The 56610-nt window shown below is 71.6% G+C and carries 48 protein-coding genes (2 of these 48 only partly in view); 25 read left to right on the forward strand and 23 right to left on the reverse strand.

Going from position 1 to position 56610, the window contains the following annotated elements; all coding sequences use genetic code 11:
* The 3 genes from WMF36_RS45220 to WMF36_RS45230 all read left to right on the forward strand — a co-directional run.
* A protein-coding gene (locus WMF36_RS45220) for a peroxiredoxin-like family protein (protein WP_437577063.1) crosses the window boundary here: on the forward strand, positions 1 to 342 show its 3' portion. 267 nt of this gene lie to the left of the window's left edge; the window shows 342 of its 609 coding nt (coding positions 268-609); its start codon lies off the left edge, out of view; its stop codon occupies positions 340 to 342.
* A 361-nt stretch (positions 343 to 703) separates the two neighbouring features.
* A complete protein-coding gene (locus WMF36_RS45225) occupies positions 704 to 1729 on the forward strand; it encodes a hypothetical protein (RefSeq protein WP_437577064.1) in 1026 nt (341 codons plus the stop codon).
* A 318-nt stretch (positions 1730 to 2047) separates the two neighbouring features.
* Entirely contained in the window at positions 2048 to 3490 is a 1443-nt protein-coding gene (locus WMF36_RS45230) for a PAS domain-containing protein (RefSeq protein ID WP_437577065.1), read from the forward strand.
* Between the two features lie 22 nt (positions 3491 to 3512).
* Here the strand turns inward: WMF36_RS45230 and WMF36_RS45235 are convergent, their stop codons facing one another.
* The gene (locus WMF36_RS45235; RefSeq protein WP_437577066.1) at positions 3513 to 6290 is read right to left on the reverse strand and encodes a hypothetical protein; all 2778 of its coding nucleotides are present in this window, start codon (positions 6288 to 6290) and stop codon (positions 3513 to 3515) included.
* Positions 6291 to 6567: 277 nt separating this feature from the next.
* Between WMF36_RS45235 and WMF36_RS45240 the strand changes: the two genes are divergently transcribed.
* From WMF36_RS45240 to WMF36_RS45250, 3 genes are all read left to right on the forward strand, one after another.
* Entirely contained in the window at positions 6568 to 6945 is a 378-nt protein-coding gene (locus tag WMF36_RS45240) for an ArsR/SmtB family transcription factor (protein ID WP_437577067.1), read from the forward strand.
* On the forward strand, positions 6942 to 7445 hold the full coding sequence (locus WMF36_RS45245) for an SRPBCC family protein (protein WP_437577068.1): 504 nt from the start codon (positions 6942 to 6944) through the stop codon (positions 7443 to 7445). The genes WMF36_RS45240 and WMF36_RS45245 overlap by 4 nt, the downstream gene beginning before the upstream one ends.
* A gap of 132 nt (positions 7446 to 7577) precedes the next feature.
* Positions 7578 to 9239 carry a hypothetical protein gene (locus WMF36_RS45250; protein ID WP_437577069.1) on the forward strand — a complete coding sequence of 554 codons (1662 nt, stop codon included), beginning with the start codon at positions 7578 to 7580 and terminating at the stop codon, positions 9237 to 9239.
* On the opposite strand, the gene WMF36_RS45255 is transcribed toward WMF36_RS45250, so the two are convergent.
* Together WMF36_RS45255 and WMF36_RS45260 are read right to left on the reverse strand one after the other, a co-directional pair.
* Positions 9226 to 11181 carry a hypothetical protein gene (locus tag WMF36_RS45255; protein WP_437577070.1) on the reverse strand — a complete coding sequence of 652 codons (1956 nt, stop codon included), beginning with the start codon at positions 11179 to 11181 and terminating at the stop codon, positions 9226 to 9228. The two genes, WMF36_RS45250 and WMF36_RS45255, sit on opposite strands and share 14 nt — an antisense overlap.
* A gap of 60 nt (positions 11182 to 11241) precedes the next feature.
* Entirely contained in the window at positions 11242 to 12954 is a 1713-nt protein-coding gene (locus tag WMF36_RS45260; protein WP_437577071.1) for a hypothetical protein, read from the reverse strand.
* 168 nt (positions 12955 to 13122) lie between these two features.
* On the opposite strand from WMF36_RS45260, the gene WMF36_RS45265 reads away from it, so the two are divergent.
* From WMF36_RS45265 to WMF36_RS45280, 4 genes are all read left to right on the forward strand, one after another.
* The gene (locus WMF36_RS45265; RefSeq protein WP_437577072.1) at positions 13123 to 13653 is read left to right on the forward strand and encodes a GNAT family N-acetyltransferase; all 531 of its coding nucleotides are present in this window, start codon (positions 13123 to 13125) and stop codon (positions 13651 to 13653) included.
* Between the two features lie 53 nt (positions 13654 to 13706).
* On the forward strand, positions 13707 to 15350 hold the full coding sequence (locus WMF36_RS45270; RefSeq protein WP_437577073.1) for a 5'-nucleotidase C-terminal domain-containing protein: 1644 nt from the start codon (positions 13707 to 13709) through the stop codon (positions 15348 to 15350).
* Between the two features lie 300 nt (positions 15351 to 15650).
* A complete protein-coding gene (locus tag WMF36_RS45275) occupies positions 15651 to 16082 on the forward strand; it encodes a nuclear transport factor 2 family protein (protein ID WP_437577074.1) in 432 nt (143 codons plus the stop codon).
* A gap of 246 nt (positions 16083 to 16328) precedes the next feature.
* Positions 16329 to 17570 (forward strand): hypothetical protein, encoded by a 1242-nt coding sequence (locus WMF36_RS45280; protein ID WP_437577075.1) that lies wholly within the window; start codon positions 16329 to 16331, stop codon positions 17568 to 17570.
* A 378-nt stretch (positions 17571 to 17948) separates the two neighbouring features.
* On the opposite strand, the gene WMF36_RS45285 is transcribed toward WMF36_RS45280, so the two are convergent.
* The 4 genes from WMF36_RS45285 to WMF36_RS45300 all read right to left on the reverse strand — a co-directional run bounded on the left by WMF36_RS45285 (position 17949) and on the right by WMF36_RS45300 (position 20878).
* A complete protein-coding gene (locus tag WMF36_RS45285) occupies positions 17949 to 18446 on the reverse strand; it encodes a hypothetical protein (RefSeq protein WP_437577076.1) in 498 nt (165 codons plus the stop codon).
* 4 nt (positions 18447 to 18450) lie between these two features.
* The gene (locus WMF36_RS45290) at positions 18451 to 18966 is read right to left on the reverse strand and encodes a hypothetical protein (protein WP_437577077.1); all 516 of its coding nucleotides are present in this window, start codon (positions 18964 to 18966) and stop codon (positions 18451 to 18453) included.
* Positions 18967 to 19002: 36 nt separating this feature from the next.
* A complete protein-coding gene (locus WMF36_RS45295; protein ID WP_437577078.1) occupies positions 19003 to 19725 on the reverse strand; it encodes a hypothetical protein in 723 nt (240 codons plus the stop codon).
* 541 nt (positions 19726 to 20266) lie between these two features.
* On the reverse strand, positions 20267 to 20878 hold the full coding sequence (locus WMF36_RS45300) for an NADPH-dependent FMN reductase (protein ID WP_437577079.1): 612 nt from the start codon (positions 20876 to 20878) through the stop codon (positions 20267 to 20269).
* 526 nt (positions 20879 to 21404) lie between these two features.
* On the opposite strand from WMF36_RS45300, the gene WMF36_RS45305 reads away from it, so the two are divergent.
* On the forward strand, positions 21405 to 23339 hold the full coding sequence (locus WMF36_RS45305) for a PAS domain-containing hybrid sensor histidine kinase/response regulator (RefSeq protein WP_437577080.1): 1935 nt from the start codon (positions 21405 to 21407) through the stop codon (positions 23337 to 23339).
* A 91-nt stretch (positions 23340 to 23430) separates the two neighbouring features.
* Here WMF36_RS45305 and WMF36_RS45310 read toward each other — a convergent pair whose 3' ends face one another.
* Entirely contained in the window at positions 23431 to 24099 is a 669-nt protein-coding gene (locus WMF36_RS45310; RefSeq protein ID WP_437577081.1) for an HAD family hydrolase, read from the reverse strand.
* A 381-nt stretch (positions 24100 to 24480) separates the two neighbouring features.
* Here WMF36_RS45310 and tam point away from each other — a divergent pair, with 381 nt between their 5' ends.
* On the forward strand, positions 24481 to 25251 hold the full coding sequence (gene tam, locus WMF36_RS45315) for a trans-aconitate 2-methyltransferase (protein ID WP_437577082.1): 771 nt from the start codon (positions 24481 to 24483) through the stop codon (positions 25249 to 25251).
* Positions 25252 to 25291: 40 nt separating this feature from the next.
* Here the strand turns inward: tam and WMF36_RS45320 are convergent, their stop codons facing one another.
* Complete coding sequence (locus tag WMF36_RS45320) at positions 25292 to 25678, reverse strand: hypothetical protein (protein WP_437577083.1); 387 nt, start codon at positions 25676 to 25678, stop codon at positions 25292 to 25294.
* Positions 25679 to 25956: 278 nt separating this feature from the next.
* Here WMF36_RS45320 and WMF36_RS45325 point away from each other — a divergent pair, with 278 nt between their 5' ends.
* The gene (locus WMF36_RS45325; protein WP_437577084.1) at positions 25957 to 26886 is read left to right on the forward strand and encodes a hypothetical protein; all 930 of its coding nucleotides are present in this window, start codon (positions 25957 to 25959) and stop codon (positions 26884 to 26886) included.
* Positions 26887 to 26975: 89 nt separating this feature from the next.
* Here WMF36_RS45325 and WMF36_RS45330 read toward each other — a convergent pair whose 3' ends face one another.
* Positions 26976 to 27917, reverse strand: coding sequence for a hypothetical protein (locus tag WMF36_RS45330; protein ID WP_437577085.1), 942 nt, complete (start codon positions 27915 to 27917; stop codon positions 26976 to 26978).
* A 120-nt stretch (positions 27918 to 28037) separates the two neighbouring features.
* Here WMF36_RS45330 and WMF36_RS45335 point away from each other — a divergent pair, with 120 nt between their 5' ends.
* Positions 28038 to 28679 (forward strand): exonuclease domain-containing protein, encoded by a 642-nt coding sequence (locus WMF36_RS45335; protein ID WP_437577086.1) that lies wholly within the window; start codon positions 28038 to 28040, stop codon positions 28677 to 28679.
* Here WMF36_RS45335 and WMF36_RS45340 read toward each other — a convergent pair.
* On the reverse strand, positions 28627 to 29121 hold the full coding sequence (locus WMF36_RS45340) for a MarR family winged helix-turn-helix transcriptional regulator (protein ID WP_437577087.1): 495 nt from the start codon (positions 29119 to 29121) through the stop codon (positions 28627 to 28629). The genes WMF36_RS45335 and WMF36_RS45340 overlap by 53 nt on opposite strands.
* Positions 29122 to 29171: 50 nt before the next feature.
* On the opposite strand from WMF36_RS45340, the gene WMF36_RS45345 reads away from it, so the two are divergent.
* Entirely contained in the window at positions 29172 to 29855 is a 684-nt protein-coding gene (locus WMF36_RS45345) for a DUF4336 domain-containing protein (RefSeq protein ID WP_437577088.1), read from the forward strand.
* Between the two features lie 211 nt (positions 29856 to 30066).
* Positions 30067 to 32280, forward strand: a complete 2214-nt coding sequence (gene eutB / locus WMF36_RS45350) for an ethanolamine ammonia-lyase subunit EutB (RefSeq protein WP_437577089.1) — start codon at positions 30067 to 30069, stop codon at positions 32278 to 32280.
* A gap of 118 nt (positions 32281 to 32398) precedes the next feature.
* On the opposite strand, the gene WMF36_RS45355 is transcribed toward eutB, so the two are convergent.
* The 4 genes from WMF36_RS45355 to hisC all read right to left on the reverse strand — a co-directional run bounded on the left by WMF36_RS45355 (position 32399) and on the right by hisC (position 37449).
* The gene (locus WMF36_RS45355; protein ID WP_437577090.1) at positions 32399 to 32920 is read right to left on the reverse strand and encodes a WD40/YVTN/BNR-like repeat-containing protein; all 522 of its coding nucleotides are present in this window, start codon (positions 32918 to 32920) and stop codon (positions 32399 to 32401) included.
* Positions 32921 to 33607: 687 nt separating this feature from the next.
* The gene (locus WMF36_RS45360) at positions 33608 to 34141 is read right to left on the reverse strand and encodes a hypothetical protein (protein ID WP_437577091.1); all 534 of its coding nucleotides are present in this window, start codon (positions 34139 to 34141) and stop codon (positions 33608 to 33610) included.
* Between the two features lie 290 nt (positions 34142 to 34431).
* The gene (locus tag WMF36_RS45365; RefSeq protein ID WP_437577092.1) at positions 34432 to 36009 is read right to left on the reverse strand and encodes a DUF4832 domain-containing protein; all 1578 of its coding nucleotides are present in this window, start codon (positions 36007 to 36009) and stop codon (positions 34432 to 34434) included.
* A gap of 351 nt (positions 36010 to 36360) precedes the next feature.
* Positions 36361 to 37449: a histidinol-phosphate transaminase gene (hisC, locus tag WMF36_RS45370; protein WP_437577093.1), complete on the reverse strand. Its 1089-nt coding sequence runs from the start codon at positions 37447 to 37449 to the stop codon at positions 36361 to 36363.
* 212 nt (positions 37450 to 37661) lie between these two features.
* Here hisC and WMF36_RS45375 point away from each other — a divergent pair, with 212 nt between their 5' ends.
* Both WMF36_RS45375 and WMF36_RS45380 read left to right on the forward strand, forming a co-directional pair.
* Positions 37662 to 38219, forward strand: coding sequence for a glycine cleavage system protein R (locus WMF36_RS45375; protein WP_437577094.1), 558 nt, complete (start codon positions 37662 to 37664; stop codon positions 38217 to 38219).
* Between the two features lie 201 nt (positions 38220 to 38420).
* Entirely contained in the window at positions 38421 to 39359 is a 939-nt protein-coding gene (locus tag WMF36_RS45380; protein WP_437577095.1) for a hypothetical protein, read from the forward strand.
* A gap of 71 nt (positions 39360 to 39430) precedes the next feature.
* Here the strand turns inward: WMF36_RS45380 and WMF36_RS45385 are convergent, their stop codons facing one another.
* On the reverse strand, positions 39431 to 40213 hold the full coding sequence (locus WMF36_RS45385; RefSeq protein ID WP_437577096.1) for an HAD family hydrolase: 783 nt from the start codon (positions 40211 to 40213) through the stop codon (positions 39431 to 39433).
* A gap of 224 nt (positions 40214 to 40437) precedes the next feature.
* On the opposite strand from WMF36_RS45385, the gene WMF36_RS45390 reads away from it, so the two are divergent.
* The 3 genes from WMF36_RS45390 to WMF36_RS45400 all read left to right on the forward strand — a co-directional run bounded on the left by WMF36_RS45390 (position 40438) and on the right by WMF36_RS45400 (position 42254).
* Complete coding sequence (locus tag WMF36_RS45390) at positions 40438 to 41226, forward strand: Uma2 family endonuclease (RefSeq protein WP_437484372.1); 789 nt, start codon at positions 40438 to 40440, stop codon at positions 41224 to 41226.
* A gap of 91 nt (positions 41227 to 41317) precedes the next feature.
* Positions 41318 to 41587: a DUF2277 domain-containing protein gene (locus WMF36_RS45395; RefSeq protein ID WP_437577097.1), complete on the forward strand. Its 270-nt coding sequence runs from the start codon at positions 41318 to 41320 to the stop codon at positions 41585 to 41587.
* Positions 41588 to 41675: 88 nt separating this feature from the next.
* Positions 41676 to 42254, forward strand: coding sequence for a Uma2 family endonuclease (locus WMF36_RS45400; RefSeq protein ID WP_437577098.1), 579 nt, complete (start codon positions 41676 to 41678; stop codon positions 42252 to 42254).
* A 65-nt stretch (positions 42255 to 42319) separates the two neighbouring features.
* Here WMF36_RS45400 and WMF36_RS45405 read toward each other — a convergent pair whose 3' ends face one another.
* Entirely contained in the window at positions 42320 to 44779 is a 2460-nt protein-coding gene (locus WMF36_RS45405) for a substrate-binding domain-containing protein (RefSeq protein WP_437577099.1), read from the reverse strand.
* A 210-nt stretch (positions 44780 to 44989) separates the two neighbouring features.
* Here WMF36_RS45405 and WMF36_RS45410 point away from each other — a divergent pair, with 210 nt between their 5' ends.
* Positions 44990 to 45943 carry an esterase/lipase family protein gene (locus WMF36_RS45410; protein ID WP_437577100.1) on the forward strand — a complete coding sequence of 318 codons (954 nt, stop codon included), beginning with the start codon at positions 44990 to 44992 and terminating at the stop codon, positions 45941 to 45943.
* Positions 45943 to 46284: a hypothetical protein gene (locus WMF36_RS45415; RefSeq protein WP_437577101.1), complete on the forward strand. Its 342-nt coding sequence runs from the start codon at positions 45943 to 45945 to the stop codon at positions 46282 to 46284. The genes WMF36_RS45410 and WMF36_RS45415 overlap by 1 nt, the downstream gene beginning before the upstream one ends.
* A 13-nt stretch (positions 46285 to 46297) precedes the next feature.
* On the opposite strand, the gene WMF36_RS45420 is transcribed toward WMF36_RS45415, so the two are convergent.
* Complete coding sequence (locus tag WMF36_RS45420; RefSeq protein ID WP_437577102.1) at positions 46298 to 47023, reverse strand: helix-turn-helix transcriptional regulator; 726 nt, start codon at positions 47021 to 47023, stop codon at positions 46298 to 46300.
* 83 nt (positions 47024 to 47106) lie between these two features.
* Between WMF36_RS45420 and WMF36_RS45425 the strand changes: the two genes are divergently transcribed.
* Complete coding sequence (locus WMF36_RS45425; protein ID WP_437577103.1) at positions 47107 to 47844, forward strand: glutathione S-transferase family protein; 738 nt, start codon at positions 47107 to 47109, stop codon at positions 47842 to 47844.
* Between the two features lie 59 nt (positions 47845 to 47903).
* Here WMF36_RS45425 and WMF36_RS45430 read toward each other — a convergent pair whose 3' ends face one another.
* A complete protein-coding gene (locus tag WMF36_RS45430; RefSeq protein ID WP_437577104.1) occupies positions 47904 to 50234 on the reverse strand; it encodes a beta-propeller domain-containing protein in 2331 nt (776 codons plus the stop codon).
* A 345-nt stretch (positions 50235 to 50579) separates the two neighbouring features.
* Entirely contained in the window at positions 50580 to 52415 is a 1836-nt protein-coding gene (locus WMF36_RS45435; RefSeq protein ID WP_437577105.1) for a TolB family protein, read from the reverse strand.
* Between the two features lie 361 nt (positions 52416 to 52776).
* On the opposite strand from WMF36_RS45435, the gene WMF36_RS45440 reads away from it, so the two are divergent.
* Positions 52777 to 53619, forward strand: coding sequence for a Uma2 family endonuclease (locus WMF36_RS45440; protein ID WP_437577106.1), 843 nt, complete (start codon positions 52777 to 52779; stop codon positions 53617 to 53619).
* Between the two features lie 28 nt (positions 53620 to 53647).
* Here the strand turns inward: WMF36_RS45440 and WMF36_RS45445 are convergent, their stop codons facing one another.
* The 3 genes from WMF36_RS45445 to WMF36_RS45455 all read right to left on the reverse strand — a co-directional run.
* Positions 53648 to 54742, reverse strand: a complete 1095-nt coding sequence (locus WMF36_RS45445) for a hypothetical protein (protein WP_437577107.1) — start codon at positions 54740 to 54742, stop codon at positions 53648 to 53650.
* 197 nt (positions 54743 to 54939) lie between these two features.
* Positions 54940 to 55962, reverse strand: coding sequence for a tetratricopeptide repeat protein (locus tag WMF36_RS45450; protein WP_437577108.1), 1023 nt, complete (start codon positions 55960 to 55962; stop codon positions 54940 to 54942).
* On the reverse strand, positions 55959 to 56610 hold the 3' portion of the coding sequence (locus WMF36_RS45455) for a hypothetical protein (protein WP_437577109.1). Its footprint extends 590 nt past the window's final position; only the last 652 of its 1242 coding nucleotides appear in the window; its start codon lies off the right edge, out of view; its stop codon occupies positions 55959 to 55961. Before WMF36_RS45455 ends, WMF36_RS45450 begins: the two co-directional genes overlap by 4 nt.

The raw sequence follows: 56610 nt of genomic DNA on the forward strand, positions 1-56610 counted from the left end.
GTCGCCGACCCGGACAGGCGGCTGTACGGCGAGCTCGGCGTCGAGTCCTCACCCCGCGCGCTGCTGGATCCGCGGGCCTTCTGGCCGATCCTCAGGGCGATCGCGGCGAGCCTGCCGGCGGTCGTCGCGCGGCGGCAGCCGGCTCCCTCGCTCGATCCGCACGGCGGCCGGCTCGGGCTGCCGGCCGATCTGTTGATCGCGAGCGATGGGCGGGTGCTCGCCGCGAAGTACGGCGAGCACGTCGACGATCAGTGGTCAGTCGACGTGCTCGTGACCCTGGCACGCGCGGAGCGGGACCGGCCCGCTTCCGGCGATGTCGTCTGTGTCCCGGAACGCGGTTGATCCTCTGAGCAAGCGACGTGCGCTCAGCGCGGTGCGTCGTTCGGTACCCCACGAATCCGCCGTGGGGGCGCATCTCGATCTTCGACCCCATCGGTCGTGGAGACCTCTTCTTCAATGATCATGGTCACCTCTTCGCCCGGCAGTAGCATGCGCGGGTGCCCTGCTCGTGTGACGCGCACGCCGGGCAGCGCCCGGTGCGTATTCAACCCTCGCCGTCGCAGGCTGTAGTCTGCTGCCCGCGGCTCGCGAGGCCGTCACCCGCCATGGCGCCGCCACCTGCTCGACGGCACGCCTCACCCCGGAATCCCTTGTTTTTTTGCCTCCTGAACCGCTGGTGCGCGATCTGCCATGAGCGCCGGGCATGGGAGACGCTGACATCACCTTGCGCCACCTCGCCCGAAGGCGCCCCGAGGACCTGGTGCGCGCCCTCGTCCCCGAGGGCCGCGCCATCGAGGTCCTCGGCTGGGTCGACAGCCAGGTCACCCACATCGAGCGCCGCCTCGACAAGGCCTTGCGCCTGCGGGTTGATGGCGAGCCGCGGGTGTTGCACGTCGAGTTCTGCTTCGCGCTCCGCGACGACGTTCCGGATCGCATCTTCGAATACCTCGGCTTCCTCTTCGCCGCGCTTCGCCTCGACGGCCCCGGCGAGACGGTGCCGCCGATCGAGAGCGTCGCCGTGGTTCTGTCGGGCCGCAGGCGGCGCTTGCCGGCGACCGGCCAGCGCCGCACCGCCTGGCCGGGGCGGCCGTTCAGCGGCACGCACTTCCGCGTCGACGCCGTCTACCAGCGCACGGTCGGCGAGCTCCAGGCGCGCGGCAGCGTGCTCTGGCTGGTGTTCGCCCCGCTGGCACGTAACGCGACCGCGGCGGCGCTGCGGCAGGTCGTCGCGGAGATCCACGCGGGGGCGAAGACCGTCGAGGAGCGGGCCGAGCTGTACACGGCGCTCCTGGTGATGGCGACCATCGATCCCTGGGGGCATAATCTGATGAAGGAGCTCATCATCATGGTGGAGGACAAGGAAGAGGGGCTGCTCCGGCGCACGCCGATCATCGGGGAGATGATCATCGAGGCCGAGCGACGGGGAGAGCTGCGGGGAGAGCAGCGAGGAGAGCAGCGAGGAGAGCAGCGAGGAGAGCAGCGAGGAGAGCAGCGAGGAGAGCAGCGAGGAGAGCAGCGAGGAGAGGAGCGCGGCAAGCAGCAGGCGATCACCGAGCTGCTCGGCCGCCTCTTCGCGCGGCGGATCGGGCGGCGACCGACGGCCGAAGAAGAGCGCTCGATCCTCGAGCGAGCCCGCGCGATCGGCCCGTGCGAGGTCGAGGATGCGTTGCTTGATCTCGAGGGCGATGCGCTGGTTCGCTGGCTCGCGGAGCCGATACGCCCATCGTGAGCTCCTGCAGGAAGACAGGAGACCGGGCGCGCGACTCCCGCCTTCATGTCTCCCTCCCCGGTTCGGGCGGGCCACCACCCGGATGCCGGTGCCCCTCACAGCGATGGAGCTGGCGCCCACGCGCTGTCAAATGATATCACCGGGGCACGGCTCGCTTTGCAGCTAGGCTCGACCGTCCCAGCACCAAGGTCCTCCCGGCAGTCTCCTACCTGTTCGCACCTGGTGTCTCGACGGTGACCCGAGCTCGGTTCTACACCCATCGCGAGAGGCCTGGGAGCGCGCCGGGCTCGCCACATCTGGCCTTGTTGCAAGGAAGCAATGGATAACAGGCTCGCCTCGATCTCGTGTACGACGCTGCTGAATGGCACGCCCATGCCGATGGCGTTGCTCTCCGGCACGGGGGAGGTGGTCGCCTGTAACCCGGCCTGGGAGCAGCGCGTCGGTCCTCCCGGGCGGGTCCTCGAGCGCGTGCACGAGGACGATCGCGGCGAGCTGACGGCGCGGATGACGGCCGCGCGCGCCGCCGCGGGCAGCGTCTCCGCGACGGCGCGCCTCGTGGACGCCCGCGGCGAGACCACCCCGCTGCGATGGACCCTGTGGCGCGCCGACGACACGGCGCTCTGGGCCGCCGTGAAGCCCGATCGCGAGGCGTGGGAGACCCAGGCGCGCGTCCTTGTCGACGTGTTCCAGACCATGGATGCGGTCATCTGGGCCTGCGACCGGGCGGGCACGCTCCAGGTCTCGGACGGCAACGGGCTCGTGAACCTCGGGCTCAAGCCGGGCCAGCTCGTCGGAAAGACCATGCTCGAGCTCTACGGCGAGGGCGCGCAGGTCCACGAGCTGTGCAAGCGCGCGCTCGCCGGCGAGACGGTCCGCATGGACACCGTGGCCGACGGCGTGCACTGGATCGTGCACTACGCGCCCCGCCGCGGCGAGGACGGCGAGATCGATGGCGTGCAGACGTTCGGCATCAACCTGGCCGACCACGTCAACCTCGCCGCGCAGGCGGAGCTGCTCCGTGCGTGCATCAGCAGCATGCCGATCATCATCTGGGCGTTCGACAAGGACGGCGTCTGCGTGGTGGCGCAGGGCGGGGCGCTCGCGCAGGTCGGCGCGATGGAGCGAAACGGGCTGGGCAAGCACATGATCGAGCTCTGCGGCGACACGGACGACGTGCGCGAGGCCTTTCAGCGCGCCCTCTCCGGAGAGGTCGCGCACGCCGAGCAGAAACGGCAAGACGGCGTCTGGCGGACCAGGTTCGTCCCCCAGAAGGACGTGCTCGGCGAGATCATCGGCGTCGGCGCCATCAGCGAGGACATCACGCAGCAGCGCCGCGTCGAGCAGCAGCTGCGGGAGCAGCTGCGGCTCACCCGGGATCAGCAGGAGTCGATCGCGCGGCTGTCGAGCCCGATCATCGAGGTCTGGCAGGACGTGCTCATCGTGCCCTTGATCGGCGCGGTCGACGCGGATCGCGCGGCGATGGTGATGGAGTCGCTGCTCGCGGCCGTCGTGGAGCGGCAGGCGGCCTTCGCCATCCTCGACCTCACCGGCATCGATTCGGTCGACACGACCACGGCGCAGCACCTGATCAAGATCACGAATGGGCTCACGCTGCTCGGCTGCCGGGCCGTGGTCACCGGCATCCGCCCGCCGGTCGCGCAGACGATGGTCGGGCTGGGCTTCGATCTCTCGCAGGTATGCACGCTGCGCAGCCTGAAAGAGGCGCTCCGCTGGTGCATGCGCGAGGCGCGGCGCGGCTGAGGCGCCGCGCCGCGCCGCCCGCTCAGCCGGGGCTCGACGGATCCGCCGGATCCGTGCCGGCGTCGCGCTCGTCGCCGTCGCGAATGCCGTCGCCGTCGCGGTCGACGCCGCTCCGCGGGCCCGAGCCGGGCGGCGTGCAGGTGTACGTCACCCGGTGGCCGGTGAGCACGGAGAACCAGCGCAGGCCGACGTCGCTCACCGGCGGGGCCGCGCTCCGATCGGTGGTGAACTGGCCACCTCCTGCGTAGAGCAGGCCGATCTCCTCCAGGAAGAACGGGATCTTCGCCACGAGATCGCACTCCCCGACCTCGGCGCGATCGAGGAGCAGGTCGATCCGCGGCCAGGCCGCCGCCGCGTTGTGCGCGCCGAGCGTGACCTGCTGGCCGACGATCGGCGCGAGGTTCGTGTCGAACGCGAGCATGAAGTCCACGGCTTGCCGGCGCAGGATGACCCCGGAGGCGTCGAGCGGGAAGCCGTTCGGCGTGAAGCCGCTCTCCTCGAACCCGATCGCCTGGTGGAAGCGGAAGAGCGTGTCCATGACCCCGTCGTGCATGAACCCGAAGCCGCGGATCTGGTCGCCCATGAACTCGTTGTCTCCGGGGTGGAAGAGGCTCGGGACCGCGGCCATGCCGAACATGCCGACCTTCTGGTACATGTTGCGCAGGTGAGGGTTCTTGAAGCTCTGACCGTTCTCCTGTCCGACGCTCGAGCCGTCCGACCCGAAGAAGCCGGGGAAAGGCTCGCCGGCGCCGGCGTTCGCGTCGGGGTCCAGGCTGTGGCAGGAGGCGCATGAGAACGTGCCGTCGACGCCCTCGCGGACGAAGTGATCGCGCCCGGCCTGCTGGTCGGCGGTGAGGGAATTGTCGAGATTCCGGATCGGGTTCGGCGGATACGTCAGCTGGAGGATGAAGTCGGTGAACGCCTCCATGTCGTCGTCCGGGATGGGCGCGTCCCGGCCGAGCAGGCCGGTGAAGCCGGCCTGGAATCGCCTGAACGCCGCGCGCTCGTCGAAGGCCCCGCTGTCCGGCTGCGCGGTGGGCTCGTCGTTGCCGCCCGTGCGGTCGCCGCGCCAGTGCATCGGCCCGTGGTTGGCCATCCCGCGCAGGCTCTGGGTCATCATCGGCCCCTTCATGGGCTTCAGCGTCGTGTCGGCGGGGAACGGCGGGTTGATGCTCGTGAACGGCCCAGGGTTCGTCTGGGTGGTCGCGTCCGGATTGCCGAGGTCCCAGGCCAGGCTGTCGAGATCGCCGAACACGTGGCAGCTCGCGCACGACGAGTCGCCGTGGCTCGACGTGAAGCTCGCGTCGTGGAGGAACACCCGCCCGCGGACCACGCTTTCCGGCTCGGGGTTGTGGAGCGCGAGGTGCGCGGTCTCGGCGCGCGTCACGGTGTCGATGATCGAGATGGAGTTGTCGAAGCGCGTGAGCACGTACAGCCGGCCGCGCGGCTGATCGAGCGCGAGCCCGCTCGGCCCGCCGCCGCTGACCGGGATCTGGCTCGCCAGGCTCGGCGTGAAGGTGTCGCTCTCCAGCTCGGCCGTCGTGAAGACCCCGATCTTGCTCGACCCGAACGCGGCGACGTAGAGCTTCGAGCCGTCGCTGGTCACCGCCATATCGACCGGCGTGGCCAGGCTCTTTGCGTTCTCCGGGTTGGGCACGGGGGCGCAGCACGTCGTGTAATCGATGTGCTTGTTCAGGTGCCGCGGCAGGGCCGCGCCGCCGCCGAGCACGGTGATCCGGCTCTCGTGCAGGTGCCCTCGGACGCTCGATCCGGCGAAGGTGCCCGGGCCCTCGAAGCGATCGAGGTTGAACGCCTCGGTGTTGGAGACATAGACCTTCCCGTTCGCCGGGTTGACGACCATGTTGTAGAGGATGGTCCCCACGCCGGTGAAGAAGCCGGCGCTGCCGGGGCGCTGGTGCGGGGGGCTGGCCATGGCGTCGATGACGAAGACGTCCTTGTCCGGCAGCGAGAACCTGATCTCGTCGTCCCAGGGGCGGCCGAGGGTGTCGACCCAGTGGTCGCCGTCGTGGCGGACGATGAGCGATGTCGACGGCTGCGGCTCGCCGAGGAAGTTGGTGAGCGGCGGCGGCAGTCCGCCGCCCTCCTCCACGAGCACGCGGTGGACGGCGGTCGTGCGATTGCCGGTGTGAAAGCCCGCGGCGTAGACCGAGGCCCCGTCCGGGCTGACCGCGAGCGCCCTCGGCGTGTCGGTGAAGAAGGTGAGGATCGTGAGGGGCGCGCCGCCGAGCGACGCGTCATTCACGACCGCGTTCGCGTTGAACACCCAGACGTCCGCGCGGCCGACCCCGGGCGTCGTCAGCTGCGGATCGAACGGCGCGTTCTGGCCCCGGTGGGCCGCGGTGATGAACGCGCGCGAGCGACCCGGGCCTGCGAAGACGATGTCGCGCGGCTCGTCCCCGACGAGGAGCGTGCGCACGAGCCGCGGGCGTGAGGGAAACGACACGTCGACGACGCTGACGCTGTCCGAGAGGTGATTGACGACCCACACCTCGTCGTTGCTGCGCGCGGCGACGGCGACGGGCTCGAGGCCCACGCTCACGGAGGAGAGGTGCGAAAGGCCGCTCGATGTGACGCGGAAGATCTCCAGGCGGTTGTCGGGTGTATTGGCCGCGAGCAGCAGCGTGCGGTCGGGCGAGAGTGCGAGCGGCCTTACCTGGCCGCTCTCGAAGAGCGTATACGACGGAGCCGCCTCCGCCCGGTGCCCGACCAAGAGGCACACGAAAGCGGCGGCGGTGATGAGCAGGGAACTGAGAGAGCGTGGATGACGATGTAGGACCATCCTGACCTCCTTGCGGGGTAAAGGGGAGATATCCCCTCAGCATAGAACCGCATGGCGGCGCCCTGGAATCAAGTGTTGTTTGTATTTATCGATGCGCGCGGCCCTGCATTCTTGCCCCGCCGGAGCGGCGCCGCGGGATCGATGATTGCATTGGTGGAACGAGGGCCGTGTCCATTGGATGGACGCTCACGTCGGGCATGCCAGTGCGTCAATTCCGCATGCCGGGGTGCGCTGTGCGGCTTGACGACGCGTAACAAATCGGTTACGTATCACGTCGATGGACGCGGTTGCCCAGGCGCTGGCGGATCCGATCCGGAGGGAGATCCTGCGGATGCTGCGCGACCGCAGCGCCACGGCCGGCAGCATCGCCGGCGCGTTTCCGGTCAGCCGCCCGGCGGTCAGCCGGCACCTGCGCGTGCTGCGCGAGGCGGGCCTGGTGCGCGACGTCCAGTGCGGCCGCGAGCGCGAGTACCGCCTCGAGCTCGGTGCGCTCGCCGAGATCGAGGCGTTCCTGCGAGAGCTGCACGCCGAGAGCCCGTGGCACCGCCGTTTTGACGCGCTCGAGACCGAGGTGCACCGCGTCGGCCGACAGCGGCGCATGGCGACCGCGACCCCATCCAGCAACGAAGCGAAACGCAAGAAGGAGACAGCATGAGCCCCCGACCCACCGGCCGCGTCCGGAGCACGGCGACAGGCGCCGATCTCGTCATCACGCGCAGCTTTCGCGCTCCCATTGAAGACGTCTGGCAGAGCGTCACCGCCTCCGAGAGCACGGCGCGCTGGATCGGCCCGTGGGAGGGGGAGGCGGGGCCCGGCAAGACGGTGCGCCTCCAGATGGCGTTCGAGCAGGGGGCGCCGTGGTGCGACGTCTCGATCGAGGCGTGCGAGCCGCCGCATCGCGTCGCGCTCGCGACGAAGGACGATTACGGCGAGTGGCGGCTCGAGCTGTCGCTCGCGGCGAAGGGCGAGACGACCGAGCTCACCTTCGTCCAGCACCTCACCGATCCCGCGCTCGCCGGCGATACAGGGCCGGGCTGGGAGTATTACCTCGACATGCTCGTCGCCTCCCGGCTCGGTGAGCCGCTGCCCAGCTTCGCCGACTACTATCCGGCGCAGCGCGATTACTACCTGGGCGACGCCCGCACGGAGGCATAGCCGATCACGGCGCGCGGGCGTACGGCGCGACGGATCCTTGCTGCGGCGTCGCGCGCCTTGACGGCGTGGAGTTGCGCGTGAGAACCGGAGACCATGCGGATGCGGTGGTTCAGGTTCTCGATGATGGCAAGCTTGGCTTATGTGCTCGGTTGCTCCGGAGGCGACCCGCCTCCGGGCTCCGGAGGAATGGGCGGCGCGACGAGCGGCGGCAGCGGTGGAATGGGTGGCTCGGGCGGCGGTGTCGGGGAAGGCGGCGGATCGGCTGGCGCGGGCGGCGCGGGTGATGAGGGCTCAGGCTGCGAGGTGAGCGAGATCTTTCCAGGGCTCTGCACCTGCGTGATCAAGCAAGACGGCACGTTGTGGTGCTGGGGCGCCGAAAACTGCATCGCCAACGACGCGGAGGATGGAGACGAGCTCGCCCAGATCACGGTGCCGGGCGGTGTGCTCACGCTCGACGTCGCTGACTCCGGCGAGACGCTGGCCGTGAACCAGGCCGGTGAGCTCTTCTACTGGGGAGAATACGAGCCCGACCCCATCCGTGACGCGCGCGCCGCCGCCAACACCGAGCGAGAGCCCGTCCGGTTCCCCGACACGCCGGCCGGGATCAGGAAGGTCTCGATCCAGAACGACAACTGGTTCTGCGTGCTGCGCGACGACAGCGACGTGTCCTGCTGGGATGACGAGCTCGACGCGTGGCAATTCATGGCGCTCGGTGACGGCGCGCGGATCACGGACATCAGCGTGGCGCCGTGGTCGGTGTGCGGTCTCGACGAGGGGGGCGCCGTCCACTGCGCGGGCCCAAGCCACGAGTCCTGCGCCCCGGTGCAGCTGGACTTCGGAGGGGAGCGCGTCGTCTCGCTCCGAAAGGGCTGCGCGGTGACGGAATCAGACGCGGTCTATTGCGGGGTCGGCGACGAGAACGACGCGGGCCCTTGCCTCGCGGCTCCGGTGCCGGTGCCGGACGTCTCTGCCGCCGATTACGCGGAGGCGATCTTCAACCAGTGTTACGTCACGCTGGAGGGCGGCATTCGCTGCCAGGGACGCGGCGGCGACGGGGAGCTGGGCAACGACGCCTACGTCGATCGCACGACCTTCGTCGACGTGGATCTCTGGGCCGGCAAGGCGAAACGGGTGACGCTCGGGATCACGCCGTGCGCGGTGCTGGAGAACGACCGTCTCTGGTGCTGGGGTAATGGATTGCCAGAGCCGGGGCCGACCCAGGCTGCGATCCCCACCATGGTCCCGCTCTGCGCGGGGGATCCGGCGCCGACGCCGCCCGCGCCCACCCCGCTCGGTAGCTTCGTCGACGTGACGGGCACACCTTCTGGTGCGGTAGAGCTGACGGACCCCTTCGGCGGTTGCGAAGGGCTCGACGTGGGCACGATCGTGTACAGACGGAGCACGAACGAGCTCGATTACGGCGTGTGCGGCCCCACCGGGCTCCTCGAGCGGGATGGTAGCATCACGGGCTTCTACGGGGCCCAGCTGCACGTCGGGATGTTCGAGTACGTCGACGAGGCGTACCCCCCGCCCGAGGGTCAAGAGAAGGGCTTCGGTGTCTTCCTCTGGTCCCAGAAGAGCGGGATCAACCAGACCTCGTGCCTCAGCAACGATGGCGCCCTATCCGGCGGCCGCTCTCGGACGGTCCTCGGGACCGGCGATGAGGCGTGCGGCGCCAAGGCCACCGTGCTCTCCACCTCGCCCTTTCGCATCCAGCTCAACTTCACCCATCGCCGCTTCGCCGAGATCGAGCTCCGGCCGGTCCCGGGCGCCGACGCGATCACGATGCCGTAGCGACCTGCGCTCCCGAGCGTTCTCGCCTGAGCCGTCGTCGTCCCCGCGACGCCCGCGCCGCCGTGGCGAAACCGAGCGCCGCGAGGACGACGGCTTCCAGGGCCCCGCCCCGCCCGGGCTGGCGCGCCGCGACAGCGCACCCGCTGAACGCCGGCGGCTCGCCTGCCGAAAGCTCGGACGAGCCTGCCTCGGCCGCGCTCGTCACGCGCGCGCCCGCTCCGCTGACCTCCGTGCTCGGCAGGGCGGTGCGCGCGCCGCGCGCGCTCGCGAAAGTCTCGCCGGCGGAGCCGCCCTCGCCCTCACCGCTCGACCCGTCGTCGACCTCGAACAGCGTGTTCCCCATCACGACGTACCAGGCGCCTTCGAACCAGCGCGCGTGTCCCAGATGCGAGCCTATCTCGCGCGGAGCGGCGCCCGAGGCGCCCAGGTAGCGTTTCGGCGGGTTGAGGAACATCACCTCGCCGGTGTCGCTGATGCCGTCGTGGCCCAGGCGCGCAGGCGGATCGTCGAGCTGGCTGGGGGGGCCGAAGAAGCTGATCTGGTGCTGCGCGCCGGTCGGTGTCCTCAGCCAGACCTGCTCCGAGCCGCGCGGGCCCCGGAGAAAAGCGATGTAGCCGGCGTGGAGCTGGTAGGCGCCCGTCTGGGCGCCCTCTGGGCGCGGGACAGGGGCGACACCGAGCGGCGCCTGCCCGGATGGGGTTGCGAGGATGGTTTGATGCTGACCGGAATTGAGGATCTTCGTGAACACCACATTGCGCCCGTCCGTCACGGGGCGCGTGATTTCCTCCCCGCTCGTTGCCAGCAGCGTGCTCGTTCCATTTCTGCGCGTGTAGAGTGACGAGCGGCCCTCCACATAGGCGAGGAGCCCGTCCTCGGCGACATCCAGCTTGAAGCGGTCCAGCGCGGCGCCGAGCGCGAGCTCGTCGGTGCCCGACGCGAGATCGCGCAGGTACGTGCCACTTCCCGAGTACGCCATGTAATCGCCGCTCACGAACGCGAGGCGGCCGCGCTCCGCCAGCTTCAGCAGGGCGCCGTCGCGCCAATCGTACACGGTGCCCGCGCCACCCCCGCCGAGCCCAACCGGCACCTCGATCACGGCGCCGGCGCCGGTGAGAAACCCTCGCATGGTTTCGTTGAACTGGGACGGATAGGGCAACGGCACCTTGAGGATCCGCGTGATGGCCCGTGTCGCCCGATCGAGCAAGAAGAACTCCAGTCGTGCGTTGACGAACAGGATCCTCGATCCGTCGAAATCGAGGATCTGGCCGGGCACCTCCTCGATCGCCGTGAGCAGCGGGCTTGTCTCGACGTGGATCGTGGGGCCCGTGACGGTCATGCTGCTGTAGGTGTCGATGACATTGAATTCCAGCCCGAAGCGACGGCCGCTGAGGGCGCTGAGGTCGACGACGGTGTCGAGCGCCGCCGTGCCCCGCGCGAGCTCGACCGAGGTCGGCGGGCTCGTCGTGTCTTGGAAGGCGGCGAGGACCCGGATGGTGCAGTCCTCCGGGTGGTCGTCGACGCAGGTCGCGGCGAGCCGGAGCGCCGGATGGGCGACCGACTCGTGCATCGGCGCCAGGATCTGGACGGTAGGCGGTTGGTCCTTGAGCACGGTGCGCTGCGCGGACACGCTGGTGCCCGTGACGTCGGTCGCCGTGACGGTCAGGATGTGCTCGCCGTACGGCAGCCCGAACGTTGAGATGCCCGCCCTGTAGGTGGCGCCTCCGGTGTTCGTGAGGATCACGGAGCCCGCGCCGAGCTGCGCCGTGACACGCGCGATCTGGAGCGTGGAGCTCACCTGGACCTGGACGCTGACGTTCCTGTCGATCCATGCGCGCTGTCCGGGCTGCACGAATGTCACATCGATGGCGGCCCAGGCCGCGCGCGCAGGCAGCATGGCGAGCGCGCAGACCAGCGATATCAAGAGAACGCGGATGGTTCGCATGCTTCTCCTCACCTCTCGCACCTCACCGGTGCGTACCTTCGGATCAGGAAAATTCTCCGCTTATCGGCGGTACGGCGGGCCGGGCGCGATGAAGGCGCCCCGCGCCGCCGCCGGAACGCTCAAGGGCTCATCGTGGCGACGAAGACCTCGGTGCCGGCCGCCGCCGCCGCTCGTCGGCGGGTTGAAGGTAGCGACGTAGGCGTCGGTAGACCCACGATAGGGAATCGGACCGGTTCCGAAGTCCACGGGGCCGAACGCGCGGCCGGTGACGGCGACCGTGCCGGTGGAGGACAGGCAGATATCCTCCACGTCGGCATCGAAGTTGATCGACCAGAGCTCCACCCCGCTCGCATCGAGCTTCGCAAGGCCGCGACCGGCGACGATGATGTCGCCGGCGGGATCGAGCACGATCCTGTCGCCGAAGCGGACCGAGCGGCCGAAGATAGGCTCGCCTGCGGCATCCAGGTTGACGAGGACGGAGCCGGCGGGGAGGGTCCCGCTGCCGAAGTCGACGGATCCATCCGTCTCGCCCGTGACGAGGATCTCGTCGTCCGCATTGATCGCCACCGCGTGTGCCGTCACGCCCCCACTCAGGCCGGCCGAAGTGGACAGGAAATATTGCACCCAGAGCACATCGCCCGTCGGATCATACTTGGAGACGATGAATCTGCTCGAATAGGGGAAGACGCCGAGGCTATCGGTCGCCACCGCCACGGGGTTGCCAGCGCTGTCGAGCGCGAGGCGCGCATTGATGTGAGATCCTGGTAGCGACTTTATCCAGAGGAGGGCCTTGGTCGCGGCGTCGATCTTCGCCAGGTAAGAGGTCTCCCACTGGATGTAGACGACGTACATGTTGCCAAGAGCATCGATGGCGATCTTCTCTACGGAGTGCACCACCGGAAACGCATAGGGGCCGTTGCTCCAGATGTGGTTGCCGTCGGGGTCGAACTGGGCCACGAAGAAGGACTCGTCTTCGGCGGGGATGGGGCCCCCGCCCAGATCGGGGCCCGGGGTCCAAGGCGCGCCCGAGTACGTGCCGGTGAGGAAGACGTTGCCGTTCTCGTCGACGGTTACGGCACCTCCGCGCTCGTCGCGCTCGGTCCCGAAGCGCTGGCTCCAGAGCGTCGTGCCCGAGGGATCGAGCTTGAGAAAGAAGACGTCTGACTGTCCAGCGCTGGTCAGCGGGCCGGTACCGAAGTCGATGGTCCCTCTGAAGGAGCCCGAGACGTAGTAATTGCCGTAGGCGTCGCTCGCGATGGACCAGCCCTCGTCGCCGTCAGGGCCGCCGAAGCCTCGCGCCCACGGCGGCGGCTGAGCGCAGTGGGGCTCGCCGTCGCACCCGGCGCCGCCGTCGCCGCCGGTGCCAGGTGCGCCGCCGGTGCCGGGCGCGCCGCCGTCGCCGCCGGTGCCGGGTGCGCCGCCGTCGCCGCCGGTGCCGGGTGCGCCGCCGTCGCCGCCGGTGCCGGGCGCGCCGCCGTCGCCGCCGGTGCCGGGCGCGCCGCCGTCGCCGCCGGTGCCGGGCGCGCCGCCGTCGCCGCCGGTGCCGGGCGCGCCGCCGTCGCCGCTCGAGCCACCCGCTCCCTCCGTGACGCCGCCGCTGCTCGCCCGCGGCGAGCCGCCGCTGCCGCCCGTACCTTCTGCGCCGCCGTTACCCCCGCCGCGCCCGATGGGCTCGCACGCGGTGAGGCCGGCAAGAGCCGCGATGGTCAGGGCGGAAGCGCCCCATGGGCGACCCCTGGGGCTCACGCCACGGCGTTCAATGGTTTCGGACATGGCGGCTTCGTTGCTCGACAGGAGCGCCGCGTTCATCCGGCCTCCACGAAATGTGGCTCGCCCTCTCCCCCTGGCGCTTCAATCACGCGTCCTGTTACGCTGCGGTCTCGTCCTGGCGGCGTTCGACGCAGGCCGGCAATGGGGTTTGAGCAGGCCAGAGGAGTTGCCATGGCGGATTCCAATGCAGTTGTTCTCGATGAGGCGATGTCGTCCGATGCCCTGCTGCTGTCCAACCTCCTCGAGCTGTACATTCACGATCTCAGCGACGTGTTCCCCGGCATAGAGTTGAGGGCGGACGGGCGCTTCGGCTACGACAAGCTCCCTCTCTACTGGTCCGAGCGGGACCGCCGGTTCGCCTTCGTCCTTCGATGTGGCGGCCGCGTCGCGGGGTTCGTCCTGGCGACGCGGGGCTCACCGGCGGCGGATGATCCGGAGTTCCTCGATATCGCCGAGTTCTTCGTCCTGCGGCGATACCGCCGCTCCGGCGTGGGCCGCCGGGCGGCCGTCCTCCTCTGGCAGCGCATTCCGGGCAAGTGGACCGTGCGCGTCTCCGAGGGGAATGCAGCGGCCCTCGAGTTCTGGCGCGGCGTCGTCGCGGAGTTCACGAACGGCGCTGCGACGGAGTCGACGCGCCCTGGCCAGCCGCATGCCTGGCGGGTGTTCTCCTTCGAGAGCGTGCCCGAGCGCGTCGCCCTCTGACGCCGATGTGCGCGGAGAGCGCGGGCCCGCGCGCTGGGCTATCTTCAGGGGACATGACCGCCGGCGACCAAGGCACGCCCAGAGGCCCCTCTCTGCGGATCGTCTGCGTGAACGACGTCTACTCGCTCGACAACCTCCCGCGCCTCGCGAGCCTGGTCAGGCATCACGCCGCCGGGCCGGCGGATCGCTTCATCGCGGTGATGGCCGGCGACTTCCTCGCGCCGAGCCTGCTCTCGAGCCTCGATCACGGCAGGGGCATGGTCGACTGCATGAACGCGGTGCCGATCACGCACACCATCTTCGGCAACCACGAGGCCGACGTCGAGCTCCAGGAGCTCAGGGCGCGGGTGCAGGAGTTTCAGGGCACGTGGCTCAACACCAACATGCCCTCGTTCGCTCCGGCGCTGCCCACGCACGAGATCCTCGCCGTCTCGAGCCCCGGCGGGCGGACGGTCCGGGTCGGCCTCCTCGGCCTGCTCGTCCACGTGCAGGGCCTGTACCGGCGGGGCGCGTTCGGGGGGATCCCCATCGAGCCGGCCAACGAGACGGCCGTCCGCTGGGCCCGTCGGCTCGTCCACGAAGAGGGCTGCGCCTGCGTGATCCCGATAACGCACCAGAGCCGCGGCGAGGACCTCGCGCTCGCGCGGATGCAGCGCGACCCGCGCTTTCCCGTGATCCTCGGCGGCCACGAGCACGAGGTGCTCCTCGACGACGTCGACGGCTGCTGGGTCGTCAAGGCTGGCACCGACGCGGCGAGCGCGGCCGTCATCGATCTCGCGTGGCCTGTCGAGGCGCCGCCTGCCGGCGTGCCTGACCTGCCCGCGGTCACCGTCCGGATCGAGGACGTCGGCGGCTATCCCGAGGATCCGGCGATGCGCGCGCGCGTGGACCGCCACATGCAACTCGTGCGCGACCTCGACGCGGCCACCCTCCTCCGGCTCCCGCCGGGGAGCGCGCTGTCGTCCGTCGGGACGCGGACGCGGCAGACCTCGCTCGGGGCGCTCCTCTGCTCGCAAATCCGGGACGCGGTCGAGGCGGACGGGTGCCTGTTCAACGGCGGCGGCATCCGCGGTGGTCGAGAGTACCGCGAGCGCTTCACCTACGGGGATCTCAAGGCCGAGGTGCCCTTCAGCAACGAGGTGGTGGTGGTCCGCATGCCCGGCCGCACCGTCCGCGAGGCCGTCGCCGCGTCGCGGTCGCGCGCCCCCGCCCAGCACGCCGGCTATCTCCAGATCGACGACCGCATGGCGACCGACGACCGAGGCGTCCTGACCGCGATCGGCGGCCTCCCGCTGGTCGACGACCGCGTGTACCGGATCGCCCTCCCGCGCGCGCTCCTCGGCGGCATGGATGACATCGCTCCGCTGGCCCGCTTCGCCGAGGAGCACCCCGACGAGGTGCCGCCGGCGGACAGCGGGCGCGAGCCGAAGCTCGTCCTGGCCGAGTCGTTCGCCGTTGAGCTCTGGCGCCAGCTCGGCAGCTTCGAGGCGATCGACGCCGACCGCGACGGCCGCATCTCGGCCGACGAGCTGAGGGCCGCTGTCTCGAGGGCGACCTCCGAGACGCCGTCCGAGGTGGTCGTCGGCGAGATGCTGAAGGCGCTCGACAGCGACGGGGACAGGCTCGTGACGCGCAGCGAGTCCGGCGCGCTCGCCTCCGCGCCGGCCGCGGGGTCGCGCGGTCGATCCGATCCGTGACGGGTCTCTTCGCGCGTCTTGAGGCCCTGCCCGGTGGCCACCGCGGAGTCCGCCAACTCGACGACGTGGCGATTGGCGACTACCGCCCTGGCTATCCCGACGGCCCTGGCTCCGCGCCGCGCTCCACGCGGGAGGGTGCGAGTTCGGCGCCTGCACGCCGCCCGATCCATTCGTGGGCTTCGCGAGAGGACCCGCTGGCGCCGACCGCCGCCGAGCTCTCCGGAGGCCGGCCGCTGCGTCGTCCCGCGGGTCGTTTTCGAAGCTCTTGCATCAGAGCCGGCCGGGGAGCATTGTTTCTGCATGAGCGTCGAGGAGAGCGTCGAAGCGAAACGGCTCGTTCTGGCCGCAAACGAGGACTTTTACGAGGCGTTCCGCTCCGGGGATCACCAGGCGATGCGCAAGGTGTGGTCCGAGCGGGCGCCCGTGGCCTGCGCCCATCCCGGTATGCAGGCGCTCTCGGGGCGCGCCAGCGTGCTCGAGAGCTGGCGCCAGATCTTGCACCAAAGCTCGCCCTTACGCCTGCGCTGCCAAGGCGCCGTGGCGCACCTGTTCGGCGAATTCGCCTTCGTCACGTGCCTCGAGGCCGACGGCGACGAGCCTGCACACCTGTGCGCGACGAACATTTTCATCCTCGAAGACAGCCAGTGGAAGATGGTCCACCACCATGTTGGTCCGCTCTCCACGCCAAAGCCGGAGCGGCGGGCTCCGGCTGGCTCGCGGCTCATGAACTGAGAGCCAGGCTCCGACGGTCCGAGCTTGAACGGCGCCTCCCGCGCGTGACGCTGGTCGTTGCGGTCGCGCCAGGCGTGCCCCAGCGGCGTAGTTGTCCGCGGTGCTCCGCAGGCCCCCTCGCCGCGACCGCGCGCCTCCCGCACGGAACCTGGCGGTCACACGATCCATGATGGGAAGCTTGACTTTCGGATCCTGTTCGGACCTCCTGGATCCACGACGTACGGTATGCGAGCCACCCATCGTTTGTTGGCGCTCTCTGCGCTCTTCTTCCTCACAGGCGCGAAGGGAACTCGATGCCAGGGCGGCGACGAGCCCGGTCCGGCATCCGGAAGCGGCGGCGGCTCGGAGACGGCGAGCTCCGGCGGAGGCAGCGCAGGCGGCGGGGGTAGCGCGGGCTCCGGCGGAGGCAGCGCAGGCGGCGGGGGTAGCGCGGGCTCCGGCGGAGGCAGCGCAGGCGGCTCGGAGACGGCGAGCTCCGGCGGAGGCAGCGCAGGCGGCTCGGAGACGGCGAGCTCCGGCGGAGGCAGCGCAGGCGGCGGGGGTGGCGCGGGCTCCGGTGGCAGCAGCGGCGCGGCGACAGGAGGATGCGAGGATCCGCCCCCGGTCGTCGGGACGCCTGCGCCGCTCGGGTGTGCCCTGTTCACCGATCTCGGCGCGCTCCTCGAGGTCTGTGGGGGCCATGATTACTGGTCGCGCCAGGCAGAGACGTTCTGCAACGCCCAGTATCCGGTCGGTGGATACGTCGAAGGGATCATCCCCGGTCCGTTCTGCGACGATCCCAGCCAGGGTGTTCGCCTCTATGGACTCGAGTGCTGCCCGAACCGCGAATGTTGCTGGAACGGCGCCGGGTTCGCGCATACGTACCCCGCGTACTGTCCCGGAGAAGCGGTCAACTGGCAGCTCTGCGAAGGCCAACCCGGGGTGTGCTGTGATACGGCCGGCGGCCCCACGTTCCAGCCCGTGTGCGGCTGCGAGCCCGGCTCCGTGCTGCCGCAGGAGTCCTGCTCGGTGTGCTGCCGTCGCGGCATCCAGCTCGCCCTGTCCCGGCCCGCGGCGTGCGATCCCGCGCAGGTCGTGCCGTCGTCATGGTGCGCGCCCGACAGCCCCGACCTGGTTCACCTGCGCCGCTGCGGGCTCGCCAGCCCTTGCGAATCCAGCTTCGAGATCGGTGGCGGCGATGCGCCGTGGAACCTGTGCATCCTGGAGTTCCTGGCGTCGGGCGCGGCCGGCTATGTCGAAGCCGAGGACTCGGGCGACTACTCCCGGGGCGAGTACATCTATGTGCAGGCGCCGGGAGCGGCGCTCTGGCAGCGCTTTTACGAGAGCGACGGCGACCATCCGCCCACGATCCCGGCGCCGCCGGTGGAGTGCGTGCTCCGGCCGCCATCGTACTTCGAGAGCTGCTTGACCAGCGGCGATCCGGCCTGCTCCAGGCCCGAGAACTGGTTCGTTTCGTGCAGCGACGCGCCGATCACGACCTGCCCCTGACGCCGCGGCATGGACGGCCGCCCGGCCCATCGGTGCTCTGGAGCGACAAACGGGTTGAAACCGCCAGAAGAGAGCAGAATTTCGGACTGCCAGGGCGCCAAGGACGCCAAGAAGAGAACACGCAAGCGTTCCCCGCTCGGACTGTCTGATCCTGAACGCCATGCCGGAACATGCTCGCTTGCTTGCGTCATCTCGCAGAACGCCTGGCTAGGGCGTGATGTCGTACGCGTGCTTCGCCGCCCACAGGGTGGTGGCTCGCATGGAGTAGGGAGCGCGGATGCTGCCTTTGGACGAGCTCCCGCAGGCCGTGGAGGCCGTGGAGTGAAGGCTGCCACTTTGATGGGCCGATCCCCACGGCGGGGGCGCGCGCCCTCTCGCTCAGGCGAAGTCGCGGAGCAGCGCTTCGTAGAATGCGTCGCTCATGAGGTAGTCTGCCCACCACGGCTCGACCGCCGTCGCGCCCCGGCGCTGCTGGAAGAGCACGAGATCGTCCAGCTCGCCGTCGTACCAGCCCCACAGGAAGCGGGCCCGCAGCACGTCCACGTTTCGCCTGCGGAGCTCGGCCACGGCGTCCTCGAGCGACTCGTCGTCGAACTCGTCGACCAGCGCCTCCGCCTCGTCGATCATCTCGCCGAGGTAGGCGAGCCCCTTCTTGGTGAGCTCGAACCGCGCCTTGCGGCGGTTGACCTCGACGAGGTCCGCGTTCACGAGCTCCTGCAGGACGTCCTCCAGCGGGCTCAGCTCGGACGGCATCACGAGGGGCATCTCCATGCCTCCGTCGGCGGGCTTCAGGTCCATCTTCTTCAGCACGTAGATGCCGGCATAAACCAGCTTCTGCTCGCGCGACACGACCGGCTGTCTGCGTCCATCGAACATCGTCTCACTCCGCGCTATGCCAGGCCTCCGCCTCGAGGCGGATATGCCGGCGACCGTCTTCGTCGGTGTCGAGCCACGCGTCGACGTCGCCGTCGGCGTAATACACGGGGGTGAGCCCCGCCGCCTTCGGCCGGCGGATGCGCGCGGCGTGGGGGTTGCACATGGCGAGCACGATGGCGCGCTCGTCGGAGAGCGCGGCCGGCAGCCAGCGCTCGAGGAACGTCGACAGGAGCACGGTCACCGAGTAGTCCTTCGCGACCTCCTCGACGAAGAACTCGAGCTCCACGTCATCGGGCAGCACCTCCGGCTCGTCCGCGGCGTGCACCGCCACGACGAGCGCGCCCGTCACCCGGAGCGGCTCGCGAGCCGCACGGCCGTCGAGCCAGAGCTCGGCCACCCGGCACCAGCCGAACTGCGTGGACTCCACGTCCGGCTCGTCGCGGTGCTGTTCGAGGTTCAGCAGCTCCAGCGCGGGACGGCCGCGGAACGGGAGCTCCGAGATGCTTCGCAGGGGCTGCATCGCGGCGGGCGGCGCGCTCTTCGGCAGGCGGCGCGGCTACGCGACGAGGCGCTCGGGCCTGCGACCGCGCTCGCCGCGGCGGACGCCGAAGCGCGAGCCGGCGCCGGACCTGCCGCTCCCGAAGCGGCTGCCGCCGGCGTTGTTGTAGCGCCGCCCGGTCTGCGACGACTTGCTGTTGTCGACGCCGGACGGGCTCGAGGCGCGGTACGAATCGCGCTGCGATCGGAGATCGGACGCGCGGTTGGGCGGCGTCGTGTACGGCTGCGTGTAGACCGGCACGTAGTTCGGGCGAAACGCCGACGAGAGCATCGAGCCGAGGAGCATGCCGGACGCGATGCCCATCAACGGCGAGTGGTAGTAGCCGTAAGCGCCGTAACCGGACGTCTGGATCTGTGCGGTGCCTTCGCCGGAGACGTCACGGCGGATCGTGAACACCTTCTCGGGGTCCTGCACGCCGCCGTCGCTGTTCTTGTCGAAGAACCCGGTGACGACCTGCGTCTTGGCGTCCAGGTCCTGCACGGCGACGCTGATGACCTCGCTCCCCGTGTAGATCTCGTTGACGCGCCGCTCGAAGTCCTCGGGCCCCTCGGCGGTCTTGTACGCCTCGTTGATCTTGTCGAAGTCGAGGTCGACGTTGGTGTTCTCGGTGGTCGCCCACCGCTCGCCGGACCGCTCGCTGGTGCCGCTCTTACCGCAACCGGAGGCCGCGACGGCGAGGGCCGTCAAAACCACGACAGGCAGGATGGTCTTCGTTTGCATTTAGGAGGATCTTTGTGGGGCCATCGGGGGATTCCGTCAAGCAGTCGCCGAAGCCGGCGAGCCGCCGGGCATCGGAGATCCGCGTCGCGGGGCCCGGACGGCCGGCGAGCCCGACGACGCGGTCCGTACACACGCGGAGCCATCGATGTGGGACAGAACACAAAACAGGTCCCCGGCAGTCAAGTCAAGAGATTTCGTTCGCATCGATCGCGGTGGACCTCCTCATTCTACAAATTCCTACAGCGATCCCGCTCATTCCACGAAATTCCGTGTAATTCCGAGTTCTTGTGGTAGTCCTACATTTGCATACCTGAAGCTGTTGGCCGGGCGCCCTTCTCGATCGCCGCGACGGTGGACAGCAGGCGCGGATCGTCGGCGGCCAGAGAGTCCATGTGCGGTATCGGGAGCACGCAGGCATCGAAGGCGTCCGAGCCGTACGATTGAGTGAAGGCGCCGATGCGCGCGTTGAGTCCGCGCGTGAGCAGGCGACGAGCCCGCGGCCGCGGTCGCTCTCCCGGGCTGGAGGCGGACAGTCGGCCGGCTACATTCCGAACGGGTATCGGGTCAGGTTGATTGCGCCGCTTTCGCGGACCTGCTGCAGCGCTTTCCCGTACTGGAGGAGGAGGCCCAGCGCGTAGTGGAACCGCTCGCGGATGCGCCCGTCGTCGGGCGATTGCGGCTCCGCCGGGTCGTTGAGGAGGTCGCGGACGTGGCGCACGATCACGTGGTCCGGGATGTAGCAGAGGTACGTGTTCTTGTAGCTGCTCATGCGCAGCTCGGCGATCGGGTAGGAGCCGCCCAGGCTCGCGGAGACCGCGACGATGAGCGCGGGCTTGTGCGCGAGCTCGCCCTTGGAGCAGAGGAGGAAGAAGTTCTTCAGCGCCGCGGGGACCATGCCGCCCCACTCCGGCGTCACGATCACGAAGGCGTCGGACGCGGTGAGCTCGGCGGAGATGGGGGACCAGAGGCGCTCCCATTTCTCCGAGGGCTGCCATGCCTCCGGGTCCCAGAGCGGCAACGGGTTGTCGGCGAGATCGAGCACGTAGGTGGAGGAGACCTCCGCCGCCGAGGTCAGCTGCTGCTGCACGTAGCGGGCGACCTTCCCCGATTCGGAGCCATTGCGGTGACTACCTGAGATGACAGCGAGCTTCATGGGGCGTTGCATGCGGCGGGCGAGGGATCGCGCGGCGCTCCTGGCTATCGGTGGATTGCGGCGCGGGATGCTACCCCGGCCTCGCGCGTCGAGTCGAGGATTCCATCGGCGCGCGAGCTCTCGCCCCGCCGCCGCGCGCCGTCCACCGAGCGGCGGCGGTCGCGCTGGCCGGAGGGCGCCTCCGTGAAGGTGAGAAGATGGGGAGATCATTGAGCTTTCTCCCCGCCTCCCCGCTTCCTGCGCAGCGCCGATCACCGCTGTCGACAGGCGCTGTATCGAGCGAAAGTGGACGCGCGCGCAGGCGAGAGGCGACTACGGCCCACGGGGAGCCGCCGCCGCGCCGGCGCCGCCGTGGCGGGCCGAGCCGGCTCGTTTCGGCAGCTGTCAGCGGCGCGCCGTTTGGTCTACGATGGCCGCGACGCGCGCCGGACCGCCGGCACGCCGTTCGGCGGTCCGGCGGGGTGTCGCCGGGGGAGGGCGGGTGACAGCGACTCGAGAAGAGCGGAAAGGCGCGGAGAATCCATCGATGTCCGGGGCAGGGAGCTCCGGCGACGGCGGCCCTCGACGCGAGCTCGACCGGGCTTCCGCGGAGCTGTTGAGCGAGCGCGACCTTCACCACACGCTCGAGATCGCGGGCGTGGCCGTCGCCACCGGGGAGCCGCTGACGGCGAGGATCCTCGCCGTCAGCCCGGAGTTTTGCGCGCTGACGGGCTACTCCGAGGCGGAGCTCCTCGAGCGCACCTTCGTCGACCTCACGCACCCTGATGATCGCTCGCGGGATCTCGCCATCTACCAGCGGGCGGTCGGCGGCGCGGATCGCGAGTGGCGCAGCGAGAAGCGGTTCGTCCGGAAGGACGGCGCCGTCCGGTGGGTCGTGGTTCGCGGCGCGGTGTTCAGGGACGAGCGCGGCAACGCGGTGCGCGCGGTCGGCGTGATCGACGACATCACCGAGCGCAAGCAGGCGGAGGAAGCGCTGCGCCGCAGCGAGGAGCGCTTCCGCGCGGCCCAGGAGCTCTCGCTCGACGCGTTCTTCGTGCTGCGCGCGGCGCGCGACGAGGGGGGCCGGGTCGCCGACTTCGTGTTCGAGTTCGCGAACCCGGCCGCCGGCCGGCTCCTCCGCAAGCCCGTGGAGGCGTTCGTCGGCCGGCGGCTCCTCGACGTGCTGCCCGACCAGCGGACGGACCTGTTCCCGCTCTACGCGCGGGTGGTCGAGACCGGCGAGCCGCACGACATCGAGGTCGGGTACACGGCCGACGGGCACCGCATGTGGGTCCGCAACATGGCCGTGAAGGTCGGCGACGGCGTGGCGGTCTCCTGCAACGACATCACCGCGCGCAAGCAGGCCGAGCAGGCGCTCCTGGACGCCGACCGCCGCAAGGACGAGTTCCTCGCGATGCTGGCGCACGAGCTCCGGAACCCGCTCTCGGCCATCCAGTTCGCGCTCCGCGTCTCGCAGATGCCCTCGGTGCCCGAGCCGCGGCGGACGTGGGCGCAGGCGGTCATGCAGCGGCAGCTGAGCCAGCTCGGCCGCATGGTCGACGATCTGCTCGACGTCTCGCGGATCACCCGCGGCAAGATCACGCTGAAGCAGGAGCCGCTCGATCTCGGCCATGTCGTTTACCAGGCGGTGGCGGCGGCCGCGCCGCTGATCGACGCCTCCAAGCACGAGCTCACGCTCGACGTGGGGCCGCGGCCGCTCTCGGTGTTCGGCGACACCGCGCGCCTGGAGCAGGTGATCGTCAACCTGCTCACGAACGCCGCGAAGTACACCCGCGAGGGCGGGCGGATCTGGCTCACCGCGCGCCCGGAGGGGGCGGAGGTCGTCGTCCGGGTGAAGGACACGGGCTACGGCATTCCGGAGGAGATGCTGCCGCGCGTGTTCGACCTGTTCGAGCAGGCGCACCCGACGCTCGATCGCGCGCGCGGTGGGCTCGGCATCGGGCTCACGCTGGTGAAGCGGCTCGTCGAGATGCACAGCGGCTCGGTGTCGGCCGCGAGCGAGGGCGAGGGCCGCGGCAGCGAGTTCACGGTGCGCCTGCCCGCCGCGGAGCCGCTGGGCGAGCCCGAGGGGGCGCCCGGGCCGGCCGCGGGCGCGCTCGCGCGCCGGATCCTCGTCGTCGACGACAACCGCGACCATGCGCTCGCCCTCGCCCTCCTGCTGGAGCAGGCGGGCCACGTGACCGCGCTGGCCCACGACGGTCCTGAAGCGCTGGAGGCGGCGCGCAGCTTCGTGCCCGAGGTGGTCCTGCTCGACATCGGCCTGCCGAAGATGGACGGCTACGAGGTCGCCCGGAGGATGCGGGGCGAGGCGGGCGCCGGGGCCCTGAGGATCGTCGCGTTCACGGGGTACGGGCAGCAGGACGATCTGCGCAGATCCAGGGAGGCCGGGTGCGATGCCCACCTGATCAAGCCGATCGCTCCCGAGGTGCTGTTCGCGCACATCGCGGGCGGCGAGCGATAGCGGGCTGCGGCGGGGTCGAGCGCGGCCGGGCGCCTCGCACCACGGTGCGCTGTCGCGGGGTCTCCTCGGCCTGGGGCGCGGTGCTCGCGCCTCAGGCGCCCCCGGCGAGGGGCGACGTCTCCAGGTGCGCCAGGAGGTCGGCCGGACCGTCGTACACGGCGATGGCTCCCGCGAGCCCGCTGTCGGTCCAGCCGCCCGAGCGGAAGCCGATCGTGCGCAGGCCGGCCCGCGCTGCCGCCTCGACGTCGTAGGGCGTGTCGCCGATCATCACGACCTCCCCGGGCGGCAGCTTCAGGTCGTCGAGCGCCGCCTGCACGATGTCGGGATCCGGCTTGGATTTCTCGGCGTCGCTCGACGACGTGGCGCTCTCGATGACCCCGTTGGCGCCGGTGAGCTTGAGGAGCTCGCAAAGCTTCTCCTCCTGGGCCGAGCTCGCGATGACGATCCTGATGCCGCGGCGGTGGAGCTCCTCGAGCAGCTCCTTCGTGCCGGGGAAGGCGCGGAGCTCGGGCAGGAGCTGCTTCATGAAGATCTCCGAGCAGCGCCCGCTGATCCGCTTCCCTTCCGGGCTGTCGCTGGAGATCCCCGTCACCTTGGGGAGGAGCTTGTCGCCGCCCATCCCGATGAGCCGCCGCACCTCCTCGAAATGGACCTTGTGTCCGAACTCCTCCAGCGCATCGATCCAGGCGCGCGCATGCGCGTCGTTGCTGTCGATCAGGGTGCCGTCGACATCGAAAATTACGCCGCGAATGGATACCATGACCCGGGACCTCTCCTGTTCGCGGCGTGACGGCGTCCGGGTTCCCGGACAGCGCCGCCAAGGGGCCGCTGGACTCCGGGCGGGCATCGAGCAATGCACATGCCGGGCGCGCGGCGCGGCGCGGGCGCGCGCCCCTCACGTCGCCGCCGTGGCGACCTGGCAGGCTTGTGGCACATCGCCCCGCGGCAGGCCGGCGGTCGCCGCGGGGACGCGGTTGGGGAGCAGCGGTGTGAGCACGGAGCGGGGCGCTGGCGGGCGGGGGGAGTCGAGAGCCGGTTTCGGCGTCGACAGGCGCGACGGGATCTGATGGAAGTAGACGAGCTCATAAGAGGGGCAGCGGGGGAGCTCACGTGCTGCTGCGCTGGTCCGGTGGAGAGCGCAATGGCGGATTGGGATCCTGCTCAGTACCTGAAGTTCGAGGACCAGAGGGCGCGTCCGGCGGTCGACCTGCTCGGCAGGGTCGACGTCGACGTGCCGGGCGAGATCGTCGATCTCGGCTGCGGGGCGGGCAACATCACCCGTCTCCTGGCGCAGCGCTTCCCGGACCGGGGGATCGTCGGGGTCGACAGCTCGCCGGAGATGCTGGCGAAGGCGCGCGCCGCGCTGCCGGGGGCGCGGTTCATCGAGGGCGATATCGCGCGCTTCGTGCCGCCCGCGCCGCCGGCGCTGATCTTCAGCAACGCCGCGCTCCACTGGCTGGATGACCATCCGGCGCTGTTTCCAGCGCTCCTCGGGCGGCTCGCGCGCGGCGGCGTGCTGGCGGTGCAGATGCCGAGGAACCACGGCGCGCCGTCGCACACGGCGATGGTGGAGGCGAGCAGGGGTCCGCGCTTCCGCGACAAGCTGGCGCCGGTGGTGCGGGAGAGCCCGGTCGCGGCGCCTGCGGCGTATTACAGCGTGCTGGCGCCGCACGCGGCGCGGGTCGACCTCTGGGAGACGGAGTACCTGCATGTCCTCGAGGGCGAGAGCCCGGTCGTCGAGTGGACCCTGGGGACGGCGCTGCGGCCGTTGCTCACGGTGCTCGATGAGGACGAACGGGCCGAGTTCCTGGAGGCGTACGGGAGGCGCCTGGCTGCGGCTTATCCGAAGGCCGCGGACGGGAAGACGCCGTTTGCGTTCCGGAGGTTGTTCCTCGTCGCCAGGGCGAGGTGAGCGCCGGATTGCGCTGGTGCGGCGCGGGCGCTGCGATGGATCAGCGCGTGTATTCGATGGCGCCGACGCCCTCGGCCTGGGGGAGCACGGTCACGAGCGCCTGCGCCCCGAAGGAGCTTGACGAGAGGGAGGAGCGGACGACGACGAGCCATGTCTGGTCGCTCCTGCGCGCGACGAGGATGGCGCACCGTTCGCCCTGAGGCGTGCCCGCGCGCGCCGCGGCCTCGTCCACGACGCGCGCCTCGGAGGCGGCGCAGCCGTGGACGTCGAACTTGCGGTGCGACAGCGCGGTGAGCGCCACGCTCGCCGCCTTCGTGGCGCGCGTCGTGGACGAGGCCGCCGCCGGAGCGTCCGGGGCCGGCGCCGGGGCGCATCCGGAGGAGAGCGCTGCGAGGAGGGGGACCCATCGGGCGATCGTGCGTGTCACGGGCGAGGTCGTATCGCGGCGGCGGCGCCGGGGGAAGCCCTCGTCGCGAGAAGGCCGGCCGGCGTCGCGCGAGATCTCTGGAGGGGAGCGCCAGGGCATTGCGGCCGCCGGCCTGCCGCCGCGGCGGAAGCGCGCGCAGGGCCGGTGCGCGCGAGACGGGACAGGCGTTTACGTGGTTGAGCCGTGATTCGTTTCACTCATTCGCACTTACGGGAACCAGGGGTGGAAGCCCTGCGCGCAGCTTGCCCATCTCCATAGCTCGCAGTAGCGTGCCGCCCATGCCGACGCTCGAGCACAACGGTCTCGTCGACATGTTCCGCGAGAAGCCGTCGCTCGCGCCTCACTTCCTCGAGATCCTCTTCCATCTGGATCTCCCGCCATACGCCGCGGTTGCGGTGGTCGAGGCCTCGCTGGATCAGCTCATCCCGATCGAGTTCCGCGCTGATCTGGTGCTCGAGCTCCGCGACGGTGGTGGGGCGGTGGTGCTCTCCATCGTCCTCGAGGTTCAGCGCGACATCGATCGGCGCAAGGGCTACTCGTGGCCCGTCTACGTTGCGGTCGTGCGGGCGCAGAAGGAGTGCCAGGCCATCGTCCTGGCCGTAGCACCCGACGCCGAGGTGGCCGCCTGGGCCGCGCAGAAGATCGATCTGGGCCTGGGGCTTGGAACGGTCCAGCCGCTGGTGCTGGGTCCGGCGATCGTTCCTGAGGTGACGGATCAGGACGAGGCGGAAAGGGAGACGGAGCTCGCCATCCTCTCGGCTGCGGCGCACGGCAACGGAGCGAACGGGCTCGCCGTGGTTCAGGCTGCGCTCGGCGCGCTCGGACGGTTCGACCACGAGCACGCGGCGGTGTACTTCCAGATCGTCTACAATGCGTTGCGTGACCCCATGCGGAGGGCCCTGGAGGCGCTGATCATGGAACGGCAGACAGAAGGCAAGGCAACTTTCCCCCCGTTCGCCCAGCAGCTCATCGAGCGCGGCCGGAGCGAGGGCAAGATCGAGGGCATCCGCGAGGGCAAGCTCGAGGGCATCCGCGAGGGGGAGCTCAACGGGAAGCGCGACACCTTGCTCAGGCTGGTCGCTCGTGCAGGCATTGCGCTCACCGACGACGACCGCGCGCGCATCGAGGCTTGCACGGATCCGGCGACCTTCGATCGCTGGGTCGATAACGTCCTCGGGGCAAAGAAGGCTTCGGACGTGCTCTCCTGACGCACCGGGGAGCCTCGCGGGTACCCGGACCTCTCCGCGCGTTCCCGCGCCGCGCGCCAGCTCGCCGCGCCACGCCGCGCGCCCCCGGATCAGCGCTGCGCGAGCCGCTCTCCCCGCCAGAGGAGCTCCTCGTCCTCGAGCCGGCGCGCGATCTGGAGCGCCCGCCCCCGCGCCGCGGCTCCCTCGTCCTCGCCCAGGATGCGCGCGAGGAGGAGCAGCGCCATCGCCCGTAGTCGAACAAAGCCGCTGTCGCCCGCGTGACGACACGCCGACTCGGCGAGCGCGATCGCCGCCGCGCGCTCGCCGAGACGAAAGCGCCCGTAGGCGAGGCCGGCGTCGCGCCGGTAGCTGACGAAGGGGTGAACGTCCTCGGAGGAGATCGACGCGTAGAGCGCGAGCGCGCCGCCCCGGTCCGGCGCCTCGCCCGGAGGCGGATGGTTGAGCTGAAAGGCCCGCTGGTCGATCCAGCGCGCGTGCAGGCATGCCCGCTCTTCGCTGGACAGCCCCTCCTCGGCGAGGTGCCGCCCGGCCTCCTCGAGCCGGTCTCTCACCTGCTCCCGCTCCCCGCGCCGGCTGCAGAGAAAGGCCTCCAGGAGCGCCATCTCGACGCGCGCCGCGACGCTCGCCGCGCGCGCGAGGCGCGCCTGCCCCAGCGCAGCTCCCGCCGCGCCGAGATCCCTCCGGCGGAGCGCTGCGCTCGCGAAGCCGAGCGCGATCCACACCCGCGCCCGCGATTCGCTCACGGGCGGCCGGTCCCAGAGCCGCAGCTGCGCGAGGCAGAGCGGGAGCGGCAGATCGGCGAAGCGGCTGTGATACACCCCCATCCACTTCAGGCCCTCCTCCACGCGCCGCGGGAGCCCGAAGATGTAGAGCAGCCGTCGCCCCCAGTCCCCCCCGTCCAGGTTCCCCCGCCGCCGCAGCCGGCGCAGCGCACGCTCGATCGACGCGACGTCGTCCGTGGTGGTCGCGAGGTGCGCGACCTTCTGGGCCACCGCGGCGAGCGCGCCGTGCTCGGCGACCAGCCACGCCACGTAATCCTCCCAGGAAAAGCCCGCGGCCGCGCCCGTGGGGGCGGCATGTCCGGAATCGTGTCCGGGTCCTCGGGCCATCGCAGCCCCAGACTACCCGCAACGAATTCAAGGAGAAAGCCAATGTCTTCCCCCTCCCACTACCTGGTCATCGATCTCGAGGCGACCTGCTGCGACGACAACGCCTTCCCCCGGGAAGAGATGGAGATCATCGAGGTCGGCGCCGTGCTCGTCGACGCCGGGTCCCTGCGACCCGCCGCGGAGCTCCAGTGCTTCGTTCGCCCGATCCGAAACCCGCGCCTGACCCCGTTCTGCATGCGCCTGACGAGCATCCGCCAGGCCGACGTCGACGCCGCCCCGCGCCTCCCCTCGGCGGTGGCGCAGCTCAAGGAGCTCGTGCGCGGCAAACAGGCGCTCTTCTGCTCGTGGGGCGATTACGACCGGCGGCAGCTCGAGCGCGACGCCCGCCGTCACGGGGTGACGCTGCCCTTCGGTCGCGATCACCTCAACCTCAAGCGGGCCTTCGCCCGCCGCCTCGGCGAGGAGCGCGAGCTCGGCGTGGGGCAGGCCCTGCGCCGGGTCGGCCTCTCGTTTCAGGGGACGCACCACCGGGCCATCGACGACGCGCGCAACATCGCGCGGCTGCTGCCGCATGCGCTGGGCCTCGATCCCCACGACGCCGGCGCTCGTCCGAGCCCCACGGCACCGGCGCTCACCCGCCCTCGGGTGGCTCCGGCGACTCCAGCGCCGCGAGCAGCGCGGTGAGCCCCTTCTTCAGCGAGGTCATCTGCTTCTGGCCCAGCGACCGCGTGAGCTCCTCCTCCAGCTCGTGCAGCACCCCGAGCCCGTGGAGCAGCGCCTTGAGCCCGTACGGCGTGAACCGCACCCGCTTCGCCCGCCGGTCCTCCGGATCGGGCGTCCGCTCCACGACGCCCATCGCCTCGAGCTCCTCCACGAGCTGACCCACCGCCTGCTTCGTCACCCGGGCGCGCTCCGCCAGATCGGTCAGCCGCGTGCCCTCGAGATCGATGTACGGCATGAGCGCGGTGTGCGCCCGGCGCACCCCGGGCGCCCCGCGCCGGGCGACGCGCGCCACCGCCCGCTCGTCGAGCAGCCGCGCCGAGCGAAGGAGGAGCTGGCCGAGGCTCGAGCGCTTGCGCCGAGCGAGCTCGGCGAGATCGCTGGGATCGAGGTCGTGCTTGGTCATGATGGTAAAGTTGCTTGACTAAATGGTCAAGCAACTTTACCAATTGGAGCATGCTGCGACAACTCGATCAAGCCCTCTGGGCCGCGGAAGACACGTTGAAGCTGCCAGGCCTCGGCCTCCATTTCCCGGTGCGGTCTCCGGTCGTGCGCCTCGGGGACGGCGGGCTGATCCTCTTCTCGCCGCTCCCGGGCGTGGAGCAGGTGGCGGGCGAGATCCGCGCGCTCGGGGAGGTGCGGGCGATCGTGGCGCCGAACCTGATGCACCACCTCGGCCTCGCGCCGGCGGCCCGGGCCTTCCCGGGGGCGCGGCTGTACGGCCCCCGGGGGCTCCGCGAGAAGTGCCCGGAGGTGACGTTCACGGGCGAGCTCGACGGCGCGCCGGACCCACTCTGGTCGGCGGAGATCGACCAGGTGGCGGTCGGCGGGGTGCCCAGGCTCGACGAGGTGGTCTTCTTCCACCGGCCCAGCAGGACCCTCTTTCTCTGGGATCTCTGCTTTCACATCACGCAGAGCGGGCACTTCCCGACGCGCCTCTTCATGCGCCTGAACGGGGCGTACGGGCGGTTCGGGCCGTCGCGCGTCGCGCGCTCGATGATGCGCGATCGCGCGGCGGTGGGCGCGGCGGTGAAGCAGATGCTCGCGTGGGCGCCGGAGCGCATCGTGGTGGCGCACGGCGACGTGATCGAGCGCGGCGGGCGAGCCGCGCTGGAGAGCGCGTTCGAGCGGATGCTGTGAGCTGCAGAGCGCGGGCAAGGCGCTCGGGGGCTACGTCACCGGCTGGGGCGCGCTGCCGATCGACCTCCTCGTCCTCGACGAAGTGCAGGCGCGCGGCGCCCGGTTCGTCCAGGTCGGCCGCATGTGCGATCAGGTCCTGCCGGTCTCGTTCTACAGGATGACGCCGTGACGTCCCTCGGGGATGTTGCCGTGGAGGAGGGAGGAGCGCGCCGTGAAGGAGCTGACCCCGCTCGATCGGATCGATGTCCCGCGTCCCCGGCCCGACGCCGCGTACGCGGCCCGCCTGCCTGGCCACGACGCCTCGTTCCGCGGCCTGAAGCGGCTCCTCGGCGCCGCCGACTGCAGCAAGGCGGGCGACCGCCAGGCCGGCCTCGCGGCGCCCGACGAGGCGGCGCGGGAGGCCGCCCGGGAGCTGCTCGGCGAGCTGACGCTGGAGCACCTCCACGACCACCCGCTCACCGACGATCGGGGCGAGATCGACGCGGTGATGCGCGTCAACTACGACCTCGACCGCGACGCCTTCGCCCGGATCGCCTCGCTGCGCCTCGGTGAGCTCAAGGACGAGCTGCTCCGCGTCCCGGGGCCGGAGGTGGCGCGCCTCGGCCGCGCCCTGACCGGGGTCATGGCCGCGGCGCTCGCCAAGCTCTGCGATGTGCACGAGCTGGTCTACCTCGCCCGCAAGATCAGCCGCCCCACCCGAGCGCGCACGCTCCTCGGCGCCCCCGGCACGCTCGCCTCGCGCCTGCAGCCGAATCACCCCACCGACGACCTGCGCGGCATCACCCTGCTGCTCTACTGGGGCCTCTCCATCGGCGCCGGCGACGCGCTGCTCGGCGTCAACCCTGCGGCCGGCACGGTGGAGATCACCGCCGCGATCCTCCGCCACCTCGACCGTATCCGCCGCGCGACCGGCGTCCCCACGCAGATCTGCTGCCTGTCGCACCTCAAGGTGCAGCTCACCGCGCTCGACCAGGGCGCGCCCGTGGAGATCCTCTTCCAGAGCCTGGCCGGCACCGAGGCTTGCCTCGCCGAGTTCGACGTCACCGTGGCTCTCATCGACCACGGCTACCGTCGCATGGCCGCGCGCGGCCCGCTCGCGGGCCAGGCCGAGCAGTTCATGTACTTCGAGACCGGCCAGGGCAGCGAGCTCACCTACGGCAAGCACAACGGCATCGACATGGGCACGGCCGAGGCGCTCTGTTACGGCCTCGCCCGCCGCTGGGACCCGTTCATGCTCAACAACGTCACCGGGTTCATCGGCCCGGAGACGCACCTCGATGATCGGGAGATGATCCTCGCGAACCTCCAGGACCACTTCATGGGCAAGCTCCTCGGCCTGCCCATGGGCATGGCCCCTTGCTACACCCTTCACGCCCACGTCACGCTGGAGGGCCAGCAGATGGCGACGCAGCTCCTCACGGCCGCGGGCGCCAACTACTACATGGATGTCTGCCTCAATACCGATCGCATGCTCGCCTATTTCGACACGAGCGGGCATGACGTGCAGACGTTGCGGGAGCTCCACGGCCGCGCGCCTGGTGGCGAGTTTCTGGCGTGGGCCCTCGAGCGGGGCATCCTGGCGCGCGCGGGGGAGGGGGAAGGGGAGGAGAAGGCGGGAGCGATCACCCGCGGGCCGCGCTTCGGCGACGTGCGGCAGTTCTGCCCGGACGAGGCCGAGCTCGCCGAGCTCCTCGCGGCGACGCCCGCGGCTCACGGCTTTGCCACCGCCGGCCCGCGCCCGGCCGACGCGGTGAGCCGCCGGGGGCGCCTTGACCAGGCCATCGCGCGCGGGGCGCTCGTCAGCGAGCTGCGCGAGGACGAGCTGACCCGGGTCGCGGCGTTCCGGATCGTCGCCACGACGGCGGCCAGCAAGGGCGAGCACCTCGGCTCCGCGGACGCGGGCGCGCGCCTTTCCCCGGAGAGCGCCGCCCGGCTCGCGCCGGAGGATGCCGAGGTGCAGATCGTGGTGTCCGACGGCTTGAGCGCCGAGGCCGTCCACCACAACATCCCCGACCTGCTCCCGGTCCTCTTGGACGGCCTCGGGGCGCGCGGCGTGACCGTCGGCCAGCCGCTGCTCGCGCGCCACGGCCGGGTGAAGCTCGCCGAGGCCGTCGCCGAGCGGCTCGGGGCCCGGCTGGTCGTCATGCTGCTCGGCGAGCGCCCGGGCAGCGGCGAGCTCGCCTCGCGCAGCCTCTCGGCCTACCTCGCCTACCGCCTCACGCCCGGCGTGGACCAGGAGGCGGCCGCCTCCTTCAGCGGCAACCGCGCGATCGGCTTCGAGTACACGGTGATCTCCAACATCCACGCTGGCGGGCTGCCCGCCGCGGAGGCGGGCGGCGTGCTCGTCGAGAAGGTCCTGGAGATGCTCGCGCGCCGCGCAGGCGGCAACCGGCTGGAGGCGTCGCTCGCCGGCGATGCGGCTTGAGCGCCGCCGGCGCCCGGCGTGCGCCCCCTGCGTGCGGTATCAGGCCACGGCGCCCCTACGCTCCAGCGTGACGACCGATCGCACTCCTTCCGTAGCGGTGTTGCGGGGTGCCCTTCGTCTACCTGCCGTCTTGCGTCACTACCCCCGCCAGAACATAGTTCTTGTCGGCCCCGAGCGCGACGACCGCCGCACCCGCCGGGAGCCCGGCGGCGCTTGGTTTCCAGCTCGCCCCTGCGTCGTGGCTGATCGAGACGCCCTCCGGTGACGTTCCCACGAGAACGTTCGGGCCCGCGTCACCGAGAACCCAAGTCGGCGAACGAGCCGTCAGACCCTCAGCGAGATGCCACGTCAGTCCCTCGTCAATGGACCGGTACACCCCTCCCGGGTTGTGCCCGGCGAGGAGGGATTCGCCATGAACGTGAAATCGGAGGGGCTCCACGTCTCCCACTCTCTGCCAGCTCCCGCCGCCAGCGGCGAGCCGATAGAGACCCCTGCTGTACAGGGCGGCGTAGATCCACGTGTCCTTGATCGCCAGGTCAAAGACCTGCGATCCGTCGGGCAACTGGCGGCCGAACGGAGCCCACGCCTCGGCGCCATCGGGGAGGACGAAGACGCCCTCGGAATCGGTCCCGGCAACCACGACAGACCCCTGGACCGCGAGGGATCGTACATTCGGGTCGGTCAGACCCTTGGAAACTGGACGCCAGGAATGGCCTGCGTCTTCCGTGACGAAGACGCCTGCCGTCTTCGTCCCTCCGAAGACACGGCGTCCCGCGGCCGCGAAGCACTGCACCGCGGAACCCGGTTGAATGTCGCGCGCCGCCCAGCTGTGCCCGCCGTCTGCGGATACGAAAAGTCCGTCATCGGAGCCGGCGTATGCGGTCGCCTCGTGGACCGCGAGCGCGTGGATTCGTCCTCTGGTGGGAAGCCCTCTCCCGGCCAGGCTCCAAGACAGGCCATGATCGTCAGACCTGTAGACGTGAAAGGAAGAGGTGCCTTGTAGCCGGTTCGGATCGGCTCGGAGCGGCATGGCGTCGCTCCGTTCCGTTGGTTCCGTCATGCGACCAGCGCGCTGCTCCTCGGGCTGCGGCCGGTCGTGACCCCCGCCCACCCACAGCCCACAGACGACGGAGCCCAGGACCACAATGGTAAAAACAAGCCAACCGAGCCTCCGGGTCATTGGCTTGGGAGCGGGAATACGCATCTCGGACCTCAGCGCCGCCTGACGAGCTCGAGGGGGCGCATGCGCTCCGCCGGCCCGTCGATCCGCAGGACACGAAACACCAAGACGACGGCAGGCGCTCGCGCCACGCCCACCGATTTCCCTTCAGCGGCGCGCACAATGGCCGAGGAGGGCATAGACGATCCCGGCGCTCACCAGGCAGAACTTCGCCTGCGCGCATCGGCGCGCGAGCGGAGGCCAGAGAGCTTTGTCGGATCCGCGCAAGATCTCGAGCAGGGCGGCGTTCTCCGTCGCATCCAGCAGGCCCGCGAGCCACTGCCCCCACGCCAGCGGCGCACCCAGGCCAGCTCCTGGCAGGCCGCGCTTCTTCAGGGCGTCTGCTCCCATGACACAGGCCAGCGCGAGGCCGTTGGCGTAGACCGTCAGGAAGAGGTAGTCGACTCCCAGGTTGAGCGCAGCGCTGATGCGCGCATCCTCATCCCAGGAATCGAGGATGCTGCGGACACGCGCCCTGGTCCCCGCCAGCTCGAACGAGATGATCCCCCACGGAGCAGCCTTCGTCCGCAGGCGCTTGTCGGAGACCGCCAGCGCCGCGCCGCTCGCGACCGCGAGGCCCAGCAGCGACCACAGGATCGGTGTTCGTCGATCTGCTGGAATGAGCTCGAATGGGTGTCGCATGGCCGGGACCTCCTTCGATGATCTAGCACGACGAGGTCCAGCCGCTCGAGGACCGCCGGAGCACCGGCCCGGGGAAAAAGGCGGCAGCGGCGGACACCGTGAACACACTTGCTCGGTTGTACATCCCGGCGAGGTGGGGCCCGGTGCCGATCCCGGCCCTCCGGCCGACACCGGCACTCATGGCGCGGAGCGCTCCGGCCGGGGAGGATGAAAATCAAGGTCCTGGAACGCGGCGTGGTGTCGACAGGTGGTCCCTCGAATCGAGGAGTCCACCTCTCCTGGCAGAAGGGTCACTCGACCACCCGGACCGTGGCGTCGAGCAGGTTGACGCCGCTTTCGCCGTCCCACGTCGCGCCGCTCGAGAGCCGGATCGCGTAGCGCGGGTCGTCGCGCAGGCGCTCGGACCCGTCCGGGAGCCACAGGCCGAGCTGGTAGTCGCCCGGGGGGAGATTGGCCGGGAGCTGCGCCCCGAGGCAGAGCTCGCTCTCCTCGCCCGGCGCCCAGCGGCGCGGGTCGGCGTCGACCTGGACGACGTGCCGCGCTTCGCCCCGCTGGAGCACGAGGTAGACCGGGCGCGGATTGTAGGCCCGGGCATAGCCGTCGTTGAACATGCGCAGCCGGAGGGACAGCGACTGCCCGCGCGCGACCTGCCCGGGCGACTCGTGCCCCATCACCACGAAGCGGTATCCGAGGCGGCACGCGATCGTCTCGAAGCACCCCTCGGACCTCCAGCCATCGACGACGTCGGTGTGGTAGTCCGTGTTGACGAAGCTCCAGTGATGCAGGGAGAGCTCGTCGAGCGCCGAGCCGCACTGGCTGCGCGGCGGGCTCAGGCCGCACGTCTCGCCTCCGACGGGCGTGAACACGGAGTCGGCGACGGCATACTCCTTCTCGCCGGGGAGCTCGTAGGTGCCAGCGTCGTCGTCGCCCATGAGGAAGCAGTCGTTCAGGTGGCCGACGCGCGCGAGCGGCGCTCCGGAGAACGCCGTCTCCTCGGTCAGCGGGCCGCCGTACGCCTCGAGCTTGTGCGATGGGCGGCGCGCGAGGGTCATGCGGTCGCTCGGCAGCGCCTCGAGCAGCGCGTCGAAGATCTGCTTGCGGCTGGCCGGGCTGGTGAGGTCGTTCGTCGAGGAGTGCCATTCGCCCCAGGCGCCGACGAAGCCGGGGTGCAGCACGGCGATGACATCGGCGTTCGCCTCGATCACCGGCTTGAGCTGATCGACGTGGGACAGCACGCGGCTGAGCGGCGCGTCGGCCACGCCGATGTCCGTCGAGTAATAGAAGCGGGGGAGCACCTTCAGCCCCGCCGAGCGCGCGGCGGCGAAGCTCGCGTTGAGCTGGTCGATGAGGTTCTGGTCGATGTCCCGCGTGCGGTAGTCGTCGATGAGCACCTTGCCGTAGATCAGCGTGTAACCCTCGCCCCGAAGGTGCGAGGGCGAGTCGAGGCTCCGGAGGTCCGTGAAACGGAAGACGCCGCGCTCGGGGTTGAGGACACCGCTGCACTCGGCATCCATCGAGGGGTCCGCGCCCGCGGCGAACAGCCTGGGCGAATAGGAGCGCTCCACGGTGGCGCCGTCCAGCCCGCAGGTGCCAGGCGGAGCGCCGGTGCCGGTGCCGGTGCCGGTGCCGGCGCCGCCGCCGCTGCCGCTGCCACCGCTGCCGCTGCTGCCGCTGCTGCCGCCGCCATCGCCGGTGCTTCCCGTGGAGCCCGCGTCGCTCATGCTGGAGGTCAGCGTGTCGATCGGGCTGCCGTCGACCGAGTCAGCGCCGCACGCCGTCACGAGCGCCAGGTAAAGGCAGGGGACGCTGCCGCCGCGAAAAAGGCGCGACAGGACGTGGCACGATGACCGGCTGCTCTGGTGACGCATAAAGGCAATCTCCTCTCCTCGTGAAGAAATGAAGCTGGACCACCCGATCTCGCGGGCGCGCTGTCCGTTGCGCGCTGCTCATTGCACGGTCGAGGCCAGCGGAGCGGCCCGCCTGAACGCGAGGCACGAAGGTGAGGAGCTGCGCATGGATCGTACACGTGCGCACGAAGCGGACAGCAAGCAAGTTCTGTCGGCGTGAGGGCGGTTCGACGGGCTGTCCGCCGGAGGGGCGTGGTCTCAGATCGGGTGTGCTGTGTGCTCGCCTGCCAGCACCCATGCGCCCGCGACCTTGTTTGCGTCTTGGCGCCTTGGCGCGTTGGCGTTTTAACTCTCTTTGCTTTCTCTCCGTTGCTACACCCCGGCCGCCGCGCGAGACACCTCGGCGATCGCCCCGAGCAGCGCATCGTTCTGCTCCGGCGTGCCCACCGTGATCCGCAGCTTGTCGTGGAGGCGCGGCGCGTCCCAGTACCGCACGAAGATCGCCCGGTCGTACAGCGCGCGGTACATCGCCTGCGCCGACAGCCCCCCTGCCGGCGGCGTCGCCAGGACGAAGTTGCTCTGGCTCGGCGCCACCGTGAACCCCTGCGCGCGAAGCGCCGCGGTGAGCCGGGCGCGCTCCGCGATCACCCTCTCCCAGCTCGTCCTCGCCTCGTCCCGCGCGGACAGCGCCGCGATCGCCGCGGCCTGCGAGAGGATATCCGTATTGTAGCTGTCGCGCGCCTTGTCGAGCGTCTCGATGAGCCGCGGGTGCCCGAGCCCGTACCCGAAGCGGAGCCCCGCGAGCGAGTACCCTTTGCTCAGCGTTCGCAGCAGCAGCACGTTGTCGAGCCCCCGCGCCGGGTCGAGCAGCGGCGTCGCGTCGGCCTCCGCGAAGTCGACGTACGCCTCGTCGATCAGGAGCACGCCGCGGAACGCCCGCGCGACGCGCTCGAGCTTGTCCAGCGGCTCGCGCCGCCCCGACGGCGCGTGCGGGTTGACGAGGAGCGCGAGCCGGCAGCCGCTGTCGTTCAGGCGGCTCGCGAAATCCTCCGGGACCGACCAGTCCTCCTCGAGGGGGACCTGGGTGACGGCCGTGCCATGGATCTCCGCGAGCACGTCATAGAGCGAATAGGTCGGGTACGTCTCGCCGAGGCCGCGACCGCCGGGCTCGCAGAACACCGTCACCGCCATGCGCAGCAACTCGTCGCCGCCGTTCGTGGCGATCACCTGCTCGGGCGACAGGCCGTGGAGCCTCGCCGCCGCCTCGCGGAACTGCTGCGCCCGGGGCGGCGGGTACCGGCGGAGCTGATCGGCCGAGACGCCCCGGATCGCCTCCAGCACCGCGCTCGGCGGCGGGTACGGGTTCTCGTTGGTGTTCAGCTTGACCACGTCGGCCCGCTGCGGCTGCTCACCGGGCGTGTAAGGCGTGAGGTGGTGGATGTTGTCGCGTTCGTACAGCATGGGGATGGCCGTCCTCTCGCCCACTGTCTCGCCGGAGACAAGCGCCTCGTCGGGCGCGGCGCGCGGCGCGCGGCCGCTCGCCCCGGTCGTTCCCCGGGAAGCTCGCCGGCGGATGCGGACGGCGCTGCCCGGGCGCTCGTCGTCCCGGACGCGCGCCCGCGGCGGCCTGCGCCGGTCGCGCCGGCTGCGCGGATCGGACTAAGATGCGCCGCATGACCACGACGCCCGAGCCCGAAGCCTTCCTGGTCCTCTCCTGCCTCGGCCCTGACCGGACGGGCCTCGTCGCGGAGGTGACTCATTACCTGACCGAGCGCGGCGCCAACGTGGAGGACAGCCGCATGGCGGTGCTCGGCGGCGAGTTCGGCATCCTCCTGCTCGCGTCGGGGCCCCCCGGCGCGGTCGAGGCGGTGGAGCGCGACACCGGGGCGCTCACCCGGGCGACGGGGCTCACCGTGCAGAGCCGCAGGACCAAGAGCCCCGAGTCGCACCGGCGCGCGGCGACGATCCCCTGCGTCATCTCCGTCGACGCGCTCGACCACGAGGGGATCGTCCGCGCCGTGTCGCGCGCGCTCCACGGCGCCGGCGTCAACATCGTCTCGCTCGAGACCTCCGCCTACGAGGCGCCCGTCACCGGCTCTCAGCTCTTCCGGATGGAGGCCCACGTCGACGTCCCCGTCGGGGTGTCGCTCGCCCAGCTCCGCAAGGCGATGGACGCCGTCGCGGAGTCCGAGAACCTCGACATCGAGGTCCGCTCGCTCATCAAGGGCTGACGTCGCGACGTCCGCGCCGCCAGGGCCGGATGCCTCGGCGTGCGGCGGCGACCCCCGGTGCGGCGGCGACCGCGGGTACGGCTCGGACTCCGGGTACGGCGGCGCCCCCCGTGCAGCTGCGATCCGCCCCGGGAGCCCGCCGGGGCGACCTCGCGAGAACGCTGGCCACGCGCCCCGCGAGAACCGGTATCTTCATCGGCCATGCCCTTCAGCAATCTGAGCTCCCCCCGCAAGGTGCACGGCCTCGACGCGGAGATCCGAGGCGCCGCGTTCCTCGCGAGCCCCGGCCTGGTCGCGATGGTCTCGACCGATCCCGTGCGCCTCGGCGTCTGCCCGATCGGCGGCGTCGGCGCGAAGACGACGAACCTGTCGCTGTCCTCGGCGCACGACGTGGCGCTGCTCTCGAAGGACGTGGCCGTTGTGCGGAGCGACGACGCGGTCTGGGCGCTGCTCGGCATCACGCACGGCCCGAAGCTCGATCAGGTCGGCCGGGACGCGCGGCACCTCGCGACGCGCCCGTCCGGCGAGACGGCGCTGGCCCTGGGCTGGGACGGCGGCGCGACGGAGCTGAAGCTCGACCGGACCGAGGTGAACGGCCGCACGTTCGCGGTGCGCGGCTCGGCGCGGGCGTTCGACCTGACCGAGACCGAGACGCACGCGGTGATGGACGTCGCCGGGGAGGGGGGCGAGCTCCGCGTCCACCCCGGCGCGACGCCCGAGCCGGGCCCGACGCTGCGCGCCTCGCTGCCGCGCGCGGCCCAGAACCTCGACCGGGTGCGCGGCGGCCCGAAGCTGACGGCGGTGTACAAGCGCGGCGCGAGCGCGGTCTGCGCGGTCGTGAGGTCGTCCGGCAAGCTCGCGGCGAAGATGCTCGCCTTCGGCGATCCGGTCGCCGACGTGGCCGTCCTCGAGTCCAGCCTGTTCGCGTGCTTCGCCGACGGCCGCGTCGCGCTGTTCGACGGCGCCGCCATCGAGTCCGCCGCCGGCGCGCCGCTCGCGCCGACGGCCAGCGTCACGCTCGGCGCCCGCGGCGAGCCCGCCGTGCTCGCGGTCGCCGGCAAGGGGTCGCCGACCCTGTGGGTGGGCACGAGCGCCGGGGAGATCTGGAGCCTCGCCATCGTGCGCAAGCAGGGCGGCTGAGGCGCGGCGCGCCCCGGCGCCGGGGCGTGCTGCGCTGTGATGCGCGCGGGGCTCACAGGGCGCGCTGCAGCTCACGCCGCGCGCGCCGCGATCCGCCCCTCGACAAGCGCGTCCGGATCGACCTCGTCGAGCGTCGTCACGACGCGATCCGCCCCCGCGGCGGCCAGCAGCGCGTCGTCGGCGAGCCGCGCCACGCCGAGCGCGGTCATCCCGGCCGCCTTGGCGGCCTGCACCCCGGAGGGGGCGTCCTCGACGACGAGGCAGCGCGCCGGCGGCACGCCGAGCGCGCCCGCGGCGGCAAGGAACAGGTCCGGCGCCGGCTTTCCGTGCGCCACCGCGGCGCCGCAGAGGTCGGCGTCGAACAGGTCGAGCAGCGTCGCGCCCGGCGCGACGGGCGGGCGGCGGATGCGCTGCTGCTCGGCGAACGCGTCGGCGCGGATCCTCCGGAGGAGCTCGCTCGCGTTCCTGGACGACGACGCCGCCGCGATGGGCACGCCGCGCGCCTTGATCCCCAGGATCAGCCGCGTCGCGTCAGGGAAGACGACGAACTCCCCCGCCTCGATCTTCCGGAGCAGCGCCGCCTGCTTGCGCTCGGCGTAGACGCGCGCGCGCGCCTCGGCGTCGGGCACGCCGAAGTAGTCGAGCGCCGCGCGCGCGCCGCTCTCGCGCGCCTTGCCGGCGACCTCGCCCTGGTAGACGGCCGTCGTGAACCGCTCGGGCGCGTAGCGCGTCTCGGGCGCGATCGCGCGCCACTCGGTCGCCATCAGCGCCTCCAGCGCCTCGCACCAGGCGCGCTCGTGCGGCGAGTCGACAACCACCCCGTCCACGTCGAAGAGGACCGCCTCGAAACGCATGCCGCCGACACATGGCGCCGGCGCGCCGTACCGGGAGCCCCGGGCGCGCAGGCGATGCGCTGCGATGCCGCCTGCGCGCCCGCGCCCGGCCGGGCCTGCCTGCGCGCCCGCGCCCGCACCCGCGCCCGGCCGGGCCTGCCTGCGCCAGCGATGCGCCGGCCGACGCCGCCGGCGACGCCCGCCCGCCTCCCGCCGCCGCGCCGGGGGTGCTACCTTGGAAGCTCGTGCCGCCTGTCCGCACCGGAGCCCACCCCCACGCGACGCGCCTGCCGCGCGCGCTCGTCGTCCGCGACCCGGAGCCCGAGGAGCTCCGCGCCACCGTCGACTGGTCGGACTGGTACCTCGACGACTCGGACGGCATCGGCGCGTGGGGCGAGCACGACGAGATCTCCCGCCTGCTCCTGTCCTCGATCGCGCAGCTCGCGCGCGAGCGCGGCTGGACCGACCACCACGCCGGCTCGGAGCGGTTCTTCGCCTGGGTGCGCGAGGAGCCGCTCGTGCGCGTCTCGCCGGACGTCTACCTCCTCGATCACCGGCCCGCGCCGCCGCTGCCCAAGCAATGGCAGACCTGGCTGCCCGGCCACCGGCCGCCGCGCTTCGCGCTCGAGATCGTGACGAGCGACTGGCAGAAGGCCTACGAGGATATCCCGCTCAAGTACTGCCAGCTCGGCTGTCCCGAGCTCGCGATCTTCGATCCGCAGGCCGCCGCGCAGCGGCCGCCCGCCGGCAGGGTGGCGCTCCAGGCCTACCGGCGCGACCCTGACGGCGCGTACGTCCGCGTCTACGCGGGCGCCGGCCCCGCGTGGAGCCCCGCGCTCGACAGCTCGCTCTGCGTCGTCGGCAGCGGGGCCGAGGCGCGGCTCCGGCTCGCGCGTCCGGGCGGCAAGGGTGAGCTCGTGCCCACCCAGGAAGAAGCCGCGGCGACCGACGCGCGCGCCCGGGAAGCCGCCGAGGCGCGGGTGCTCGAGCTCGAGGCGCGCGTGCGCGAGCTGGAGCAGCTGGATCCGCGATAGCGTGCGTCGCGCGGAGCGCGGCGCCACAGCGCTGGACAGGAGCGCCGCGCCGGTTTTGGCGGCGCGCCGCGTTCAGCGGTAGGCTCGCGGCATGTGTCGAAACATCCGTCCTCTGTTCAACTTCGAGCCGCCCGCGACGGAGGAAGAGATCCGGGCGGCAGCCCTGCAGTACGTGCGCAAGGTGAGCGGGACCCGCAGCCCGAGCGGCAAGAACGTCGCCTGTTTCGAGCAAGCCGTCGACGACATCACCGCCGTGACGCGCCGGCTCGTCGAGTCGCTGGAGACCACGGCGCCGCCCAGGAACAAGGAAGTCGAGGCCGCAAAGGCCCGCGTCCGCAACGCGCGCCGCTTCGGCACCTGACGCGCCGGTCCGCTCCTCCCGGGCGGCCGGCCGCAGCCCGGGCCGCCGATCCTGGCTCTGGCCCTGCTGTTACGTTATGTTCGCGCGCATGGGCGACGCCGCCACCACCCGGCGCATGAGCGCTGCCGAGTATCTCGAGTGGGAGCGCGAGCAGGGCGCGAAGCACGAGTATCACCTCGGCGAGGTCTTCGCGATGGCGGGCGGCAGCCCGCGGCACAACGTCCTCTCGAACGCTGTGGGCGCGGAGCTCCGCGCGGCCGTGCGCGGCAAGCCGTGCCATGTCCTGTCACCGGACCAGCGGATCTCCGCGAAGCAGGGAGAGCGCTACGTCTATGCGGATTCCGTCGTTGCGTGCGGCGGTGTACGGATGGAACCCGGCACCAGCGACGTGCTCGCGAATCCGAGCGTTGTGGTCGAGGTCCTATCGCCCAGCACCGAGGCGTACGACCGCGGTGAGAAGTGGGCAGCCTATCAGCGCATCCCGTCCCTCACGGACTACCTGCTCGTCTCGCAGATATCGGTGCGCGTCGAGCACTTCCGGCGCGAGGCCGACGGGTCCTGGCGCTACCGCGTGATCGAGGCGGGGGGTGCGATCACGCTCGCGAACGGCGCCACCCTTCCGGTCGATGCCATCTACGAGGGCGCCTTCGAGCTCGACGCCGGCTGAAGGGGTGAGCGCGGCGGGCCCGCTGTCGGCCCGTCGCGAGGGCGAGCACGCGCGCACGGCGCGGCTCAGGGCGGCCGGGCGCTCGACGAGCGGCTGTAGACGATCCGGCCGCCCGTCTTCGACAGCGCGTAGGCGAACCCGAGCTCGAGGGTCGAGCGGGTGACGACGTTCCCGAGGTCCAGCCCCTGCTCCACCATCAGCTGCGCGGTCGCCGGCGTGATGCCGACGAGCACGACCTCGGCCCCGAGCAGCCTCGCTGCCCGCGCCGCCGTCATGAGGTGATCCGCCGCCGCGGCGTCCACGGCGGCCATCCCCGTGACGTCGATCAGCACCACGCGTGCGCGGCGCTCGGCGATCTCCTGCAGCATCGACTCGAGAAAGCGGCCCGAACGCTGGCGGTCCATCGCCCCGACGAGGGGCATCACCAGGAGCTGGGGCGCGATCGGGACGACCGGGCTGGAGAGCTCATGGATCGTGCTGAGCAGCGACGCCTGGTGCCGGTTCGCCTGCTCGAGCTCCTGGGTCCGCTCGGTGACGCGCCGGAGGAGCTGCATGTTCTCGAGCGCCACCGCCAGGGTGTCGGCGATGCGCTCGATCAGCCCGAGCTCCTCGGGCGAGCACGCCGCGCGGCGCTCGCTGTCGAGGACGAGGACGCCGAACGGGACCCCTCGGGCGAGCAGCGGGACGCCGGCCCGCGTGAGGCTGCCCTTCCGGCGCGCCTCGACGGCATCGGGCCAGCGGTCGTGCTCGCTCGCCAGCGTGTCGATCACGACCGGCCGGCCGCCGCTCAGCACCCGGCCGACCAGGGACTCCCGATCGAGGCGGGCGCGCTCCTCGACGAAGCCCTCTTCGTCGACATCCACGCTGATCACGAGGAGCTCGATCGAGCGGTCCACCGCCGCGACCCCGCGCCTCCGGTTCGCGGACCGGCGGCTCGTCTCCAGGGTCAGGTGATCCGACAAGGAGCGAGACCAGGGCGTGGACTCGAGGGTCACGAGATCCACACCGGTGTCGATGAAGCGCGGAGAACACCGATCCTCGGCCTGCCTCGGCGCAGGGAGCCCGGCCAGCGTCGCCTCGACCCCTCTTGTGCTCATCTCGTGGAGCATCTGGACGGCGCGATAGCCCATGTCGTGCTCTCGCTGGACCACGGCCGCATGGATGGTCCCCTCCCTGAGCATCGCGATCGTCTCCGGGACGAGATCGAACGCGACGATCTTGAGATCTCCCGCCCGGCCGAGGGCCCGCGCGGCCATGCCCCAGGCCGGGCCGTTCTCGGCGCAGGCGCCGAAGGCGCCGGACAGCCCTCCTTCCCGCAAGGCGCCCAGGGCGAGCTGCAGCGCCACGGAGGTGTCGTACCGATTCTCCAGGGGAGGTCGCATCGCGATGGCCTTCCCGGCGGCCGCCGCGCCGAACCCCACGACGCGATCGCGACCGTTCATGGCGCGAAGCGAGGCCAGCTGCGCACCGACGATCCCGCCGTCCGGGAGGAGCCGCGCCATCACCTCGCCGGCGAGCCGGCCCGCCGCCACGTTGTCGGTGCCGACGTAGGCCAGAGCCCTGCTGCCTTCCACCGGCGGCGCATCGAACGTGATCACCGGAATCCCGGCCTCCGCGGCCCGCCGGATCGCCGGCTCGAGGTCCGCGGCATCGCTCGGCGCCACGACGATGCCGTGCACGCCGCGGCGCACGCCCTCGTCGATGAGCGCGCTCTGGCTCGCCTCGCCGGTCGCGACGCCGCATCGGTAGGTCACGCTGGCGCCGAGGGTGCGCCCCGCGACGAGCGCGCCCTCCCGCAGGTTGTTCCAGTAGGCCACCGGCGCGCGCCGTGGCACCCGGTAGATGCGGAGCTCACGGGACGCGCCCGGGTCGCTCGTGGACGAGCCCCCGCCGGCTGTGTCGTCCAGCAAGACGAGCTCCACGGCGCTCCATTGCGGCCGCAGCTGCGCGCTCTTGATCCCGTTCGAGATGATCTCCACGAGCTCATGCGGGCTGGCCTGGGTGGCCACCGCGTTCAGCACCTCCTCGAGCACGCGGTTCTCGTGGGCCGACCGCGCCTTGTCATCGAACAGCTCGCGCCGCTCCAGCGCCGCGGCGGCGCTGCCGGCCAGGCCCAGCAGCCGGGCCCGGCGCTCGTCCGGCAGAGGCTCCGCGTCCGGCGGCTCGAGGGCGAGCACGCCGATCGGCCGTCCGCGCAGGCACACCGGCGTGAGGACCACGACCGCGCCCGCGGGCAGGTCATCGACCGCCACCGCGCCCGGCAGGTGCTCTCGGTACCACGCGGCCGCCCCGACCACGCGAGCGCCGCCGTCGGGGTCGAGCTGCGAGACCGCGCTGGCCGGCCCCGCGTCCGACGGGATCGGCAGCGGCCCTGGCAGCAGGCTCTCGAGGCCCACGGCGGCCCGAACCACAAGGCGATCTCTCTCTCGGAGCAGCAGGCTGCCGCGCCGCGCTCCAGGCAGGCTGTCGGTGGCGTCCTGTACGATGCGATGCAGCGCTGCGAAGAGGTCCAGACCGGTGCTCATGCGTGTTCGACCTACACCCCACCGGACAGAGCACGGCGAGGGTCCACGCCAGCAGGCGCGATCGGTCCGTCCCCTGTCAAGCAATCCAACCGGCGCCCCCCTGATGAGCTCGAATCGCGGAGCTCTGTGGCGAGGACCACCGTCCGGCGCGGCGGCCGCCCGGCGTCGCACCCGGCGCCCATCCGTGCCAGGATACGGCCGGATCGTCGCATGGGAAACCACCTGGAGCGGGTCGTCGGGGTGCTCAACGGGGTCCTCGGCGACTACCTGAAGCGGACCAGCAATGGCCTCGCGACCGCGATGCAGCTCGTCCGCGACGGACACCCCGTGTCGCTTGCCAGGGCATTTCCCGCGGGCGTCTCTGCCCAGGCCACGTCGCGCGTCGTCGTGCTCGTGCACGGGCTGATGAGCACCGAGGAGCTCTGGACGATGCCGGACGGCGAGACGTACGGATCGCTCCTTGCGCGCGACCTCGGATACACGCCGTTTTACGTGCGGTACAACAGCGGCCTCCGCGTCTCCGAGAACGGCGAAGCCCTGGATATCCTCCTCGAGCAGCTCGTCTGCGCCCATCCTGCTCCCGTGGAGGAGCTGGTCCTCATCGGCCACAGCATGGGCGGCCTCGTCGCGCGCAGCGCCGCGCACGCGGCGAGCGACAAGGATCGAAGGTGGCTGCCCCTCGTCAAGCGCGCCTTTTATCTCGGCACACCGCACCTCGGCGCCCCGCTGGAGCGCTTTGGCAACGTGGTCACGTGGGCGCTCGCGAGCATCGACAATCCGTACACGAAGCTCATCGCCGACATCGTCAACCTCCGCAGCGGCGGGATGAAGGACCTGGCTTATGCCAACCTCCGCCGCGAGGACTGGGAGGGCGCAGACGCGAACGCCCTGCTCCAGAATCGCCGCCATCCGGTGCCCCTGCTCCCCCACATTCGCCATCATCTCATCGCCGGCGCGCTCACGGCCGACCCGAGGCTCTCTCTCCTGTTCGGGGACGCGATGGTCTCGCTGCGGAGCGCGACGGGCCGGGCGGTCGCCGACGACCGGTGCTCGCCCTTCCCTCAAGAGCACGCGCGGATCATGCCGTCGCTCGGGCACCTGCGCCTGGCCCACGACCCGGACGTCTACGCGCAGATCCGCGCATGGTGCGAGGAGGCGGTGTGATGGAGCGGTGGCGCGGTTTGAAGGACCTCGTGCAGGACGCCGTCGACCACGGCTCCCGGAGCGTCGAGCGCCTGCAGAAGCACGCGGCGAAGCTGCCCTTCGACCTGCTGGAGCAGATTCCCCCCATCCAGGCGCCCGTGAGGGGGATCCGCCTCCTCCACGACACGACGGTGTCCGGCGTCCACGGGGCGATCCGCCTCGTCAACCGCGCCGTGGGGGGCACGGTGGATGTGGCCCTCTTTCTCGTGGAGCAGAGGACACGGCCGGCGGAGGCGCCGGACGGCAGCGCGGGCGCCGCGCCGGATGCGCCCTCCGGGAGCCCGGACGACGAGGTGACGTGAGCCCGGGCCGGGATCACCCCCTGTTCGACGGCGCGCGGACGCCCTTCGGCGGCTCGCCGCGCCTCGGCAGGGTCGCGCGCCACCGCGCGCGCAGGGCGCTCGGCTTCTCGCCATAGCGCTCCTTCAGGAACGTGGCGCCGACCACGCGGTCCGTGCGGAAGGAGCGGAAGTCCTGGCGGAGCTCGCACCACGCCATGAGAATGCGCGTCGACTCGCGATACCCCACCACGACGGGCCACACGACGCGCTCGCTCTCGCGCCCCGCCTCGTCGCGGTAACGAAGCGCGATCTTCGTGCCGGCGCGGATCGACGCGCGCACCTCGGCCAGATCGAGCGCGTCGGGGGCCTGGTTCCACGCGGGGGGCGCGCCTGTCGCCGGCTCGAGGACGAACGGGCGCAGCCGCTCGGGGACCGTCGCGGCGATCTTCGCGATGAGGTCCTGCGCTGCCCTCTGCAGGGCGGCGTCCCCGCGGTGGGCGACCCACTGCGCGCCGAGGACCGCGACCTCGATCTCGTCGGGCGTCAGCATCAGCGGCGGCATGTCGAAGCCGCGCTCGAGCACGTAGCCGGTGCCCGCCTCGCCCCGGATCGGCACGCGCTGGGCGAGGAGATCCGCGACGTCGCGGTACACCGTGCGCTTCGACGTCTCGAGCTCCTCGGCGAGCGCCGCCGCGGTGACCGGCGACCGATGCCGGCGCAGGATCTGAAGGATCTGGAACAGTCGATCGGCGCGTCGCACGAGGATGCTGACACCAGGTTGTCAGCAGGGCGGGGCTACATCAAGCGAGGTCCACGACGGACCCAAGCTCTCGGAGATTGCGCATGATCACCCTGCACGGTTTCGGCCCCCTGTTCGGCTTGCCGGAAGCCAGCCCCTACGTGACGAAGACCGAGGTCCAGCTCAAGCTCCTCGGCCTGCCTTACAGGAAGGAGCCAGCGCGGCTCGAGCAGTCGCCGAAGGGGCAGGTCCCCTTCATCGACGACGGCGGCGCGCGCATCGCCGACTCGCACTTCATCCGCGAGCACCTCGAGCGCAAGCACGGCAAGGATCTCGACGCCGGCCTCGACGCGCGGCAGCGCGCCGAGGCGTGGGCCATCGAGCGCATGCTCGAGAACCATTTCGCCGCGACCTCGGGGTATGCGCGCTGGCTCATCCCGGAGAACTTCGCGAAGGGCCCGGCGCACTTCGTCGACGGCGCGCCGGAGGAGCTGCGCCCGAAGCTGCGCGAGGAGCTCCTCGCGCGCGTCCGCGAGTCGTTCCGCGCGGTGGGCGTCGCACGGCACTCGGACGAGGAGGTCGTCGAGCTCGGCGCGCGCTCCCTGACCGCGCTCTCGGCGCTGCTCGGGGACAGGCCGTACCTCTTCGGCGGGCGCCCCGCGGGCGTCGACGCGACCGCCTTCGCGGTGCTGGCCGGCATTCTCACGCCGTTCTTCGACTCGCCGCTGCGGCGCAGGGCCGAGGGCTTCGCGAACCTCGTCGCGTACACCGCGCGGCTGATGAGGGAGTTCTACCCGGATCACCCGTGGGAGGCGCCCCGGCCGGCGCGGCCGGGGGCCTGACCGCCGCGGCGCCTCGCTCGAACGGCGGGGCGCCGCGGCCTGCGTTCCGCCGCCCGGCGCTACTCCTTGGCGGGGGGAGCCGGCGCGGGCTCGGCCGGCGTGGGCTCGGCCGGCATGGGCTCGCCCACGGCGCCGCCGCCGCAGGCGGACCCCCACGAGGCCGGGGCAGGCAGGGGCAGCGACGCCACCGGCGTCGCGAGGTCGTCGAGCGCGTTCGCGATCACGCCGCCGAAGGAGATCGAGTAGACGTGGTCCTCGATGAACACGCCGCGCCGCACCTCGGCGCCGCCGTAGTAGCACCCCGACGTCGCGCTGAAGAAGCCGCTGTGGTCGACCGCGCCGAGGTGGCTGAACCCGTCGGCGATATCGACGTTGAAGAGCTCCAGCGTGCTCGCGACAGCGCCGGTCTCCCGATCGTAGCTCACGACCGGGAAGGCGAGCACGTCGCGCTCGCCATAGTACGTGAACGCCTTGTGGTTGTACTCGGCCTCCGAATACGCGTAATCCCCATCGAGCGTCTCCTTGTGCAGGAGCGCCGGCGCCGACGGGTCCGTGACGTCGAAGATCTGCAGCGCCAGGCCGGTCACCACGCCGTTCTCGTCTCCATCCCTGCCGATCGCCAGGAGGTGCCCGTCGCCGAGCGGGTGCATGTACTCGCTGAAGCCGGGGATCTTGAGCTCGCCCGCGACCGAGGGCGCTTCCGGGTCGGAGAGATCGAGCACGAACAGCGGGTCGACCTGGAGGAACGTCACGACATAGCCGCGGTCCCCGAAGAACCTCGTCGAGCGGATCTGCTCGCCGGGGGCCAGGTTGGTGACGGCGCCGATGCGCGCGAGCTCGGTCCCTTGCGCCTCGAGGACGAACACGCTGTTGCTGGTCGTCCACTCGGCCGCCGACCGCATCATCGCGGTCGTGGAGACGCGGAGCTTGCCGTTGTGCTCATCGAGCGAGAACTGGTTGAGGATGTGGCCGGGCACCGAGCCCGACGCGACGTACCGGGGCTGGCTCGGGTCGGCGACAAGATCGAACTTGTGCAGGTGCGTGGAGTCCAGGCTCACGCCCTCGTCGCCTTCCGGCGACGTCGGCTCCTGCCAGCCGCGCGCGGCGACATAGAGGGCGTCGTGGCTCGAATACACGGTGTCGGTCGCGCCGATGATCGAGGTCGACTCCGGCGCCTCGTCGAGGTCGGCGAGGTCGATCGACTCGATCTGCGTCAGGCCGTACGACGTCGTGCCCGCCTCCGGGATGTAGAAGTCCGCGCAGCTCGCGTCGAGCCCGGTGACCGTCTCCCCCTGCTTCTCGAAGCGGTACGGCAGCCACGCCGACAGCGGAGCCTCCTCGATGAGCGTCGTGTTCTCGGCGCGGAGCTGCTCGAACGCTGCGGTCCACGCCTCGGCGGTCTCGGGGTAGACGGTCAGGTTGGAGGGCCAGTAGTTGAGCGCGGGCCCGTGGGCGCCGCCGGTCAGCACCGTGCGGACGTTCGCGCCCGTGCGCCGCGCCGAGGCGTAGCCGCCCTCGAAGTAGAGCTCCTTGACCACGCTGGGGGCGCCGCTCGCGAGGCTCAGGACGGTGAGCTTGGTGAGCGGGGCGTAGACGTCGGGCGGCGGGGCAACGTCGGTCGCCGGGTCATCGGGGCTCGCGCCGCCGTCCGGCGGTACGGGCTCGGTCGGCGCCTCGTCGCCGTCCGGCGGCGGGGGAGCCGGCTTGTCGTCGCCGTCCGGCGGCGGGGGCGCCGGCATGTCGGCGCCGTCCGACGGCTCGGCGTTCCCCGGAGACGGCATCGAGCCGCCGCCCTCGGGGGGGACCGGCGCATCGTCGCCTTCCGGCCCGCTGCCCGGCGAACTGCCGTTCACGGGCACGCCGGCCATGCCGATGTCGATGAGCCGGTAGTCGTAGTACCCCGGCCGCGGCTCGACGCCCGCCGCCTCGTAGATCGGTGCCCCGTTGACCGACGAGTAGACGACGACCTGGTCGTCCGCCACGAACATCTCGAGCGGGCTGCCCTCGATCGCCAGCGAGCTGCCCACCGCGAGCGACGACGCCGGCCACGCGGCCAGCGTGTAGAAGCTCTCGCCGTGGAGGATGTAGAGGTTGTTGCCGTCGGTCTTGACGATATCCGCCTCATCGACGCCGGCGACCTGGGTGTTCGTATCGGAGTGGGCCGGCCCGGCGCTGTCGCCGTCCGTCGCCGCGCCCTCGCCGCTGTTGGTCCCGCTGTCGGCCTGGGGCGGCGTCGGGGAAGGCGCGTCGGTGGGCGCCTCGGCCCCCCCGGGCACCGCGACGTCGCCGCCTAGGTCGAAGCCGCCGCCGCGGATGTCGCCATACACGGCATAGCTCGCGATCATGGCGTCGATCTGGGCGTTCATCTTGGCGAGCGCGTCCTGCTTCAACAGCGCTTCGAGGTCGTCGCACGACTGAGCCCGGTGGAGCGGCGCGCGCTGGGACGTGGTCTCAGGTTCGCCGGAGGAGGACCCCGCATCGCATCCGGCGGCGAGGAGGCCTGTTGCAGCAAGAAGCCAGAGGGAGGAGTGGGCGCGGTGTGTTCGCATGGTGCCCGGCAACTTGGCAAGGCCCGCGCCATCCGCCCGCTCGCTCGGATGGCCGCGAATCGCGGCGATCCGCGCGCCTTCAGGCTTGCCGCGCCGCGGCAAGCACGACATGCATGCACTGGCGAGGGCCGTCTGGCACACGTGTGCCATGGGGGATGGTGGGACTGGTTTCTTCCACCAGCGGGCTCAGAGGGGAACGGGCGCGGGGGGGATCTTGAACACGTCCCATGCGGGCGTGTGGTTGCTCGTGCCCGTCGTCTGGTTCCAGAGGTAGATTGACGGGTACGTGCGCACCGTCGTGCCCTCCACGACGACGCCGGTCACGTAGAGCTGCGATGCCTTCTTGTTCGAGTCCTTCTGGAGCGTGTAGCCGTCGCGGGACGACGAGAAGATGACCCAGTAGTAGGTCTTGCCGTCGACGGTCGTGGTCTCCGGCGACCACCTGGGCCAGCTGTTGTGGATCCCCGGGCTCGAGACCCCGAGGCAGGCCGGCGGGTCGTTGGCCGCGAGCCGCGTCGCCGCGCCGCCGGTCGAGGGGATGACATGGATGTCGGACGCGGGGTTATAGTACATCTCTCCCGGGCCCGGCGTCCGGTTGAACGCGACAAGCTGGTCGTCGGGCGAGAAGGCCGGGTAATACTCGTTGAACGCCGGCTCCGCGGCGCCCTGCAGCGGTGTCGCCGCGCCGCCCTGCCGGTTGTTGTAGGGCACCGTGTAGAGATCGCCTGCGCCGGCGGCGATCCGCCCGTCCTTGCCGGCGTCGGTGGACACGTAGACGAGGGTGTCGCCGTCGTGGCTCCAGTCCGGCATCAGCGCCCCGCGCGTATCGCCCTCGCGCGCGATGAACCCGTATGCGGTCCCCTCCGCGGCCGCCATCTCTTGCTGGACCAGGTTGGGGTTGGCGTCGAGGGGATAGGTCGGGACGGGCGACTCCAGGTCGAACCACGCGAGGCGCGCGTTCGGCATGGTGCTGTACGACCCGCCGTCCCAGACCGTGCCGCGATCTCTGCCATAGGAGGTGACGACGATGCGGTCTCCGGGGGAGAAGTGCGCTTGGGACATCTTGGGCGCGCCGAGCCAGGCCTGGGCCATCGCCTCCGAGCCGCCCGGCGTCACGTACGGGGGGACCTCGCCCACGGTGTCCTTCTGGACGGAGGCGATGGCGAGGCCCCACGGCCAGTGATCCGTGAAGATGACGGACTCGCCGTCAGGCGTCGACGTGTGGCACCCGATGCACTTCACCGCGCCCTGATCCCGGAGGCCGCCGTTCTCGGTCCTGCGGCCGCCCTGCTGCACCTGCTCGACCTTGAGCGCGTTGACGACGCCCTCCTCGCCCACGCCGAACCCTTCCAGCCACGCGTCCGCCGGCCCTTCGCCGATCGCCGCCCAGTACACCATGCTGCCGCCGGCCGGGGCCGGGGCGATGGTGATCGGCCCGGAGGTGCCCATCAGCGGCGCGCCCGGCGCGCTCGTCGACACCGAGCGGATCGTGAGGGTGATCGGCTCGTTGCGGACATGCGCGGCCAGGTTCTCCCACATGGCCTTGGGCATCTTCCATTCTCTGTTCGTCGTGTAGACGACAAGGTCGTTCTTCTCCCGGTCGGCGTGCACGCGGATCTCGAACAGGTCCTGTCCCTGCGGCGCGGTCCACCGGAACCGCGGCCGCAGCCAGTTGTTCGGGAAGAGCGCCCCGATCTCCGGCTCGGCGAGGCACGGCCCGCCCGGCGCGCCGCTGGCCGGATCGCCGAACAGCTCGGGCGCGTTCGCCGGCGGCGGCGTCCCGCTGTCGTCGAGCACCGGGGCCGCGGGGAAGTCCTCGCACACCTCGCAGGGGGGCGGCTCGACGGGGCCGCCGCTGCCCACCTCGAAGACGTTTCCCGCCCCTGTGCCGATGTCGTCCGGAATCCCGCCCGAGCCGCCGGTGCCCTGGGCCTGCGGGGAGCCTCCCGGGCCTGACGAGCAGGCGATCGCGCAGACAGAGCCGACAAATAGAGTCCCGATCAGTTGCTGCAAGGTTCTCATTCAGGTTCCTCCGTGCGCGCGCCCAGGGCTCGGTCCGCCCGGACCAGCACACCGCCCTGCCGGAGCGGTGATGTCGTCGGGATCCGCGGAGCTGGCCTTCGTCGCGCGCCCGAAGCCGGGCTGACGCGATGGTCGCGTGATCACCGTGGTGCTGCTGCTTCGTGGCCGGGATCCAGGGTGGATCAGGAGCGGATCGCGAGATCGCTCAGCGCGAGGCGCCGCCCCTTCCCGGCGTGGACGATATGAAGAAAGATTTGAGCAGGTAGGAAGACAGGAACCCTTGTCCCTGTCAAGCCTGTCGCAGGACCCTGTCGCGCGATGACCCGCGCCGCGGGGTGCGCCGGGGTGCTAGTTTCCTCGGGTGGCATCGCCGAATCGCATCGGGTTCCCGCTCAACCCCCGGCGGGCGCCCCGCGCGCTCGTGCTCCGCGATCTATCGCCGGAGGAGGCCAGCGCCGCGATCGACTGGTCCGGCTGGCACTTGCCCGACGACGCGGAGCGCCAGGGCAAGGCCGAGCGGTCCGGGATCGTCCGCCTGCTGCTCTCGGTGCTCGCGCAGCTCGCGCGCGAGCGCGGCTGGGTGGACTGGTACGCTGGCGCCGACCACGCCTTCGCCTGGGTGCGGGGCGAGCCGCTGGTGCGCGTCCTGCCCGACCTCTACGTCCTCGATCACCGCCCGTTGCCGCCGCTGCCGCGGCAGTGGCAGACGTGGCTGCCGGGCCATCGCCCGCCGCGGTTCGCGCTGGAGATCGTCTCCGGCGACTGGCGCCGGGCGTACGAGGTCACGCCGGCCAAGTACTGGCAGCTCGGCTGTCCCGAGCTCGTGCTCTTCGATCCCGAGGCGGCCTCTGCCCGCGTGCCGCTCGCGGAGGAGCGGGTGCCGCTGCAGCTCTACCGTCGCGACCCGGACGGCACCTACCTGCGCGTCCACGCCGGCGCCGATCCCCTCTGGGTCGAGGCGTTCGACGCGCACGTCGTCGTGTTGAAGGACGGCCCGCACCCGACGTTGCGCGTCGCGCGGACCTCCCGGGCGACGGATCTCGTGCCCGCCGAGGAGGAGGCCCTGCGCGCCGAGGGCGAGGTGCGCGCCCAGGAGCAGCGCGCCCGCGTCGCGGAGCAGCGCGCCCGCGCCGCCGCCGAGGCGCGCGTGCGCGAGCTCGAGGCGCGCGTGCGCGACCTGGAGGCCCGCGTCGCGCGCCGGTGAGCGGCGCTCGTCGGCGCGTGACCGGGCGCTACGCCGGCCGCAGGATCTGGCGCACCGAGTCCACGTCCGCGACCCGGTGCAGCACCGGCTGGAGGCCGGCGCCCGGGGCCTCGCCGAAGGCGCCGCTCGCCGCGACGGCGCGGGCGCGGGGGCCGTCGAGCACGAGGAACACGTCCCGGAGGCCTCCGGCGCCCGGCGCGTCGATCACGTCGACGATGCGCGAGCGATCGAGGTGCAGCTCCTCGTCGCCCCGCTGGATGAGCACGCGCCGATCGGTGATGAGGTACCGCGTCCGCGCCGCGAGCCGCGCGGGGCGCACCACCGACACGTAGAGCATCGCCGCCCCTGCAGCGACGAGCAGCACGATCGTGAGCGAGAGGGAGGCGACGAGCGCCACGAAGGACACGCTCTCCGGATCCATGCCCGCCGCGGTCACGATGCGGATGCTCCGCACGGCGTGCACCGCCGTGACCACCGCGAAGCTGCCAAGGAGCACGCCGAGCAGCACCGAACCGACGCCGCGCAGGCCGCTCGGGAGCCACTTGTGCCAGCCGTCGGCCGGGTGCGCCGACCAGAGCACCCGCTCGCCCTCGTCGAGGCGCTGCGCGAGCAGCCGGTGACCGACGCCCGCGGGCGCCGACGGGACGACGCCCCGCAGGATCGCCCAGACGCGATCCGGGGCGACGACGCCGTTCAGCACGATCGACAGCCGCCGGCGGAGCGCGCCCGTCGGCACCGCCCTCACGAGCTCGAGGTCGCCGACGCCGGGGTGCTTCGGATGCCAGTGGATGCGCGCGTAGCTGATCGACCGCCGCTCGATGGAGCGCCGGAGCTTCCCGCGCTGCACCACGATGTGCAGGTCGGTGAGCTGGTACTCGAGCTCCGAGCGCCACCAGCGCGGCAGGTAGCTGAACGCCACCGCGAGGCTCGCCATCCAGGCCGCGAAGGCGAGCAGCTGGGTCGGCGACGCGTCGAGCGCCTGGCTCACCACGATGGCGGACGCCGTGCTGATCGCCGAGGTGACCCCGCAGACCACCGCGCCCACGACGTAGAGGAGCGGCGTCGCGACGACCTTGGGCCGTCCGGACCAGAGCACCGTCTCATTGAACACCGAGTCGCGCATCTCGACGGTTCTCCGTTCGGGGTGAGCTGGCCGGCGCCGCCCCCGCGCGCGAGGGCGACCACGGTAAGGTGAACCCGCCGGGCGGGGTCGTAAAGGGGCGTCCTCGCATCCCGCTGCAGTGCGATCGGAGCGCGACCGGAGGCGACGTGCGGGAGCGACGTGCGGCGGCCGGTACGCGGCCTGACCCGCGCCTCGGCTCAGCGCCGCTGCGGCGGCCCGTGCGCGGGCTTGCGCAGGCGCTTCAGCGTCTGCTCGCGCTCCCGCTCGCACTGCACGCGCCGCGCCTTGGCCAGCGGCAGCCAGTGATCGTTTCCCGGGGCGCGCGCGATGTACGACTCCCACGCATCCACGGCCTGCAGGTAGGCCTCCGCGCGCGCGGCGCCGAGCTCGGCGCTCCGCGCCGCGGCCCAGTGGCCGAGCGCGGCATACCAGGCCTCGTCGTACGGAGGCACGTAGAACCAGCCCGCGCCGTTGATCTGCTGGTCGCTCCGGTCGTAGGTCCTCGCGAGCCGGATGTGCTCGAGGGCGCCCTCCAGGTCGCCCGACCGGTCGAGCGCCACGGCGAGCCCCCAGAGCGTCGTCACGCCGTAGCGGAACATGTCGAGCGACCCGAGCGCCGCCAGCGCGGCGCGGTAGCCCTCGACGGCGGAGGTGATGTCGCCGAGCGCCATGTACGCCTCGGCCTGGTTGGCCAGCAGCAGGGCCCGCGACGCCGCGTGCGGCTCGAGCGCGAGCGCCTCGTCGTACGCCTTGATCTCCTCCGTGTACCTGCCGAGCCGCGCATAGCAGACCGCGAGCGCGTGCCACGCGTCGGCCCGGGAGGGCGCCGGCGGCTGGGTGCGCAGGAGCCCCTCGAGCGTCGCGACCGCGCCCTGCACGTCGCCGAGGTGCTCCAGGATATCGGCGTAGCGCAGCCGCACCGACGGGTCGCGCGAGGTCGCCGCGCCGGCGCGCTCGTACAGGGCGCGCGCCTCGCGCAGCCAGAGAGGGCCGATCTCCTCGATGCGCTCCAGGAGCGGCGAGCGCCGGAGCTGGTCGTACCGGGCGAGGAGCGCGTCGGCCTCGGAGATGAGCTCCGCGCGCTCGTCGGCCGCCGGATCCAGCGCGCGGGACCAGACGGTCGGCGCCGCGCGGAGGGGCGCCGCCGCGAGCGCGAACGAAAGGAGCACCGCGAGGCCGGGCAGGCGCGGCCGCCCGGGCAGGCGCGGCCGCCAGATCATCGCGCGCCTCCCGCGTTCGGCCCGGGCGGGGGAGCCGCGCCGCGCTCCCGCGGGGCGCGCGCGGCCGGTCCCGCCGTCGCAGCGCGCGCGGGCCGGTGGCCCCCACCGCCGCCTCTCCGGAGCGCGTCGAGGCGCGCGCGCGCCGCCGTGGCCCACGGCCCCTGGCCACCGGCGCCCGACAGGTAGGCCTCCCAGCGCGCGATCGCCGCCGCCGTCATGGTCCGCTCCAGCGCGAGCGCCTCGAGGGCGAGCCTGTCCTCCGGGACCGCGAGGTAGTCGAGGGTGCGCAGGCGCGCCGCCGCGCTGGCGAGGTCGTCCGCGGCGTGCTCGCGCGCGGCGGCGCCGGCGTGCGGGTCGGCCGCGCGGGCGCGAGCCGCCGCCTGGGCGCGGTGGTCGGCCGCGCGGGCGCGGGCGGCCTCGGCGCGGGCGCGGGCGGCCGCCTGGGCGCGCTGGTCGGCCCCGGCTGCCGCGTCGCCCGCCTCGCCTTCGAGCGCGGCGTCGGCCTGGGCCTTGTCGCCGGCGCGGTCGAGCGCGAGCGCGAGCGACAGCGTGACGTCGCGGGCGAGCTGCGTCTGCGTGCGCTGGCGCGCCTCGCGCAGGTAGGCGATCGCCTCGTCGAGGTCGCTGCGGGGGCCCTCGGCGGGCGCG

The organism is Sorangium sp. So ce887 (assembly GCF_051521455.1).
In the GTDB taxonomy this organism is placed as follows: Bacteria; Myxococcota_A; Polyangia; order Polyangiales; family Polyangiaceae; genus Sorangium.

Coding starts and splice junctions, on each gene's coding strand:
- WMF36_RS45445 (WP_437577107.1), bottom strand. CDS start 54,742: ATGCGCGACTCGGTGTTCAATGAGACGGTGCTCTGGTCCGGACGGCCC.
- WMF36_RS45395 (WP_437577097.1), top strand. CDS start 41,318: ATGTGTCGAAACATCCGTCCTCTGTTCAACTTCGAGCCGCCCGCGACG.
- WMF36_RS45240 (WP_437577067.1), top strand. CDS start 6,568: ATGGACGCGGTTGCCCAGGCGCTGGCGGATCCGATCCGGAGGGAGATC.
- WMF36_RS45435 (WP_437577105.1), bottom strand. CDS start 52,415: ATGAGAACCTTGCAGCAACTGATCGGGACTCTATTTGTCGGCTCTGTC.
- WMF36_RS45305 (WP_437577080.1), top strand. CDS start 21,405: ATGTCCGGGGCAGGGAGCTCCGGCGACGGCGGCCCTCGACGCGAGCTC.
- WMF36_RS45450 (WP_437577108.1), bottom strand. CDS start 55,962: ATGATCTGGCGGCCGCGCCTGCCCGGGCGGCCGCGCCTGCCCGGCCTC.
- WMF36_RS45265 (WP_437577072.1), top strand. CDS start 13,123: ATGGCGGATTCCAATGCAGTTGTTCTCGATGAGGCGATGTCGTCCGAT.
- WMF36_RS45335 (WP_437577086.1), top strand. CDS start 28,038: ATGTCTTCCCCCTCCCACTACCTGGTCATCGATCTCGAGGCGACCTGC.
- WMF36_RS45270 (WP_437577073.1), top strand. CDS start 13,707: ATGACCGCCGGCGACCAAGGCACGCCCAGAGGCCCCTCTCTGCGGATC.
- WMF36_RS45340 (WP_437577087.1), bottom strand. CDS start 29,121: ATGACCAAGCACGACCTCGATCCCAGCGATCTCGCCGAGCTCGCTCGG.
- WMF36_RS45245 (WP_437577068.1), top strand. CDS start 6,942: ATGAGCCCCCGACCCACCGGCCGCGTCCGGAGCACGGCGACAGGCGCC.
- WMF36_RS45385 (WP_437577096.1), bottom strand. CDS start 40,213: ATGCGTTTCGAGGCGGTCCTCTTCGACGTGGACGGGGTGGTTGTCGAC.
- WMF36_RS45225 (WP_437577064.1), top strand. CDS start 704: ATGGGAGACGCTGACATCACCTTGCGCCACCTCGCCCGAAGGCGCCCC.
- WMF36_RS45360 (WP_437577091.1), bottom strand. CDS start 34,141: ATGCGACACCCATTCGAGCTCATTCCAGCAGATCGACGAACACCGATC.
- WMF36_RS45400 (WP_437577098.1), top strand. CDS start 41,676: ATGGGCGACGCCGCCACCACCCGGCGCATGAGCGCTGCCGAGTATCTC.
- WMF36_RS45380 (WP_437577095.1), top strand. CDS start 38,421: ATGCCCTTCAGCAATCTGAGCTCCCCCCGCAAGGTGCACGGCCTCGAC.
- WMF36_RS45230 (WP_437577065.1), top strand. CDS start 2,048: ATGGATAACAGGCTCGCCTCGATCTCGTGTACGACGCTGCTGAATGGC.
- WMF36_RS45295 (WP_437577078.1), bottom strand. CDS start 19,725: ATGCAAACGAAGACCATCCTGCCTGTCGTGGTTTTGACGGCCCTCGCC.
- WMF36_RS45345 (WP_437577088.1), top strand. CDS start 29,172: ATGCTGCGACAACTCGATCAAGCCCTCTGGGCCGCGGAAGACACGTTG.
- WMF36_RS45235 (WP_437577066.1), bottom strand. CDS start 6,290: ATGGTCCTACATCGTCATCCACGCTCTCTCAGTTCCCTGCTCATCACC.
- tam (WP_437577082.1), top strand. CDS start 24,481: ATGGCGGATTGGGATCCTGCTCAGTACCTGAAGTTCGAGGACCAGAGG.
- WMF36_RS45255 (WP_437577070.1), bottom strand. CDS start 11,181: ATGCGAACCATCCGCGTTCTCTTGATATCGCTGGTCTGCGCGCTCGCC.
- hisC (WP_437577093.1), bottom strand. CDS start 37,449: ATGCTGTACGAACGCGACAACATCCACCACCTCACGCCTTACACGCCC.
- WMF36_RS45325 (WP_437577084.1), top strand. CDS start 25,957: ATGCCGACGCTCGAGCACAACGGTCTCGTCGACATGTTCCGCGAGAAG.
- WMF36_RS45275 (WP_437577074.1), top strand. CDS start 15,651: ATGAGCGTCGAGGAGAGCGTCGAAGCGAAACGGCTCGTTCTGGCCGCA.
- WMF36_RS45425 (WP_437577103.1), top strand. CDS start 47,107: ATGATCACCCTGCACGGTTTCGGCCCCCTGTTCGGCTTGCCGGAAGCC.
- WMF36_RS45300 (WP_437577079.1), bottom strand. CDS start 20,878: ATGAAGCTCGCTGTCATCTCAGGTAGTCACCGCAATGGCTCCGAATCG.
- WMF36_RS45405 (WP_437577099.1), bottom strand. CDS start 44,779: ATGAGCACCGGTCTGGACCTCTTCGCAGCGCTGCATCGCATCGTACAG.
- WMF36_RS45310 (WP_437577081.1), bottom strand. CDS start 24,099: ATGGTATCCATTCGCGGCGTAATTTTCGATGTCGACGGCACCCTGATC.
- WMF36_RS45285 (WP_437577076.1), bottom strand. CDS start 18,446: ATGTTCGATGGACGCAGACAGCCGGTCGTGTCGCGCGAGCAGAAGCTG.
- WMF36_RS45375 (WP_437577094.1), top strand. CDS start 37,662: ATGACCACGACGCCCGAGCCCGAAGCCTTCCTGGTCCTCTCCTGCCTC.
- WMF36_RS45260 (WP_437577071.1), bottom strand. CDS start 12,954: ATGTCCGAAACCATTGAACGCCGTGGCGTGAGCCCCAGGGGTCGCCCA.
- WMF36_RS45365 (WP_437577092.1), bottom strand. CDS start 36,009: ATGCGTCACCAGAGCAGCCGGTCATCGTGCCACGTCCTGTCGCGCCTT.
- WMF36_RS45410 (WP_437577100.1), top strand. CDS start 44,990: ATGGGAAACCACCTGGAGCGGGTCGTCGGGGTGCTCAACGGGGTCCTC.
- WMF36_RS45415 (WP_437577101.1), top strand. CDS start 45,943: ATGGAGCGGTGGCGCGGTTTGAAGGACCTCGTGCAGGACGCCGTCGAC.
- WMF36_RS45290 (WP_437577077.1), bottom strand. CDS start 18,966: ATGCAGCCCCTGCGAAGCATCTCGGAGCTCCCGTTCCGCGGCCGTCCC.